The 48,445-nt window shown below is 69.3% G+C and carries 41 protein-coding genes (1 of these 41 only partly in view); 17 read left to right on the top strand and 24 right to left on the bottom strand.

What is annotated here, in order from left to right; all coding sequences use genetic code 11:
• The 7 genes from U4012_RS04700 to U4012_RS04730 all read right to left on the bottom strand — a co-directional run.
• Positions 1-1,496, bottom strand: partial view of a methyl-accepting chemotaxis protein gene (locus U4012_RS04700; RefSeq protein ID WP_321796565.1) — the 5' portion only. 67 nt of this gene lie to the left of the window's left edge; 1,496 of the gene's 1,563 nt are visible here — the first part of the coding sequence; it begins with the start codon at positions 1,494-1,496; its stop codon lies off the left edge, out of view.
• A gap of 435 nt (positions 1,497-1,931) precedes the next feature.
• Positions 1,932-3,431: an alkaline phosphatase family protein gene (locus U4012_RS04705; protein ID WP_321796568.1), complete on the bottom strand. Its 1,500-nt coding sequence runs from the start codon at positions 3,429-3,431 to the stop codon at positions 1,932-1,934.
• Between the two features lie 312 nt (positions 3,432-3,743).
• The gene (locus tag U4012_RS04710) at positions 3,744-4,514 is read right to left on the bottom strand and encodes an ABC transporter substrate-binding protein (RefSeq protein ID WP_124571153.1); all 771 of its coding nucleotides are present in this window, start codon (positions 4,512-4,514) and stop codon (positions 3,744-3,746) included.
• A gap of 151 nt (positions 4,515-4,665) precedes the next feature.
• A complete protein-coding gene (locus U4012_RS04715) occupies positions 4,666-5,895 on the bottom strand; it encodes a cyanate transporter (RefSeq protein WP_321796570.1) in 1,230 nt (409 codons plus the stop codon).
• 202 nt (positions 5,896-6,097) lie between these two features.
• Positions 6,098-7,474 carry an FAD-containing oxidoreductase gene (locus tag U4012_RS04720; protein ID WP_257770876.1) on the bottom strand — a complete coding sequence of 459 codons (1,377 nt, stop codon included), beginning with the start codon at positions 7,472-7,474 and terminating at the stop codon, positions 6,098-6,100.
• A 227-nt stretch (positions 7,475-7,701) separates the two neighbouring features.
• Positions 7,702-8,277, bottom strand: coding sequence for a hypothetical protein (locus tag U4012_RS04725; RefSeq protein ID WP_321796573.1), 576 nt, complete (start codon positions 8,275-8,277; stop codon positions 7,702-7,704).
• Entirely contained in the window at positions 8,277-8,741 is a 465-nt protein-coding gene (locus U4012_RS04730) for a GNAT family N-acetyltransferase (RefSeq protein WP_321796576.1), read from the bottom strand. Before U4012_RS04730 ends, U4012_RS04725 begins: the two co-directional genes overlap by 1 nt.
• Before the next feature lie 178 nt (positions 8,742-8,919).
• On the opposite strand from U4012_RS04730, the gene U4012_RS04735 reads away from it, so the two are divergent.
• Positions 8,920-9,558: a LysE family translocator gene (locus U4012_RS04735; RefSeq protein ID WP_321796578.1), complete on the top strand. Its 639-nt coding sequence runs from the start codon at positions 8,920-8,922 to the stop codon at positions 9,556-9,558.
• A 220-nt stretch (positions 9,559-9,778) separates the two neighbouring features.
• Here U4012_RS04735 and U4012_RS04740 read toward each other — a convergent pair whose 3' ends face one another.
• Positions 9,779-10,990, bottom strand: a complete 1,212-nt coding sequence (locus tag U4012_RS04740) for a hypothetical protein (RefSeq protein WP_321796580.1) — start codon at positions 10,988-10,990, stop codon at positions 9,779-9,781.
• Between the two features lie 233 nt (positions 10,991-11,223).
• The gene (locus U4012_RS04745; protein WP_321796583.1) at positions 11,224-11,487 is read right to left on the bottom strand and encodes a hypothetical protein; all 264 of its coding nucleotides are present in this window, start codon (positions 11,485-11,487) and stop codon (positions 11,224-11,226) included.
• Between U4012_RS04745 and U4012_RS04750 the strand changes: the two genes are divergently transcribed.
• The 4 genes from U4012_RS04750 to U4012_RS04765 are packed head-to-tail and all read left to right on the top strand — an operon-like array spanning position 11,486 to position 16,573.
• Complete coding sequence (locus U4012_RS04750; RefSeq protein ID WP_044845329.1) at positions 11,486-12,235, top strand: DUF3348 domain-containing protein; 750 nt, start codon at positions 11,486-11,488, stop codon at positions 12,233-12,235. The two genes, U4012_RS04745 and U4012_RS04750, sit on opposite strands and share 2 nt — an antisense overlap.
• A 10-nt stretch (positions 12,236-12,245) precedes the next feature.
• Positions 12,246-15,293, top strand: a complete 3,048-nt coding sequence (locus U4012_RS04755) for a DUF802 domain-containing protein (protein ID WP_321796586.1) — start codon at positions 12,246-12,248, stop codon at positions 15,291-15,293.
• A gap of 3 nt (positions 15,294-15,296) precedes the next feature.
• Positions 15,297-15,941, top strand: a complete 645-nt coding sequence (locus U4012_RS04760; RefSeq protein WP_044845327.1) for an OmpA family protein — start codon at positions 15,297-15,299, stop codon at positions 15,939-15,941.
• Entirely contained in the window at positions 15,938-16,573 is a 636-nt protein-coding gene (locus tag U4012_RS04765; RefSeq protein ID WP_044845326.1) for a DUF2894 domain-containing protein, read from the top strand. Before U4012_RS04760 ends, U4012_RS04765 begins: the two co-directional genes overlap by 4 nt.
• A 30-nt stretch (positions 16,574-16,603) precedes the next feature.
• On the opposite strand, the gene U4012_RS04770 is transcribed toward U4012_RS04765, so the two are convergent.
• The 4 genes from U4012_RS04770 to U4012_RS04785 form a co-directional block, all read right to left on the bottom strand.
• On the bottom strand, positions 16,604-17,176 hold the full coding sequence (locus tag U4012_RS04770) for an NADPH-dependent FMN reductase (protein ID WP_321796589.1): 573 nt from the start codon (positions 17,174-17,176) through the stop codon (positions 16,604-16,606).
• Between the two features lie 54 nt (positions 17,177-17,230).
• Positions 17,231-17,908 (bottom strand): histone acetyltransferase, encoded by a 678-nt coding sequence (locus tag U4012_RS04775; RefSeq protein WP_321796591.1) that lies wholly within the window; start codon positions 17,906-17,908, stop codon positions 17,231-17,233.
• 586 nt (positions 17,909-18,494) lie between these two features.
• Positions 18,495-19,778 carry an isoprenylcysteine carboxylmethyltransferase family protein gene (locus U4012_RS04780; RefSeq protein ID WP_321796593.1) on the bottom strand — a complete coding sequence of 428 codons (1,284 nt, stop codon included), beginning with the start codon at positions 19,776-19,778 and terminating at the stop codon, positions 18,495-18,497.
• Positions 19,779-19,898: 120 nt separating this feature from the next.
• A complete protein-coding gene (locus U4012_RS04785; RefSeq protein WP_321796662.1) occupies positions 19,899-21,173 on the bottom strand; it encodes a collagen-like triple helix repeat-containing protein in 1,275 nt (424 codons plus the stop codon).
• Between U4012_RS04785 and U4012_RS04790 the strand changes: the two genes are divergently transcribed.
• Positions 21,076-22,032, top strand: coding sequence for a highly repetitive protein (locus U4012_RS04790; protein ID WP_321796663.1), 957 nt, complete (start codon positions 21,076-21,078; stop codon positions 22,030-22,032). The two genes, U4012_RS04785 and U4012_RS04790, sit on opposite strands and share 98 nt — an antisense overlap.
• A 377-nt stretch (positions 22,033-22,409) precedes the next feature.
• Positions 22,410-22,808 (top strand): carboxymuconolactone decarboxylase family protein, encoded by a 399-nt coding sequence (locus U4012_RS04795; RefSeq protein ID WP_044848113.1) that lies wholly within the window; start codon positions 22,410-22,412, stop codon positions 22,806-22,808.
• Between the two features lie 40 nt (positions 22,809-22,848).
• Here U4012_RS04795 and U4012_RS04800 read toward each other — a convergent pair whose 3' ends face one another.
• The 3 genes from U4012_RS04800 to U4012_RS04810 are packed head-to-tail and all read right to left on the bottom strand — an operon-like array spanning position 22,849 to position 26,307.
• On the bottom strand, positions 22,849-23,835 hold the full coding sequence (locus U4012_RS04800) for an alpha/beta fold hydrolase (protein ID WP_321796594.1): 987 nt from the start codon (positions 23,833-23,835) through the stop codon (positions 22,849-22,851).
• Between the two features lie 7 nt (positions 23,836-23,842).
• Positions 23,843-25,408 (bottom strand): NAD(P)/FAD-dependent oxidoreductase, encoded by a 1,566-nt coding sequence (locus U4012_RS04805; RefSeq protein WP_321796595.1) that lies wholly within the window; start codon positions 25,406-25,408, stop codon positions 23,843-23,845.
• A complete protein-coding gene (locus U4012_RS04810; protein ID WP_321796596.1) occupies positions 25,405-26,307 on the bottom strand; it encodes an SDR family NAD(P)-dependent oxidoreductase in 903 nt (300 codons plus the stop codon). Before U4012_RS04810 ends, U4012_RS04805 begins: the two co-directional genes overlap by 4 nt.
• Before the next feature lie 88 nt (positions 26,308-26,395).
• Between U4012_RS04810 and U4012_RS04815 the strand changes: the two genes are divergently transcribed.
• Entirely contained in the window at positions 26,396-27,052 is a 657-nt protein-coding gene (locus U4012_RS04815; RefSeq protein WP_124489837.1) for a TetR/AcrR family transcriptional regulator, read from the top strand.
• A 173-nt stretch (positions 27,053-27,225) separates the two neighbouring features.
• Here U4012_RS04815 and U4012_RS04820 read toward each other — a convergent pair whose 3' ends face one another.
• Positions 27,226-28,179 (bottom strand): LysR family transcriptional regulator, encoded by a 954-nt coding sequence (locus tag U4012_RS04820; RefSeq protein ID WP_321796597.1) that lies wholly within the window; start codon positions 28,177-28,179, stop codon positions 27,226-27,228.
• Positions 28,180-28,305: 126 nt separating this feature from the next.
• On the opposite strand from U4012_RS04820, the gene U4012_RS04825 reads away from it, so the two are divergent.
• From U4012_RS04825 to U4012_RS04835, 3 genes are all read left to right on the top strand, one after another.
• Positions 28,306-28,950 carry a glutathione S-transferase gene (locus tag U4012_RS04825; protein WP_321796599.1) on the top strand — a complete coding sequence of 215 codons (645 nt, stop codon included), beginning with the start codon at positions 28,306-28,308 and terminating at the stop codon, positions 28,948-28,950.
• Positions 28,951-28,982: 32 nt separating this feature from the next.
• Entirely contained in the window at positions 28,983-31,025 is a 2,043-nt protein-coding gene (locus U4012_RS04830) for a pyridoxamine 5'-phosphate oxidase family protein (RefSeq protein ID WP_321796601.1), read from the top strand.
• 143 nt (positions 31,026-31,168) lie between these two features.
• Positions 31,169-31,372: a DUF2970 domain-containing protein gene (locus U4012_RS04835; RefSeq protein ID WP_059680655.1), complete on the top strand. Its 204-nt coding sequence runs from the start codon at positions 31,169-31,171 to the stop codon at positions 31,370-31,372.
• Between the two features lie 49 nt (positions 31,373-31,421).
• On the opposite strand, the gene U4012_RS04840 is transcribed toward U4012_RS04835, so the two are convergent.
• From U4012_RS04840 to U4012_RS04870, 7 genes are all read right to left on the bottom strand, one after another.
• Positions 31,422-32,561, bottom strand: a complete 1,140-nt coding sequence (locus tag U4012_RS04840; protein ID WP_321796604.1) for a porin — start codon at positions 32,559-32,561, stop codon at positions 31,422-31,424.
• 349 nt (positions 32,562-32,910) lie between these two features.
• Positions 32,911-34,236, bottom strand: coding sequence for an NAD(P)/FAD-dependent oxidoreductase (locus U4012_RS04845; protein WP_321796607.1), 1,326 nt, complete (start codon positions 34,234-34,236; stop codon positions 32,911-32,913).
• Positions 34,233-34,925, bottom strand: coding sequence for a S8 family serine peptidase (locus U4012_RS04850; RefSeq protein ID WP_321796609.1), 693 nt, complete (start codon positions 34,923-34,925; stop codon positions 34,233-34,235). The genes U4012_RS04845 and U4012_RS04850 overlap by 4 nt, the downstream gene beginning before the upstream one ends.
• Positions 34,918-36,645, bottom strand: a complete 1,728-nt coding sequence (locus U4012_RS04855; protein ID WP_321796610.1) for an ABC transporter ATP-binding protein — start codon at positions 36,643-36,645, stop codon at positions 34,918-34,920. Before U4012_RS04855 ends, U4012_RS04850 begins: the two co-directional genes overlap by 8 nt.
• A gap of 58 nt (positions 36,646-36,703) precedes the next feature.
• The gene (locus U4012_RS04860; protein WP_321796612.1) at positions 36,704-38,635 is read right to left on the bottom strand and encodes a sigma-54-dependent Fis family transcriptional regulator; all 1,932 of its coding nucleotides are present in this window, start codon (positions 38,633-38,635) and stop codon (positions 36,704-36,706) included.
• Positions 38,636-38,868: 233 nt separating this feature from the next.
• Positions 38,869-39,156 carry a high-potential iron-sulfur protein gene (locus U4012_RS04865; RefSeq protein WP_321796615.1) on the bottom strand — a complete coding sequence of 96 codons (288 nt, stop codon included), beginning with the start codon at positions 39,154-39,156 and terminating at the stop codon, positions 38,869-38,871.
• A 152-nt stretch (positions 39,157-39,308) separates the two neighbouring features.
• A complete protein-coding gene (locus U4012_RS04870) occupies positions 39,309-40,802 on the bottom strand; it encodes an aldehyde dehydrogenase family protein (protein WP_321796617.1) in 1,494 nt (497 codons plus the stop codon).
• Between the two features lie 445 nt (positions 40,803-41,247).
• Here U4012_RS04870 and peaA point away from each other — a divergent pair, with 445 nt between their 5' ends.
• The 6 genes from peaA to U4012_RS04900 all read left to right on the top strand — a co-directional run.
• Entirely contained in the window at positions 41,248-42,852 is a 1,605-nt protein-coding gene (gene peaA, locus U4012_RS04875) for a quinohemoprotein amine dehydrogenase subunit alpha (RefSeq protein WP_321796619.1), read from the top strand.
• Between the two features lie 71 nt (positions 42,853-42,923).
• Positions 42,924-44,354, top strand: a complete 1,431-nt coding sequence (peaB, locus tag U4012_RS04880) for a quinohemoprotein amine dehydrogenase maturation protein (protein ID WP_321796621.1) — start codon at positions 42,924-42,926, stop codon at positions 44,352-44,354.
• 1 nt (position 44,355) lies between these two features.
• Positions 44,356-44,679 carry a quinohemoprotein amine dehydrogenase subunit gamma gene (qhpC, locus tag U4012_RS04885; RefSeq protein ID WP_321796624.1) on the top strand — a complete coding sequence of 108 codons (324 nt, stop codon included), beginning with the start codon at positions 44,356-44,358 and terminating at the stop codon, positions 44,677-44,679.
• A 28-nt stretch (positions 44,680-44,707) separates the two neighbouring features.
• Entirely contained in the window at positions 44,708-45,826 is a 1,119-nt protein-coding gene (gene peaD / locus U4012_RS04890; RefSeq protein ID WP_321796626.1) for a quinohemoprotein amine dehydrogenase subunit beta, read from the top strand.
• 45 nt (positions 45,827-45,871) lie between these two features.
• Complete coding sequence (locus tag U4012_RS04895) at positions 45,872-47,590, top strand: AMP-binding protein (RefSeq protein WP_321796628.1); 1,719 nt, start codon at positions 45,872-45,874, stop codon at positions 47,588-47,590.
• 478 nt (positions 47,591-48,068) lie between these two features.
• Positions 48,069-48,445 (top strand): TonB-dependent receptor plug domain-containing protein (locus U4012_RS04900; RefSeq protein WP_415750356.1); only part of this gene is annotated, 377 nt, incomplete at its 3' end.

Genomic DNA, 48,445 nt, shown 5'->3' on the forward strand with positions numbered 1-48,445 from the left:
TCGAGCGACAACGCCGCGGCGGCCGCTTCCTCGACCAGCGCGGCATTGCGCTGCATCGTCTGCTCCATCTGGATGACCGCGGCATTCACCTGCTCGATGCCGGCGGACTGCTCGTCGAAGGCGATGCTCGTTTCGCCCATGATCGCGTTCACGCGCTCGACCGCGACGACGAGCTCGGTCATCGCCGAACCGGCGAGCGCGACGAGACCGCTGCCGTCTTCGACGCGCTGCGCGGAATTGCCGATGAGTTCGCGAATCTCCTTTGCCGCCGATGCGCAGCGCTGCGCGAGCCCCCGCACCTCGGTCGCGACGACGGCGAAACCGCGTCCCTGTTCGCCCGCGCGTGCCGCTTCGACGGCGGCGTTCAACGCGAGGATGTTGGTCTGGAATGCGATGCTTTCGATCACGCCGACGATGCCGGAAATCCGCGCGGAGCTGTGCGAGATCGCCGACATCGTCTCGACGACGCGCTGCATCGCGTCTCCGCCTTTTGCCGCGATGCCGGCCGCCCCCTCGGCGTAAGTGCGCGCATCGCGTGCGTTGTCCGCGTTCTGGCGTACGGTTGCCGTCAGCTGCTCCACGCTCGCCGCGGCTTGCTGCAGCGAGACGGACTGCTGCTCGGTGCGCGCGGACAGGTCGACGTTGCCGCTCGCGATCGTGCGCACGTCGCCGACGATCGTCTCGGTGCTCGCGCGCACCTGGCTCACGGTTTCGACGAGGCCGTCCTGCATGCGCTTCAATGCATTCAACAGATACGCCATTTCGTTTTCGCCCGGAATGACGACCGCGCCGGTCAGGTCGCCTTTCGAGATCCTGTCGAAATGCGCGACGGCGAGATGGATCGGCGCGATGATCGCCTTCGCGAGCACGCGCTGCGCCAGGAAGCCGACGACCAGCGCGAAGGCGGCGACCGCCGCCATGGCCCACACGATCCGGTGGAAGCGTTCGCCGGCCGCGTCGTAGCGCGCCTTCTGGCGTGCGACCTGGAACGATTCGAGCGCATCGATCGCTTCCTGGTAGGCGGTGAAGAGGGCCGGCGGCGCGGTGCGGTGCGTGTCGAGGAAGTCGAAGGCGTTGTCGTGGTCGAGTTGCGACATCGCTTTCAGGAAAACCTGATCGAGCAACATGCGACGGCGCTGCTGCAGCGTATCGAACAATGCCTGCTCGTCGGTGTCGCGTGCGTGCAGCCGCGAGTACGCGTCCAGTTCGTCGTCGCTCTGCTTGAGGAGCGTGTGGAGCTGCGCGATTTCCGCCTTCGCGGGCTGGCCGGCGCTGATGATCTGCGCGACGTCGCTGACGCGTTCGCGCAGCACGAGCATGCGCTCCGAGCTGGTTTTCAGGTGCAGCAGCGACGCGGTGTCATCGCGGTACATTGCTTCGAGCGAGCCGTTGCCGGCGTAGAGCGCGGCGATGCACGCGCCGACGACCAGGACGAGCAGCGCCGTATAGCCGGCGACGGTCGCGACGAGGCCGCCGCGGATGGTGAGTTTTCGCATGACGTTCCCTTGCCGGCGGCCCGACGGGCGGCCGACGGCGGATGTGGATTCCGGATCACGAACGACGACGGGCGCCGCGTTGCAAGACGGGGCGCCGGGACTGCGAACGGGTTAACGGCGGGCCGGGTGAGGAGGTTTTATCTGCACGCGACGCGAATCTGAATGATTGCGACAGCGGGGGACGGACGGTGGATGCGCGCGCGTGAAGCGCGCCGCGCCGATCGTCGAGGCCACGTCGCATGCGCCGCTCGGGATGCACGCGAATTGTCCGTGGCCCCGGCCATCTGCTAGTTGCCATCACCCAGTCACGACCGGATCTCGGCGATCGACAGATCGCGCTGATGCGTGGCGAACTGCCGGGTATTGCCCTACGGATGCCCGGCCATCGCTCGCCTGTCGCCGTATCGTGTGTCGACCGCCGCCTCCACGCGGCCGTCAGCCTCCGGTCCTGAACCCCAGTGCCGCAGCCTTCGCGCGCAACTCGGCGAAGCGGTCGACCGCCGGATTGGTTGCGGGATTGGCCGCCGGATTGGCCGCCATTTGCGACGGATCCACGCCGGTAACCGAACCGGGCGACGACGGCGCGGTCGTCCCCGGACACGTTCCGCCGAACGGACCTTGCGGGACCGTGAACGCCGGCGCGTCCGTGCGCGGCGCGTCGTTGAAATCGAGCGCGTAAGCGAGATTGAAGGTCGCCGGATCGCTGCCGCGCACGCCGAGCGGCTTCAACCCGAAACGCCATTGCAGCAGCGCGTGAATCGAGCTCGGGTCGAACGGGTAGCGCGTCACCGCGCCTGCCCGAACGCGCGGGCCGAGCAGGGCGAGCGGCACGCGAAAGCCGAGCTTGCCGTCGTTGCCGAGCGCGAGCTCGTTGTTGCTGATCGGCCGGATCGGCGGCACCGCGTGCTCGAGAAAACCGCCCCACTCGTCATAGACGACGATCATCAGCGTGCGGTTCCAGGTGGGACTCGTGCGCAGCGCGTCGTACACCTGGTTGAGAAACGCCTGCCCGTCGCGGATGTCCGCATGCGGATGGTCGTCCGCGGACGCACCTTGCAACTCGCCCGCGAAAACCGGGTCGACCATGCAGAACGGCGGCAGCGTTCCCGCCGCCGCGCTCGACAGGAAATCCGCGAACACATGCGAGATGCCGAGATAGCGCGTGCCATACAGCGCGGTGAACGGCACGTCGTGGTAGTAGTAACTGCAACCGATGCTGGCGTCGCTCAGGTTGTCCCAGATCGTGCGCAGCGACGAATTGTCGGGGGTATCGGTGAGGCGGTCGGTGGCGCCGCTGTGCAGGTAGAGGCGATTCGGAAACGTATTGGTCAGCACGCCGCTGAAGTAGAAGTCGCCGATGGTGTAGCTGCTTGCCGCCGCGCTGAAGAACGGCAGGTCGGCCGACGTGTAATAACCGATGGGCAGCAGGTCGCCCTGGGTCAGGCTCGTCCCGGGCGTCAGGAGCCAGCCGTTCATCTCGCCCGAAGCCAGTTGCGTGCGCGCACCCTGGTAGGTGTGGTTCGGGTCGTGGTACGCGCATGCCTGATAGCCGTAGGCGGGATTGGCCGACAGCGGAAACGGTGCGTTGGTCCCGCCGAACGCGTCCCTGAACTGCCGATTGGCGGGCATCCCCTCGGCACCCGGCACCCAGCTCATGAAATGGTCGAACGATCGATTTTCCATCGTGACCAGCACGATGTGGTCGATGCCGGAACTCGCCGGATCGGGCAACGCCGGCCGCGGCAGGCTGTAACGATTGCCGCCGTTCGGCGACGGCGTGTCGCCGATCGATGGGGCGCGCGCATTGCCGTCCACGGCCGATATGCCGTCCCCTCCGCCGCCGCAACCCGGCAGTGCGACACTGCCGGCCACCGCGGCAACGCCGGCGAGAAAGCGGCGGCGATCGTAGCGGCGATATGCATTCGTCTCGTCCATGACAACGTCTCCTTCGTTATTGAATGCGGCGCTGGCCAGCCGATCACGCATCGCGGCAGCCGCGAAGCGACGCGCGCTCGCCGTTCGAACAGGCGAGCGGGCGCGAGGCGCAAGCTTCGTGCCTGTCGCTGAACAGGTGGCACTTCGTCGGTGATTGCGAATAGCGAAGCCGCCGTCAGACGATGGGTCGATGCCATTGCGCCGGGCGTGGGTCGAAAGGAGTTGACGAACCGGTTCCGGAAAAGAAGAAAGGGGCGTCGCACTCGCATGCGCCGCCCCCTTTCGGCCAGCGGCCGCAACCGGCCGAGTCCGTCAGTTGTAGATATCGAACGAGAAATACTTCTTCGCGATCCGCTGATACGTGCCGTCCTGGATCAGGCTGGCGAGCGCCTGGTTGATCTGCGTGCGCAGCGCGTCGTCGTCCTTGCGCACGCCGATCGCCGAACCGACGCCGAGCGTCTTCGGATCATGCAGCGGCGGCCCCGCGAACGCGAAGTTCGCGCCCTTCGCGGTCTTCAGGAAGCCGAGATCGGCCTGTACCGACGATTGCAGCGACGCGTCGAGACGACCGGCAATCAAATCCTGATAGACGAGGTCCTGCGTCTGGTACGTGCGCACGATCACGCCCTTCGGTTCCCAGTACGTGCGCGCATAGGTCTCCTGCGTCGACCCCTGTTCGACGCCGACGCTCTTGCCGGCCAGCGACTCGGCCGTCGGCTGCAGGTTCGCGCCGCGTCGCGCGACGAGGCGCGGCGGCACGTTGTTGATCTTGTCGGTGAACGCGATCTGCGCGAGGCGCTTCTCGGTCACGCTCATCGACGACAGCACGCCGTCGAACTTGCGCGCCTTCAGCGCCGGGATCATCCCGTCGAAGGCGTTCTCGACCCACACGCAGCGCACCTTCATGCGTTCGCAGATCGCGTTGCCGAGATCGATGTCGAAGCCGACGAGCGTGCCGTCGGGTGCGAGCGATTCGAACGGCGCGTAGCTGGGATCGACGCCGAGGCGCAGGACGGCCGGGTCTTTCGCGGCGGCGGCGCCGGCCGTCAGCGCGAGCGCGACGGCGATGACGAGTTTTTTCATGATTGTCTCCTTACCGATTGATGTCGTTGTGGGGTGAAGCGAAGGTGCGGCCGATGGGCGTGACGGCCCGCGCCCGGCCATGCGCGGGCGGCTGGACGAGCGCCGCAAGTGGCCGGCGATCGTCCGGATCAGGGAATCCGGTGGTGCGGTATCAGCGCGCGGCGCCGGTGACGCGCGCCATGCTGCGCCGGTAGCCGGCGGGCGAGAACGTGGCGTTCAGCGCGGCCATTGACGCGATCACGCCGAGATGCATCCACCACGCGATCGCGAAGCCGCCGCCGGCGTCGCGCAGCCAGCCGATCAACCACGGGCTCGCGGCGACGGTCAGGAAGCCGACGCCTTGCACGAACGCGGCGAGCGCACCCGCGAGCCGCGCATCGGGCAGGTGGTCGAGCGTGACGATCAGGCTCATCGAGAAGAAGCCGCCGAGCCCGATGCCGACGCTCGCGACCCACACCCACGGCGCGAGCGCGGGCATCGTCGCGAAGCCGGCGAAGCCGGCCGTCTGCAGCGCGAGCGTGAGCCACAGCACCGGGCGGCGATCGTGCGAACGTTTCGCGAACATCGGCATCGCGAGCGCGCCGGCCGCCTGGAACAGCGCCATCCACGCGAGCAGGTTGCCGCTCGCCTGCGGGTTCATGCCGACGCTGCGATAAAACGCGGGCAGCCACGCGACGAGGCTCGCATAGCCGCTGTTGCTGAGGCCGAAGAACAGCGCGAGTTGCCATGCGCGCGGAATGCGTACGAACGCGGCGACGGGCGCCGATGCCGCCGCCGCATGCAGCGCGTCGCGCGGCGCCTTCGCGCGCCACAGCGCGAGCGTGACGAGCGCGGGCACGGCCCACACGGCGAGCGACAGATGCCAGCCGCCGTGCGCGGCGAGCCACGGACTCGCGACCGCGCCGAACGCACCGCCGCCGACCAGCGCGGCCGAATAGAGGCCCATCGCGAGCGGCAGCCGGTCGACGAACCAGCGCTTGGCGAGGCCCGGCGCGAGCGACTGCACCACGGCGACGCCCGCACCCGCGACGATTGCCGTGACGGCCAGTCCGGTGCTGCCGTCGCTCCACAGGCGCGCGGTACAACCCGCGGCGATCAACGCCAGCGCGGCGAGCAGCGCGCGCTGCTCGCCGACGCGCCGCGCGAGCCCGACGCCGAGGCCGGCGACGACACCCATCAGCACGAACGGCAGCGTGGTCAGCAGCGCCGCCGCGCGGAAACCGAGGCCCGTGTCGGCACGCACGAGGTCGAGCACGGGGCCGAACGCGGTCAGGAACGGACGCAGGTTGAGCCCGGCCAGCACCAGCAGCGCGAGCGCGCCATAGGACACGGAAGCCGCATGCGGGCGGGAAACGGCTTGCGCGGTGCCGGGGTCGGTCATCGGAATGCTCCAGAGGGGGCCGGTGGCCCTGTGATGCGATGCCGAAAGGGTAAAGGCGCGCTCGTCCAGGTGAAAATTAAATATTCGACTGGCGATCAGTGCGGTTTGCAATGGCACGGCGCCGCGTGACGGGGCCGGATGGGCAGGGTGCAGCGCGCGTGCATGACGGGCGCGCAGGATGCACGCCCGTTTCCGCGATCCTTCATTCGACCGGATGCAGATCCTGCAGCAAGGTCGGCACGAGCTCCGACACGGTCGGGTGGATGTGCATCGTGCGGCTGATCGTCGTGTACGGCGCGCCGGCGGCCATCACGTCGAGCATGCCGTGCACGACCTCGTCGCCGGTCACGCCGAGGATCGACGCGCCGAGAATCGCATGGCTGTCCGCGTCGACGATCACCTTCATGTAACCCAGGCTCTCGCCTTTTTCCACCGCGCGGCCGACGCGCGTCATCGGCCGCGTGCCGACCAGCAGCCGGCGGCCGGTCTGCTTTGCTTCCGCGAGCGTCATGCCGATGCGGGCGAGCGGCGGATCGATGTACATCGCGTACGCGTTGATGCGGTCGGACACCTTGCGCGGATCGTTGTCGAGCAGGTTGGCCGCGACGATCTCGTAGTCGTTGTACGCGGTATGCGTGAACGCGCCGCGCCCGTTGCAGTCGCCGAGCGCCCAGATGCCGGGCACGCTGGTGCGCAGCTGGTCGTCGACCGTGATGTAGCCGCGCGCGTCGGTCGCGACGCCGGCCCGCTCGAGCCCGAGATCGTCGGTGTTCGGCACCCGGCCGACCGCGAGCAGCAGGTGCGAGCCCGCGACCTCGCGGCGGCCGCCGGTGCAGTCGAGACCGACCGCGACACCGTCGCCGTCGCGCCGTGCGCTCAGGCAGTTCGCGTCGAGCTGCACGTCGATGCCTTCGTTCTCGAGAATCTCGCGCACGGCCTGCGACACGTCCTCGTCCTCGCGATGGATCAGGCGCGCGCCTTTCTCGACGATCGTGACCTTCGAGCCGAAGCGGCGGTACATCTGGCCGAATTCGAGCCCGACGTAGCTGCCGCCGATGATCACGAGATGCTCCGGCAGGAAGTCGACGTCCATCATCGTCGAGTTGGTCAGATAGGGCACCGAGTCGAGGCCCGGCATCGGCGGGATCTGCGCGCGTCCGCCGACGTTGATGAAGATGCGTTCGGCCTCGAGCACGTCGTCGCCCACGCGCACCGCATCGGGCCGCTCGAATCGGGCATGACCCTGAAACACCGTCGTGTGGTCGAGCCCGCGCACCCATTGCTCGACGTTGTGGTTCGAGCGGCCGGAGATCCGGTCCTTGCGCGCCTTCACGGCCTTCATGTCGACGCTGACGGGGCCGACCGACACGCCGTATTCTTCCGCGCGCCGCGCGAGTTGCGCCGCATAGGCGCTTGCGATCAGCGTCTTGGTCGGGATGCAGCCGGTGTTCACGCAGGTGCCGCCGAAGCGGCCGCGTTCGACGATCGCGACTTTCATGCCGGCGCCGGCGAGCCGCGCGGCGAGCGGCGGCCCGGCCTGGCCCGTGCCGATGACGATCGCATCGAAGTGTTGCGTCATGACGTCCTCCTGCGCTGGTTCAACGTGGGAAGGGACCACGCGCAAGCCGCATGCCGCGCCGGCGCGCGCCCGAACGGCGACGAGCGCTTATGGTAGACCGGTTGGCGGGGGGAGGCGAGTCGCGCGGATGCGCGCGCGGCGCAACCCGGTTCAGGATGGCCGGCGGGGCCGCCTCACGCCCGGCAGCGGTGCGGCCCCGCCCGTACAGGCGTGCCTTGCACGAGAGTTCAGTCCTTGCGCCGCCATTGGCCGAACGACACCGGCCGGTGCGCATCGGCGCGCGTGACGGTGACTTGGTCGGGCTGGTCGTCGAGCGGAAACGATTCGGTGTAGATCTCGCTGGAGAACAGCCAGCCGCGGGTGCGCGGGTCGTAGCGGAACGTCACGAAGTCGCTCCAGTGTTGCCCGCAGGCGACGAAGTTCTGCACGGTGAAATAGCGGCCTTTCACCGCGAGGCCGCTGTCGGCGGCGTCTTCGGGATCGAACGGATCGCACTGGCCGCCTTCGTTCGCGCGCAGGACGACGTGGTCGTTGCGCGCGGCGAGCCGGTATGCGCGATCGGGCTGCTCCTCGAAGATCAGCAGCGGGCGCGGCGACGGCTGCGCGCGCGTATCGGCGTCGCGATGCACGACGACGAGCAAGCTGCGCCGTCCGTTGCCGAGGTCCGGCCCTTCCTGCGCGACGAGCGGCCGGTAGCCGGACGGCAGTTGCGTCGCGACCGATGGCGGCAGGTCGCCGGCGCGTGCGCCGGACGACAGTGCGGCGAGCAGCGCAACCAGGGCGCAGCGTGCGGTGGCGATCATCACAGATCCCGCCCGAGGAACTCGGTGCCCGGCACCGGATTGAACGCGACCGGCGGCGCGGGCGTGAAGCCGAGCGAACCATACAGTTGCCTTGCGGAGACGAACTCGGGCAGCACGTCGAGGCACATCCGCGCATAGCCGGCCGCCTTCGCGTCGCGCAGCAGCCGTTCGACGAGCTGGCGGCCGACGTTCAGCCCGCGCGCGTCGGGACGTACGTACACGCGCTTCATCTCGCACGTCGTCGCGTCGATTTCGCGAAACGCCGCGCAGCCGACCGCACGCTCGCCGTGCCATGCGAGCAGCAGTTGCCCGCGCGGCGCCGCGTATTTGCCCGGCAGCGCGGCGAGCTCCGGCTCGTAGTCCTGGAACGCGAGGCTGACGGTGGGGCTTGCGATGTACTCGCGGAAGATCGCTTCGACGACGGCGGCATCGTCGGGATAGCGGGCGGCGCGGATCTCGATCATGGGGCGGGGCGCGAGGGCGGGAACGGCAGCCAGCATAGCAGCGCGCGGGCGCTTTCGGCGGGCGGCGAAGCGTGCCAGAATCGTCGGCTTCAGCGTCGGCGATCGATGCAATGCGACTCGATTCTCGACGCGACACGCCGGCACCGGTGTTTCGGCGCCGTCGACCAAGGAGACTTCGATGACTGCATCGGCTGCCGTACTCGCCATTCTGGCCGCGCTGTGGCTTGGCGCAATGATTCCGGGCCCGAGTTTCGTGTTGGTCGCCCGCAATTCGATCGGGCTGTCGCGCCGCGACGGGCTCGCGACCGCGCTCGGCATGGGCGTCGGCGGGATCGCGTTCGGCGGCGTCGCGCTGGCCGGGCTCTACACGCTGCTGCAGGCGGTCGAATGGCTGTACGTCGGGCTCAAGGTGGCCGGCGGCGCATACCTGATCTACATGGCGTCGAAGATCTGGCGCGGCGCCGATCGGCCGATCGCGATGGACGACTCGCAGGCCGTCGTCGCCGGCAGCGCGCGCAAGTCGTTCTGGACCGGCCTCACGACCCAGCTGAGCAATCCGAAGACGGCGATCTGGTACGGCAGCATCTTCGCGGCGCTGTTGCCGCAGCATCCGCCGCTGTGGTGCTACCTGGCGCTGCCGCCGCTCGTGTTCGGCGTCGAATTCGGCTGGTACACGATCGTCGCGCTGTGCTTTTCGACCCGCCGGCCGCGCGAACTCTACCTGCGCGCGAAGAAGTGGGTCGACCGCGTCGCGGCCGGCGCGATCACGCTGCTCGGCCTGCGGCTGATCCTGAACGCGCCAAAAGCGGGGATCTGACGGCAGGCGGTGCCGCTCGCGCGCACCGCCGTTTCATTCCCGACGGGCATGCCGGTGCGGCCGGTCATTCCGGCCGGTGGCGGGACGGTCCGAACCGGGCGATTCTTTTGGGCCCGTCCGCCCCGTCCGCCCCGTCCATCAGCCCATCCGCCCCATCCGCCCAATCCGCCCAATCCGCCCAATCCGCCCAATCCGCCCAATCCGCCCGCGCGAGCGCGCGTCACACCGCCGGAAACCGCTCCAGCAGCGCCGCGAACCGCGCGTCGTCCGGAAACGACTTCACTTCATACCGCACCGGCCGGTGCGCGGTGGCCGTCATCAGGTCGCCGCACGCGTCCCGCAGCGCGGCCATCGGCACGTGCGCCGACTGCCGCGTCGCTTCCCGGTAGAGCACGACGATGTCCGTCTCGGGCAGCAGCGTCGGCACGCCGTCGCTCCACACGCTGACACTGAACAGCTCGCCGTTCTGCCGCCGATACACGGTGTAGGTCGCCACGAAGATGTCGGTGCCGTCCCGCTTGTGCAGCTCGTCCAGCTGCGTGCGCTGATCCTGGTAGTCGCCGGCGAGTTCGTCCACGCGCAGCGCGTGCAGCTTCGCCTCCAGTCCTGCCGGGATGAAGTTCCGCCACGCGGCGCCGTCCCAGCGCAGCATCAGCGGCGGCAGCGGACGCGGCTGCGCGCGCGCGTGTTCGGCGAGTTCGACCATCGTCGCGAGCCCGGCCGTGTTGCGGTCGCCGGTGAGCAGCAGCACGGCCCGGTTCGGCGCCATCACCACCGGCGCGCCGGAGATCGGCTGGCGATGCAGCAGGTCGGTCAGCAGCAGCCGCGCCGCGTCGTAGTAGTCGCCGAACTGCGACAGGAACACGCCGTCGCGCAACGCGACCCACGGTGCCGACGACGCGCCGCGCAGGTTGTCGATCGCGATGTCGCAGGCGGCGTCGAAGCTGACGCCCCATTCGGCGAGCCGCGCACTGGTCAGCCGCGCGACGCTGAATTCGCCGTCGTACGCGATGCCGATCTCGAGGTTCTCGCACAGTGGCCGGAACGCCACCTCCGACGCTTCGGGCTGTCCGGCGAGCTGCAGCGCGACCGTGCCGCGCTCGGTCGCGCTGCGGATCACGGGGCGCAGCCGCGCGCGCACGTCCGCGAAGTTCGCCGGAATCTCGTGCTGCATCATCGCGTTCGCCTGGCGCAGCAGCGTCGCTTCGCGCTCGGTGGGCTTCGCGTCCGCGTAATCGCGGAACAGGTTGTGGAGGTTGATGATGTTCGACGGGGCATCGGCTTGCACGAGACGGCCCTTGTCGTGTTCGTGAAGCCACTCGCGCGTGTCGCCGGTCGCGCGCAGCGCGGCGATCAGGCGTTCGGCGAAGTCCTGCCGGCTGGGCGGTTTGCTGAAGCGCTCGCGCAGGCGCGCGACGAAGTCGGAAATCATCGTATGCGGTCGGGCGGGCCCGTCTGTTATTGATCTCTCGTTGTCGTGAGCGGCGGCACCCGTCTGCCGGGGGCGCGACGCCTGCGGCCCGCGGATATCGGCCTGATATCCGTCACGCGTCCGGCGGACCGCGCGCCGGTTCAAGGAAGGCGCGGGCCCGCATCGGGCGCGATCGCATGGCGGGTGTGGCGATGGTACCGCACGTCCGTGACGGAGTCGCACGCAGGTGAACATTAGTGACCCGGCGTGACCAGCACCCGCCGGGGCGGTTCCACCAGGCGGCCGAACGTCTCGCCGGGCCGGCTGCGAAAGGCGTCCGGACATCTCACCAGCGCCGCGCCGGCGCACCGGAAAACCCCGACGACCGCCCCGCGAGCCTTGTACGGCGGGCGTTCGCGCCGGTTGCGCGGCGTGCCGTGCCGGGCCGCTTCCCCGATTCTGGCGGCCGACCTCCCGACGACGTGTAAACTGCTGCCTTTTTTGACGGTTTGCAGCATGGTGCAAGCACCCCCGCGCCCGGCACTGAGCGGCCCGACGCTCGTCCGGCTGCTCGCGCGCCTGACCGATGCCGACGTCGCGGAATCCCGGCAGACGCTGTCGGACCGCCTGAGCCAGTGGCTCGGCTGGACCGACGCGATCACGCTGTCGTCCGCGCTGAATGCGAGCCCGCCCGGCGTCGCGGCCGGCGTGCGCGGTTACGACGCCGAGCGCGACTGCGCGCGCGTGCGTCACGACCTCGCGCAGGCGATCACGGCCGCCCACCGTCCGCGTACGCGGCGGCGCCCCGGCGAAATGCCGCCGCCGCCCGCCGATACGGCGGACTTCGCGGATTTCCGCCAGAGCTGTCTGTCCCTGCAGCAGGAAATGGAAACGGCGATCGGCCAGTTGCGCGGCCGCCTGCGGGTCGCGCTGGCCGCGCGCGCGTCCGGGATGGCGCGGCTCGCGGCGCTCGACGCGATCATGGAGCGCGTGCTCGGCGCGCGCGAGCGCAGCCTGCTGTCCGCCGTGCCCGCGCTGCTCGGCACGCGCTTCGAGCGGCTGCGCGACGCGGAACGGCAGGCGCTGGCCGACGCGCAAGCGGCGGCCGCTGCCGATCCCGACGGCGACGCACCGCCCGCCGCGGCGATCGTGCCCGGCACGTGGCTCGACACGTTCCGCAACGAGATGCAAAGCATCCTGCTCGCCGAACTCGAAGTCCGGTTTCAAACGGTAGACGGGCTGCTCGCGGCCCTTCGTACCTGCTAATCCCTACGCTATGTCCAGAATTCGTCTTGATCTCGTTGTCTTCATCGCCGGCCTGCTCGCAGTGTGCTGGATCGGCGTCGGCTATGTCGCGTCGAACCCGCTCGCGACGGCCGTCACGCTGCTGATCGGCGCGTGCTACGTCGCCGGTGCGTGGGAGCTGCGGCGCTACCGGCAGGCGACCGCCACGTTGTCGCGCGCGGTGGCCGGGCTGACCGAACCGCCGGCGCAGCTCGACACCTGGCTCGACACGCTGCCCGCGGGCCTGCGCGGCGCCGTGCGGGCGCGCGTCGAAGGCGCGCGCGTCGCGCTGCCGGGCCCGTCGCTGACGCCGTATCTCGTCGGCCTGCTCGTGCTGCTCGGCATGCTCGGCACGCTGCTCGGGATGGTCGTCACGCTGAAGGGCACGGGCGCCGCGCTCGAAAGCGCGACCGACCTCGACGCGATCCGCGCGTCGCTGATCGCGCCGGTGAAGGGCCTCGGCTTCGCGTTCGGCACGTCGATCGCGGGCGTCGCGACGTCGGCGATGCTCGGCCTCCTGTCCGCGCTCGTGCGCCGCGAACGGCTCGACGCGGGCCAGCAACTCGACGCGAAGATCGCGACGACGCTGCGCGTGCATTCGTCCGCACACCAGCGCGACGAATCCTTCCGGCTGCTGCAGCGCCAGGCCGACGTGATGCCGGCCCTGGTCGACCGGCTGCAGACGATGATGACGACGCTCGAGGCGCGCAGCGTCGCGCTGCACGATCGCCAGATCGAAAGCCAGCAGGCGTTCTTCGATCGGACCGAGCGCGCGTATGCGGGCCTGGCGTCGAACGTCGGCGATGCGCTGAAGGAAAGCGCCGCCGAGAGCGCACGCGTCGCCGGTGCCGCGCTGCAGCCGGTCGTCGCGGCGACGATGACGGGGCTCGCGCAGGAGATGGCCGCGTTGCGCGACACCGTGACGGGCGCCGTGCAGCGTCAGCTCGACGGGCTGACCGACGGTTTCGAGAAGACCACCGGGAACGTGACGGCCGTCTGGAACCGCGCGCTCGACGAGCAGCGCCGCGCGGGCGACGCCGTCGCGCAGCAATTGCAGACGACGCTCGGCCAGTTCACCGACACCTTCGCGCAGCGGTCGACGGACCTGGTCGACGGCGTCGCGACGCGCCTCGAATCGACCGAAAGCCGGCTGTCCGACGCGTGGCGCGATGCGCTCGCGCGCCAGGAGCAGGTCGGCGCGACGCTGGCCGGCCAGCATGCGCAGGCGCTCGGCGAAGCCGCCGCGACCTTCGAACGCCATTCGGGCGCGGCGCTCGCCGCGATGCGCGAGTCGCATGCGGGGCTGCAGACGCAACTGGCCGCGCGCGACGAGGAACGCCTGGCGGCGTGGAATGCGTCGCTGACGGCGATGGCCGCGAAGCTCGGCGACGAATGGCAGCGCGCGGGCGCGCACAGCGCGGGCCGTCAGCAGGAAATCTGCGATGCGCTGGCGCAAACGACGCGCGATCTCGCGGCACAGGCGTCTACGTTCGAACAACGTTCGAGCGATTTGCTGTCGACGATCCGCGACTCGCACACGGGGCTGCAAACGCAACTCGCGGCACGCGACGAGGAACGCCTGTCCGCATGGAACGACTCGCTCGCCGCGATGGCGACGAAGCTCGGCGACGAGTGGCAGCGCGCGGGCGTGCACAGTGCGGGCCGTCAGCAGGAAATCTGCGATGCCCTTGCACAAACCACGCGCGATCTGACCGCACAAGCAGCGACGTTCGAGCAACGTTCGAGCGACCTGTTGTCGACGATTCGCGAATCGCACACGGGCCTGCAGACGCAACTGGCCGCACGCGACGAAGAACGCCTGTCGGCATGGAACGATTCGCTGGCCGCGATGGCGGCAAAGCTCGGCGACGAGTGGCAGCGCGCGGGCGTGCACAGTGCGGGCCGTCAGCAGGAAATCTGCGACGCCCTTGCACAAACCACGCGCGATCTGACCGCACAAGCAGCGACGTTCGAGCAACGTTCGAACGACCTGCTTGCGACGATTCGCGATTCGCACACGGGGCTGCAAACGCAACTGGCCGCACGCGACGAAGAACGCCTGTCGGCATGGAACGATTCGCTGGCCGTGATGGCGGCGAAGCTCGGCGAAGAGTGGCAGCGCGCGGGCGTACACAGCGCGGGCCGTCAGCAGGAAATCTGCGACGCGCTGGCACAGACGACGCGCGATCTGGCGGCACAAGCGTCCACGTTCGAACAACGCTCGAACGACCTGCTGTCGACGATCCGCGATTCGCACGCCGGCCTGCAAACGCAACTGGCCGCGCGCGACGAAGAACGCCTGTCCGCATGGAACGACTCGCTCGCCGCGATGGCCGCCGCGCTGCGCGACGAATGGGCGCAGACGAGCGCGCAGGCCGCGACGCGCCAGCAGGACATCTGCGACACGCTGACCCGCACCGCGAACGACATCACCGCGCAGGCTCAGGTGCATGCAAGCGACACGATCAACGAGATCTCGCGCCTCGTGCAGGCCGCATCGGAAGCGCCGAAGGCCGCGGCCGACGTCGTCGCCGAACTGCGCCAGCGCCTGTCCGACAGCATGGTACGCGACACCGCGATGCTCGAGGAGCGCAGCCGCCTGCTCGCGACGCTCGAGACGCTGCTCGGCGCGGTCAATCACGCGTCGACCGAACAGCGCACCGCGATCGACGCGCTCGTCAGCACGTCGGCCGACCTGCTCGAGCGCGTCGGCGCGCGCTTCAACGACACCGTCGATGCCGAAACGCGCAAGCTCGATTCGGTCGCCGCGCAGGTCACGGCGGGCGCCGTCGAGGTCGCGAGCCTCGGCGATGCGTTCGGCGCGGCCGTGCAGGTGTTCGGCGAGTCGAACGACAAGCTGCTGAACCACCTGCAGCGCATCGAGGCCGCGCTCGAGAAATCGCTCGCGCGCAGCGACGAGCAGCTCGAGTACTACGTCGCGCAGGCGCGCGAGGTGATCGACCTGAGCATGATGTCGCAGAAGCAGATCGTCGAGGACCTGCAGCAGATCGCCGGTCGGCGGGCATCGGTCGGAGCGTAACGCATGCACGACGAAATCGACGACGGCGCGCCTTCCGCGCCGGTGTGGCCCGCGTTCGCCGACCTGATGTCGGTGCTGCTCGGCGCGTTCGTGCTGGTCCTCGTCGGCGTGATCGGCATGCAGTTGCAGCTCACGTCGAAGCTCGAGGAAGCCGTGCGCGCGCGCCAGCAGGAAGCGCAGCAGCGCAAGTCGCTCGAGGAGGCGCTGGCCGGGCCGCTCGCGGCCGGCCGCGTCACGCTCGTGAACGGCCGCATCGGCATCAGCGGCAACGTGCTGTTCGCGCTGAACTCCGACCAGTTGCAGCCCGAGGGCCGCGATCTGTTGAAGACGCTGGCTGCGCCGCTGGCCGCCTACCTGAAGACGCGCGACGAGATCCTGATGATCAGCGGCTTCGCTGACGACCAGCAGGTGCGTGCCGGCAATCGCCAGTTCGCGGACAACTGGGAACTGTCGGCCAAGCGCGCGCTGACGGTCACGCGTGCGTTGATCGACGCCGGCGTGCCGGCGAAGTCGGTGTTCGCGGCCGCGTTCGGTTCCGAGCAGCCGGTCAGCTCGAATGCGGACGATGAAGGCCGCGCGAAGAACCGTCGCGTGGAGATCGCGCCGGTGCCGCGCAAGACCGCGTCGAGCGGAGGGAAGGCGAAGTGACGGACGACGCGACGCACGTGCGCGCGACGCTCGACGCGTGGCGCGAGCAGGGCGCCGACCGGCTCGATCCGGTGCGCTTCCATCGGCTCGACGCGCTCGAGAAGCGCGCGGCCGCGCTCGACGGCGATGCGCGCGCGTTGCTCGACGCGCGGCTCGCGATGCTGCTGGAAGGGTTTGCGCAGATCGTCGCGCGAGCCGGTGAAGCGGCAGCCGCCGGCTCAGCGGCGCAAGCGAACGCGCAGGCGCCTGCGCGTGGTGCGATCGGCGGGCTCGTCGAGCGCCTCGCGCGCGATGCACAGGCTGACCGGCGCGGGATCGATCCCGCGCTGATCGACTACTTCCGCGCGATGTGGTCGAAGGTTCGCACCGAACAGCAGTACCGCCAGTCGCTCGACCAGGTGCCGCGCAACGCGGGACCGCTCAATTCGAACAGCCTCGTGCACCGGTCGCTCGCGACGATGCGCGAGCTGTCGCCGGAATACCTGCAGCAGTTCCTGTCGTACATCGATGCGCTGGCATGGCTCGAGGATCTGGCCGGCGGCGGCGCGCAGCCGGAGAAGGAGGCGCCGCGCGCGAAAGCCGCGAAGACGCTGAAACCGGCGAAGAAGACCACGCGCACCAAGGCGCGATAACGCACGCGATTGCGTCGCGCCGATCGTTGTCTAGCGAGCGGTCGCCTGCTCGTCGATCGCCGCGCGCAGCGCGTGCAACGCGTCGGTCAGCGCCGATGCGAACGGCGGATGCGCGGCGATGCCCGCCGCGTCGAGCCGGCTGCCGAGGATCGGCAGCGTGATCGACGCGCGCTCGACGATGCACGCCGACATCACCGACAGCGTTTCCCGCAGCGCCGCGTCCCCATGCGTCGCGCGCGGCGACGCGTTCAATACCGCGACCGGCTTGTATACGACGGCCTCGCATCCCACGACCCAGTCCAGCGCGTTCTTCATCACGCCCGTCACGCCGTGCGCGTATTCCGGGCTCGCGATCAGCACGCCGTCCGCGGCGTTCAGCCGCTCGATCAGGTCGCGCACCGCGGCCGGCGACGGAGATTCGATATCGGGGTTGAACAGCGGAAACTCGCCAAGACGATCGAAACGCGTGATGCGCATCCCGCGCGGCGCAACGCGGGCGGCTGCGTCCAGCAGCGCCGCGTTGTACGACTGCGCACGCAGGCTGCCGCACAGCGCGACGATGTCGATGCGGCGCTCGGAATCGGTTCGGGGTTCGGTAGCCATCGAGGAGTGTCGGGGTGGGAGTCTTGCGCGGCGACGGCGGGCGGATCCGCCGGATTATCGCATCGGCGCGCGAGCAACGTGCCGCGCGTCGGCGACGCGGCGCAGGTGATGCGATTCGCGTCCGTTCCGCGGCAACTGCGGGTCCTGACGCCGGGTGGCAACCGTGTCGCGCATCCCGGTTGCCCGTGCCAGGTCACCGAGTGTCCATCCGTTGCCGAGCAACAGGCGGCGCGTATGCAGCGCACCGTAGACGTCGTCCGCGACGGTTTCGCCGAGATAGCGCAGCGCGCGGCCTTCGACGTCGACGAAGCCGTGCCGGTAGTCGTGCGCGAGCGCGGTCCACAGCTGCGCCGCGCCGACCGACTGGCGTGCGCCACTGATCAGGCAGAGACCCGCGTCGAGTCCCCATCGATACAGCGTCGTCGCAAGCCCCTTGCGTTGCGCGGACCCGCGCAGCCGCGTATGCGGCGCGCGCAGGTAGCGGTCCGCGCGGCGCGGCAGTTCGGGAAGGCGGTTGAAGATCGTGTAGCCGGCGAGCTGACGGGCCGACGGATCCTCGACGTAAAGGAAATATTCGCCGTCGGCCTCGCGGTGGCGGACGATCAGGCCCGAGTCGCCGAGCGCGACGGCCGGCAGGCCGTGCAGGCGATGGCCCGGCTGGTTCAGACGCGCATGGAGCATGTCGAGTTCATCGTCGATGTCGTGCTGGGAATGCTGTACGTCGATACGCATGGCAAAAGGCGCCCGTCCCGGGCGCATCGAGAAAGGGGTTCATCGCAAACGGGAAAGGAAATGGCAGCGGCCCCCGGGCTCGACGAGCGAGCCGGGGCCGCGAATCAGCTGGGGATGTGCTGGAAACCGGCGGCGATCGCGGCGAGGCCCGCGATGCAGAGTGCGAACAGGATCAGGACTTTGTGGATCACGCCTCTCTCCTCATGAACGCGCGGCGCCGAACGGCGGTGCCGCGGAGACGGTGATGGCGGGCACGGCCCGCGCGGCCGTCGTGCGGGACGACGGTCGAAGGTCCGGGCGGCAGGCGCGCGGACGGTCAGCACCATACGCGACGGGCACGGGGCGGGCAACCGGACGGCGGGAGAAAAGCGACGAAACGCGGGGAATCGAGGGTGTTTCGCGACAATCGGTCGCAAGGGGCGGGCGTGTCGACGTCGCGTGCCGGCGTTTGTCTCGAAATCACATCCGCTTCATGGCAAACGGATTTCACCAGGATCGGACCACGGGAGCGGGCCCGTCCACGGATCGCCGAGCCGCAACGACCTTCTTCACCCGGTGGTTGCGGCGATCTCCTAGTGTTGCCGCCTCACCCCGCCTTCCGCACCCCGAACGCCTGCCTGATCCGCGCGAACAACCCATGCTGTGCGATCCATTCCGCATACGCGCGATAGTCAGGATCACGCATCAAATGACGTTCCTCCGTCTTCGCCCGCGTGTAGTAGATCAGATTGACCGCGACGAGCCCCGCGCAGTGCATCAGCCCGACCTGCCAGCCGAGCGGCTCGACGAACGGCACCGACACCATCCAGTACGACAGGTTCTTCGTGATGTACGCCGGATGCTTCGTGAAACGATACGGGCCCGACGTGATGATCCCGCGGTTCGTGAGGTTCGAGAAACGCAGCCCGAACGAGATCGTCGACAGCGCATAGGTCATCAGCAGCAGGATGATCACCGCGCCCCAGATCACGCGCAGCGTCGGCGCGGACAGCAGCCAGTTGTCCCAGAACAGCGAGCCTTCGTAGCGGATGTAGTTGTTCGAGATCAGCGACCAGAACGGCTGGTAGCACATCAGCGCGGCGACCCAGCCGAGCGTGGTCGGCTCGACGGTGCGCACGTGGCTGTCGAGGATGCGGAACGTGCACAGGTAGCCGACGGTGCCGAACATCAGGTCCATCGTGAACGACAGGTCGTACAGGAACACGAAGGTCGCGATCGTCATCGGCGCGTTCACTGCGTGCGCAAGCGATGCGCTCAGGTGATCGGCGTCCTTCGACAGGTAGACCGTCATCAGCGGCAGGAAGAAAGCTTTCACGCCCCAGCCGGCGAGCATCTCGTGCACGGGCTGCCAGCTCGCTGGCGGCTCGCGGCGGAACAGGTAGCGGCCCCACAGCAGGTACGCGTCGTCGGTCTCGCGCTGGTGGCGATCCATCCACGCGAAGTAGAACGGCGCGGCGACGATCACGTACGGCGCGAGCGAGCGCAGCAGCGACCAGAACGGCAGGTAGAACGCGCCGTGATATTCGGGCAGCAGCCAGTAGATCGCGGCGATGCCGGCGTAGATCGACGTCAGCGCGCCGAGCCGCGTCGCGACGCGGGCGAGCCCGAGCGGGCGCACGGCCTGGCGCGACAGTCCCGCGCTCGGGCGCAGATAGACGCGCGAGATGAAGATTTCGTGCAGTGCGATCGCGCCGATGATCGCGAGGCTGGCGACGACCGCGCGCGTGGCCGCATCGAGGCTCGGCTGGTCGCGCGTGATCCAAAGCGCGAAGAGACCGGCCGCGATGCCGAGCAGGCCGGCGCGGAACGGCGTGGCGGAACGGGGCGGGCGGTCCTGGACCGCGGCGATGCCGTCGAGCGTGGAATTCATGATCGGATCCTCGTCGGGATGACGGCCGGCGCCCCCGCTTGGCGGGTGGCGCCGGCCATCGGCCGGGCTTTGGATTGGTATGTGCCCGGCCATTGGCCTGTGGTTCTGATACGTGACGCGTTACTTCTTCGGGGCGGTGCCGAGCAGGCCGCCGAGCAGGTTCGTCACCGGTGCCAGCAGGTTGGTCGCGCCAGCCGCGGTGCCGCCGTTCGAACTGCCGGTCAGGCCGGCCGTGACGGTGCCGCTGCCGGACGGCGTCGTCACCGTGCCGGCCGCGCCGCCCGGGCTGGCCGTGCCGACTGCGCCGAGCGTGCCGGCCGCCGACGTCAGCGAGCCCGTCAGCGTGCCGACCGGGCCGTTCGTCAGCGCACCGCCGAGGTTGCCGGTCAGGTTGCCGCCCGGCGTCGTGACCGTGCCGGTGAGGCTTGCGCCAAGCGGCGTCAGCGAATTGACGAGGCCGGTGACCGGTGCCAGCAGGCTGCCGGCGCCCGAGCTGCTGGTACCGCTCGTGCCGCTGGTGCCGCCCGTACCGCTCGAACCGAGGCCGCCGAGGGCGCCCGTCACCGTGCCGAGCAGGCCCGTGATCGGCGCGAGCGGGCCGCCGCTGGTGCCGCTCGTCCCGCTGGTGCCGCCGGAGCCGCTCGAACTGCTGCCGCCGCCGAGGGCGCCCGTCAGCGAACCGAGCACGCCCGTGATCGGGGCGAGCGGGTTGGTGCCGCTGCTGGAACTGCCGCTGGACAGCAGGCCGCCGGTCGACGACACCGTGTTGCCGAGCTGGGACACGCTGCCGCCCGCGCTCGTGCCGACCGGGTTGGCGGTCGCGTTGCCGACCTGCGTACCGGCGAGGCCGAGGCCGCTGCCGAGCGTGTTCAGCAGGCCGCTGAGCGGCGCGCCGAGCAGGGTCGCGTTGCCGAGCGTCTGCGTGGCGCCAGGCGTCGTGACGCCGCCGGTCAGCGTGTTGGTGATCGGGTTGATCACGCTGCCGAGTTGCGTTTCGAGTTGCTGGACCGGCGCGCTGTTCAGCGCCGTGTTGAGCGCCGATGCGGTGGAGTTGACCGCGGTGCCGACCGTGTTGACGAGACTGCCGACGAGGGTCGTCGCCGGCGCGAGCGGCGCCAGCGGACCGGTGCCGAGGCTCGTCACCGCGTTGCCGAGGTTGTTGACGGCGCCGCCGGCGCCGGTCAGCAGGCCGGTGGTCGACGTGAGCGTCGGGCCGAGCGGGTTCGGCGACACGCCGATCGAGCCAAGGCCGGCCGCGACGCCGTTGCCGAGCGACTGCACGCCGCTGCCGAGGCTGGTGACCGCATTGCCGATGCTGGTGGCCGTCGTCGGGTTCGTGCCGGGGACCTGTACGCCTCCGATCTGCGACCCGCCGTTCGCGACCGTCGTGCCCAGTGCCGTGACGAGCGTGCCGGTTTGCTGGAGGACGTTGCCGAGCGGGGTGGCGCTGGTGCCGGAGGTGCCTGAAGTACCGGAAGTGCCCGACGTGCCGGACGTGCCCGACGTGCCGGAAGTGCCCGACGTGCCGGAAGTGCCCGACGTACCGGACGTGCCCGACGTACCGGAGGTGCCCGACGTGCCGGAAGTGCCCGACGTACCGGAAGTACCCGACGTACCGGAAGTACCCGACGTGCCGGAAGTACCCGACGTACCGGAGGTGCCCGACGTGCCGGAAGTGCCCGACGTACCGGACGTGCCCGACGTGCCGGAAGTGCCCGAGGTGCCGGAAGTGCCCGACGTACCGGAGGTGCCCGACGTACCGGAGGTGCCTGATGTGCCGGAAGTGCCCGACGTACCGGAGGTGCCAGACGTGCCGGAAGTGCCCGACGTGCCGGAGGTGCCCGACGTACCGGAAGTACCCGACGTACCGGAAGTACCCGACGTACCGGAAGTACCCGACGTACCGGAAGTACCCGACGTGCCGGAAGTACCCGACGTACCGGAAGTACCCGACGTACCGGAAGTACCCGACGTGCCGGAAGTACCCGACGTACCGGAAGTACCCGACGTACCGGAAGTACCCGACGTGCCGGAAGTACCCGACGTACCGGAAGTGCCCGAAGTACCGGAGGTGCCCGACGTACCCGAAGTCCCCGACGTCCCCGAACTACCGCCGCCGGACGTTCCGGAAGTCCCCGACGTCCCCGACGTGCTCGGCTTGATCGACGGCGTGACCGGCCCGTCGACCGAGCCGCAGCCGTACAGCGAGAGCAGCGACAGGACGGCCAGCGATACCGTCGTCTTCTTTAAGTAATGGTGCATGGTGGCCTCGACATTGGAAGTTGTGTCCGGGCCATTACTGCAAATTCCGCGCCATGACATCTTCCGCGCAATGCGCCGGCGCTTTGTTGCGGGAATCGGGAATATCGGCGCGATTTAAACGGAGGAATGGGGGTTTCGCGGGACGGGCGCGCCGGTTGCGCCGCCGTGCGCGCCGTGATGTTCCCGTAAGGTGCCGTAACGCCGGGCTGGATGTTACGTAGCGTTCGGCCCGGTGTTCCGCGTGTGACGCAGCCGGCCGCGCCCCGAGGGCACGTTCTTTGACGAAACGCCCGCGCGCCGCGAACATGACGCGAACCCACCCGGCCGCGGGCGACGCCGAAGCGGCCAAGACTTCAGACAGGACACGACATGAGCGAACAGGACAGGGAACAGGGCAAGGCGCGCCGCACCGAAGTCATGGGCGAGGCATTCGTCGAGCGCGCGATGCGCGACCTCGACGGTTTTTCGCGTCCGCTGCAGAACTGGCTGAACGAGCACGCGTGGGGCAGCACGTGGCAGCGCGGCGGCATCGACCTGAAGACGCGCAGCCTCTGTACGTGCGCGATGCTGGCGGCGCTCGGCCGCGGCACGGAACTGAAGGGCCACGTGCGTGGCGCGCTCAACAACGGCGCGAGCCTCGTCGAGATCCGCGAGGTGCTGCTGCACAGCGCGCTGTACGCGGGCGCGCCGGCGGCGGTCGAGGCGTTCCGCAGCGCGCGCGAGGTCATCGCGGAACTCGGGCTGTCGCTGCCCGACGACGAAGCCTGACCGGCGCGCGCCGCAGCGCGGCCGGCAGGCCCGCCGACGCTCAATGCTCGACGTGCGCGCCCTGCGCCGGCGCCTCGACCGGCGCGGCGGCGACTTCGAGCAGCCAGTCCGCCGTTGCGTCGGGAATCGTGACCGGCAGCATGTGCCCGCCTTCGACGACCTTCAACCGCACGCGCGCCGACTTCTGCGCGAGCGCTTCGCCGTGCGTGCGCCAGTTCAGGATCGGATCGGCGCGGCCGTACAGCACGTCGACCGGCAGCGCGAGGTCCGCGTAGCGGCGCACCATCGCGGGCAGGTCGACGGGGGCCGACAGCAGGTCGGTCGCCGTCGCGTAGAACACGTGCGGCCGCAGCCCGAGCAGCCCGCCGCCCTTCACCGGGAAGTCGCGCGGCACGGCTTCCGGCGCGAACACCTGATCGACTGCCTTGCGGCCGGTCAGGATCGTCAGCGGGATCGCGAAGGTCCACGACACGAAGCGGCGCACCAGCGGCGACGGCAGCATCAGCGGCTTGAACGGTGCCGGCGGCTCGGTCTGCTCGTGCGACAGCGGCGCGATCAGCGCGAGCCGGCTCACGCGCTCCGGATGGTTGAGCCCGACCGCGAGCGCGATCGCGCCGCCGAGCGAATGGCCGACGAGCACGGGCCGGTCGAGCTTCAGCGCGTCGATGAACGCGGCGATCGTGCGGGCCTGCGCGAACACGTTCGCCTGCGAGCCGGCGCCGCGCAGCGAGCGGCCGGCGCCGGGCCGGTCGACGAGGATCACGCGATGGTACTGCGCGAGCCGCGTGAGCGGCAGGTACGCGAAGTTGCGCATCTGCCCGGCGAGCCCGTGCACGAACACGAGCGGCGGCCCGCTGCCGTACTCGACGTAGTGGATGTGGTCGCCGCCGATGTCGACGAAGCGGCCTTCGGGCGGAAACGCGCGCGTCACGCGACGCGCGACGTAGCCGGAAAACAGCGCGAGCGCGGCGAACATCGCGACGACGCCGAGCAGCACGTTCTGGATCAGGTGAAGCGTATGGCTCATGTCGGCCTCAACGGGTTTCGAGTACGGGTTCGGCGACCGGCGCGGCGGCCGGGCCGGCTTTCGCGCGGCGTTCGAACTGCATGGCCGAATCGGTGAGCCCGCTGAACTTCAGCGACGCGAGATCGAGCACGTAGTTCTGGTGGAACTTCCACGGCTTGCGGTGCCCCTGCTTCGGCAGGATGCCGGCCGCGCGCTGGATGTAGCCCGAGCTCAGGTTCACCGCCGGCACGTCGCCGAGGTCACCGGCGCCGAGCCGCGGCACGCAGGTGTCGTAGCCGTTCGCGCGCATGTGGTTGAGCAGCCGGCACACGTAGCGCGCGATCAGCTCGGCCTTCAGCGTCCACGACGCGTTCGTGTAACCGAACGACGACGCGAGGTTCGGCACGTCGCTGTACATCATTCCTTTATAGGACACGGTCTGCGGCAAATCGACCGCGTGGCCGTCCACCGTGACGCGCGCGCCGCCGAGCAGCTTCACCTTCAGCCCGGTCGCGGTGACGATCACGTCCGCGTCGAGCTGCTGGCCGCTTTTCAGCTTCAGGCCGGTCGGCGTGAAGCGCTCGATCTCGTCGGTGACGATCGATGCGCGGCCCGCGCGGATCGACTTGAACAGGTCGCCGTTCGGCACGAGGCACACGCGCTGGTCCCACGGCATGTAGCGCGGCGTCAGGTGCTTCGCGACGTCGAAATCGGGGCCGAGCTGCCTGCCTGCCGCGCGGATGATGAACCGCTTCGTCCGCTCGGGCTTGCGGCGCGACACGTTGTACAGGTACATCGTCAGCAGTACGTTCTTCATGCGCACGATCCGGTGCGCGAGCCGCGACGGCAGCACGCGGCGCAACGCGTTCGCGATCTTGTCGCGGGCGGGCAGCGACACGATGTAGGTCGGCGAGCGCTGCAGCATCGTCACGTGCTTCGCATCGGCCGCCATCGACGGCACCAGCGTGACGGCCGTCGCGCCGCTGCCGATCACGACGACGCGCCGGTTCGCGTACGACAGGTCCTTCGGCCATTGCTGCGGATGCACGATCCGGCCTTCGAACGATTCCATGCCGGCCCAGTCGGGCAGGTAGCCGCCGTCGTAGTCGTAATAGCCGCTGCACATGTAGAGGAAGCGGCACGTGTAGACCAGCGTGTCGAGCGCGCCGTCCCGCATGCGCTCGATGCGCACCGTCCAGCGTGCGCGGTTCGAATCCCAGTCGGCCGCGACCACTTTGTGGCCGTAGCGGATCGTCTTGTCGATGCCGTACGCGCGCGCGGTGTCGCGGATGTAGTCGAGGATCGTCTGGCCGTCCGAGATCGCCTTGTCGCTGTGCCACGGGCGGAAGCTGTAGCCGAGCGTGAACATGTCGGAGTCCGAACGGACGCCGGGATAGCGGAACAGGTCCCAGGTGCCGCCGATCGCGTCGCGCGCCTCGACGATCGCGACGCTCGCATGCGGGCAGCGCTTTTTCAGGTGATAGGCGGCGCCGATGCCGGACAGGCCGGCGCCGACGATCAGCACGTCGAGGTCACGGGCGTCGCCCGAGGCGCACGGCGCGTCGCGCCGGTCGGCCGTCGTCGTCGAGGTCATGCGGGATCCTTGGTCGGTGTGGTCGGCCGCGCGGCGGGGGCGCGGGTGCGCTCGAGATTGCGTGCGCGGGCGCGGCGCACGTGGCGCAGCACCAGCCGCTGGTAGCCGGCGCCGAGCAGGCGCGCGAGCTTGTCGAGGCGGCGCGCGTCGGCGCCGACCAGCACGCGGCGCGCATTGCGCTCGACGCCGGCGAGAATCTGCCGCGCGGCGTCGTCGGCCGTCGTCGCGTTGATCAGGCGGTTCGCCTGGCGGCGGTGGGTCGCTTCGTCCTGGCCCGTGAGCGCGTGGATGCTGGTGTCGACGCGGCTCGCGTCGACGATGTTGGTCGCGACGCCGCCCGGATGCACGCAGGTCGCGCTGACCGGTGCGCCGTCGAGTTCGAGTTCCATCCGCAGCGCCTCGGTGAAGCCGCGCACCGCGAACTTGGTCGCGTTGTACGCGCTCTGCGTCGGCATCGCGACGAGCCCGAACAGGCTCGACGTGTTGATCACGTGCCCGTCGCCCGACGCGCGCAGGTGCGGCAGGAACGCCTGCGTGCCATGCACGACGCCCCAGAAGTTGATGCCGACGATCCATGCGAGATCGGCGATGCGCGCAGTCTCGGCGCTCGCGGCCAGCGACACGCCCGCGTTGTTGAAGACCAGGTTGACCTTGCCGTGTTCGACGCGCACGAAATCGGCCCACGCGAACACCGCGTCGCGGTCGGCGACGTCGAGCCGCCGCGTGCTCGTGCGCACGCCGTGCTTCGCGCATGCGGCCGCGGTGCCGGCGAGCCCGACATCGTTGACGTCGGCGAGCGCGACCTCGCAGCCGCGCCGCGCGAGTTCGACCGCGAGGCTGCGGCCCATGCCCGAACCGGCGCCCGTGATCGCGGCGACCTTGCCGGAAAACCCCTTCATGCGTCGTTCCTCCCGTTCCGCTTGCGCTGCATCGGCGGCGTGCCTATTGTGGTGTTATTCGTCACCACTTTAGTTTTCGGGTGTCCTGATGTCAAATAGCGAAATGGAGAAAGCACTCGAAACGGAAAAACGGGGCCGGGCGTACGGCGGCGTGGCGCCCGAGGTGCGGGCCGCCGAGCGGCGCGATGCGTTGATCCGCGCGGCGACGCGCGTGTTCGGCACGGTCGGCTTCCGCAAGGCGACCGTGCGGTCGATCTGCCAGGAAGCGAAGCTCAACGACCGATATTTCTATGCGGCGTTCGACAGCACCGAGGATCTGCTGCGCTGCACCTACCTGCATCACGCGCAGCAGCTGCACGACGCGGTCGCACGCGCGGTGGCCGAGCGCGGCGGCGATCTGCGCGAAAGCGTCGACGCGGGGCTCGCCGCGTTCTTCGGCTTCCTGCGCGATCCATGCGCGGCGCGCGTGCTGCTGCTCGAGGTGATGGGCGTGAGCGCCGATACCGACATGACGTACCAGCGGATGCTGCTCGACTTCGGCAAGCTGATCATGGCGATCGGCGCGGCGCGCGAGGCCGCGACACCCGCCGAGCGCACCGAGCAGCGGCTCATCGGGCTCGCGCTGGTCGGCGCGATGACGAACGTCGGCGCGGCGTGGCTGCTCACCGGGTATCGCGACCCGGAGGCGCAGATGGTCGCGAGTTGCAGGAAGGTGCTGCTGGGGACGTTGCGGGAAGCGGGGTAGGCGGTCGGGCGTGTGTATGTCGCGCGCCGTCGCGCGAACGCCGTGCGTAGCTGCAAAGGCATTCGCGCAGGAACGCGAATTCGCGTCGAGCCTGAACCAGAAGGGATTCAATACGCGAAAGTGCCGCAACAAAGCGCTGCTACGCGAAGTTCATGTGATGCGCGGTTGCCCCTTCAATCGTCAGCGCGTTGCGCCCGTGTCGCGCGCACACGCGGCGCGGCGGCCGTTGCTCCGATCCTTGCCTTCATCGCGTCGATGAACGCGCGCACCTTCGGCGACGGCAACCGCGTCGACGGATACACCGCATGGATCCCGGCCCGCGCCGAGCGCCACGCGGGCAGCAGCCGCACGAGCCGGCCGGCCGCGACGTCCTCCGCGATCGAGAAATCCGTCAGGAGCCCGAAGCCTCCACCCGCGAGCGCGATCGCACGGCAGGCCGTCGCGGTGTTCGACACGACCGGCGCGACGCAACGCACCGACGCATGGCCGCCGCGCGCGTGGTCGAGTTCGACCGTATGCGGGCGCGACAGCGTCGACAGCATCACGAACGGCAGTGCGGCGAGCGCGTCCGGGTCGCGCGGCAGCCCGTGCCGTGCGACGAACGCGGGGCTCGCGACCAGCCATTTCTCGTACTCGCCGAGTTGCACCGCGCGATAGTTCGAATCCGCGAGGCGGCCGATGCGGATCGCGACGTCGAGATTGTCCGCGACGAGATCGGCGATGCGGTCGTTCGCGATCAGTTCGACGTCGAGTCGCGGATGCGCGTCGCGCAGCGCGACGATCGCCGGCGCGACGACCAGCGCGCCGTAGTCGATCGGCACGCTCACGCGCAGCGTGCCGCGCAGCGGCCCGGCGTCGGACGACACCGCGTCGAGCGCGCTTTCGGTCGCGCGCACGATGTCGCGGCACGCGTCGTAGAACGCGCGCCCCGCATCGGTCACGCTCAGCCGTCGCGTGGTGCGCACCAGCAGGTTCGCGCCGACCTCGGATTCGAGGCGCTGCATGTGCGTGCTGACGACCGTCTTCGCGAGGTCGAGCCGCTCGGCCGCGGCCGTCAGCGAGCCGGCGTCGACCACCGCGACGAAGATCGCCAGCCGGTTCAGGTTCACGTCGCGCAGATCGGCCATCGTCGATTGTCCTATGGAAGCGGATAATGTTTCAGCGATTATCCGTCTTCTGGCCGCGAACGGCGAGCGCTACGCTGGGGCCGTTCGTCGCCGATTCCCGGCGGCGCGAGATCCAGGAGCTTTCCCATGCCAGCCGCCAGCAAGCCCACCCGCCCGGTTCGTGTCTATTCGTTCCCGCTGTCCGGGCACGCGCATCGCGTCCGGCTGTTCCTGTCGCTGCTCGGGCTGCCGTTCGAGACCGTCGACGTCGACCTCGCGGCCGGCGCGCAGCGCGAACCTGCGTTCCTCGCGCTCAATCCGCTCGGCCAGGTGCCGGTGATCGACGACGACGGCACCGTGCTCGCCGATTCGAACGCGATCCTCGTGTATCTCGCGAAGCGCTACGGCGACGCGCACTGGCTGCCCGACGATGCCGCCGGCGCGGCGACCGTGCAGCGCTGGCTGTCGTACGCGGCCGGGCCCATCGCAATGGGGCCGGCGGCCGCGCGGCTCGTCACCGTGTTCGGCGCGCCGCTCGATCATGACGCGGCCAAGCGCACGGCCGCGAAGGTGCTCGCCGTGATCGACCAGGAACTCGCCGGCAAGCCGTTCGCCGCGGGCGCGCAACCGACGATCGCCGACATCGCTGCCTACACGTACATCGCGCACGCGCCGGAAGGCGGCGTGTCGCTCGAACCGTATCCGCATGTGCGCGCGTGGCTCGCGCGCGTCGAGGCGCTGCCGGGCTTCGTCGCGATGCCGCCGACTCGCGCCGGCCTGCTCGCCGCCTGACGGCGAAGCCGCGATTTCACCGGGAGAACACGATGACCGCGCCGACTGCCGCCGTACCGGGCTGGGAACTGGATGTTGCGCCGTTTCATGCGGGGGAGCTGGCCATGCAGCAGCGCGCGGGCGTGACGCAGGCCGCGGACGCGGCCGGCCGGCGCGGCATCCGGCGCTTCATGCCGGACCAGCACCGCACGTTCTTCGCGCAGTTGCCGTTCTTCGTGCTCGGCGGCGTCGATCCGGACGGCCAGCCGTGGGCGACGCTGCGGGTCGGGATGCCTGGCTTCGTGACGACGCCGGACGCGCGCACGCTGCGCATCGACGGCGACGCGCTGCCCGGCGATCCGCTGGCCGGTGCATGGCAGCCCGGCGTGCCGCTCGGCGGGCTCGGGATCGAGTTCGACACGCGCCGGCGCAATCGCGTGAACGGCATCGTGCGCGCGGTCGACGGCGGCGCGCTGACGATCGCGGTCGAGCAGAGCTTCGGCAACTGTGCGAAGTACATTCAGGGCCGCACGCCGACGCTCGTGCCGCGCGAAGGCGATGTGTCCATCGCGGCCGACGTGTCGGGCCGGCTGAGCGACGCGGATCGCGCGTTGCTCGCGCAGGCCGATACGTTCTTCGTCGCGAGTGCGAATACGTCGGCCGGTGCGGGTGCCGCGCGGGGCGCGGATGTGTCGCATCGCGGCGGCATGCCCGGCTTCGTGCGCGTCGACGACGCGCACACGCTGACGACGCCGGATTTCAGCGGCAACCGCTTCTTCAATACGCTCGGCAACCTGCAGCACGATCCGCGCGCGGGGCTGCTGTTCGTCGATTTCGACAGCGGTGACCTGCTGTATGTCGCTGCGCACGCGGAGATCGTGTGGGACGGGCCGCTCGTCGCGTCGTTCGACGGCGCGCAGCGGGTCGTGCGGTTTCACGTGCGCGAAGTGCGGCGCACGCGGGGCGTGCTGCCGTTTCGGTGGTCGGCGGTCGAGCGGGCGCCGCAGTTTGCGGGGAAGGTGGGGGCTGGTGTGCCGGCGGTATCCGCATCTGCGTCCTCGTCCCCCTCCAGCTGGCGCCCGCTGCGCATCGCGAAGATCGTCGACGAAGCGCGCGCGATCCGCTCGTTTCATTTCGAAGCGGCGGACGGCGACGCGTTGCCGGCCTACGAAGCCGGGCAGCATCTGACGCTGCGCGTCGCGCTGCCGGACGAAGCTTCGCCGACGATCCGCAGCTACACGCTGTCCGATGCACCCGGCGCATCGCATTACCGGATCACCGTGAAGCGCGAAGGACGCGTATCGGCCTGGCTGCACGACCACGCGCGTGCCGGCATGACGCTCGATGCGCAGATGCCGCGCGGCCGCTTCACGTTCGACGTCGCGAGCCCGCGTCCGGCGGTGCTGGTGTCGGCCGGCATCGGCATCACGCCGATGATCGCGATGCTGCGCCGCGCGCTGGCCGACGACGCACCGTCGCGCCGCGTGGTGTTCGTGCACGGCGCGCGCGATACGGCCGACCGGCCGTTTGCAGCGGAACTGACGCGCATCGCGGACGCGGACCCGCGCGTATCGCTGCACTGGTTCGACAGCCGGCCGCAGCGCGACGGCGCGGCGCGACCGGGTCGCGTCGACATCACGCAACTGAAGCGCATCCTGCCGTTCGACGACTACGATTTCTACCTGTGCGGACCCGCCGCGTTCATGCGCGATATGTACGACGGATTGCGCGCGCTGAACGTGCCGGACGAGCGTATCCGCTTCGAGGCGTTCGGGCCGTCGAGCGTCGTGCGCAGCGCGACCCGCGCGGCCGGGGCGCCGCCGGCGGCAAGCGTGCCGGTCGTGTTCCGCCGCTCGGCACGCGACGCCGCATGGACGCCCGCCGACGGCACGCTGCTCGAATTCGCCGAAGGCCGGAGCGTCGCGGTGCCGTCCGAATGCCGGTCGGGGTCGTGCGGCACATGCGCGACGCGCGTGCTGTCCGGTGCGGTCGATTACGTGCAGTCGCACGATGCGGCGATCGAACCCGGCTGCGCGCTGCTATGCGTCGCACGGCCCGCCGAAGGGGCCGCGGAGCCGCTCGTGCTCGACTGCTGATGCACAGGCGACATAGAGGCGACGACCCTGCGACACGCGGTCGCATGACGCGTGCTGCGCAAAAACCGCGTGCAACTGCTTCTTTTTCCGGAGGCCGGTCGGATCGACGATAGCGTCAACCGATAGAGGAAAGGAGCAACGTCATGAAACTGTTCAGCATGATCCGCCTGGTTCTGTGGAGTTTCTTCGGCGTGCGCAACAGCAAGGCGCACGCGTCGGATCTCGCGAACGTCAACTTCACGCTGCTGCCGTTCGTCGCGATCTTGCTCGCGCTGCTGGTCGGCGCGGTGATCTACGGCGTCGTCCATTTGGTCGTCGATCCGACCGTGACGATGCAGGGGTTCTGAGCGCCGCGCGCGCCGCATGCGTTCCCGATGCGGCACGCGCCGCACGTGATCAGAACGTGTGATTCAGCGCGACGCGCGCGACGAGCTGGTGCCCATTCGACGACGCGCCCGGCGAGCCGGGCACGAGCCCGCCGTCGAGGGGCGTGCCGGTTGCGCTGCCGCCGACGAGTTGATACGCGACCTGCGTATAGACCGACGTGCGCTTCGACAGCAGGTACTGCGCCATCGCGCCGATCTGGTTCCAGTGCAGCGACGATTTCGCGCCGGCCCGATCGAGCCCGCCGCGCGTATACGTGTACATGCCGCCGACGATAAAGGCCGGTGTCACGTTGTACTTCGCGTTGACTTCGAAGTTGTCGAACGTGAGCCGCGCGTTCGCGAGGCCGAGGCTGCCCGCATACAGCGACGCATCGGGCTGGCCGACGTTCACGTGCGAATAGACGGCGCCGAGCGTCGCGGCCCCGATCCCGTAGTTCACGCCGATTCCGTAGATCTTCTGGTTGCCTGCGACGAAATCCGTGTCGTCCGGCGTCAGCGCGCCGCCCGTCGTGGTGCCGGGGTTCGACACGTTTTCGTAGACGGCGGCGATCGACAGCGTCTGATACGTGTAGTTCAGGCCGACGCCGAGCATCCGGTTCTGCGCGAAGCCGACGGCGAGGTTGCTGAGTCCATACATCACCGTACCCGAGAAGCCGCCGAACGCCGGGCTCGTGTATTTCACCGCATTGTTCGCATGGAACGACGCATCGGTGTTGTCGTTGTCGAGCGGATGCGAGAACAGGAAGCCGGCCCAGCTGCCGTTGGCGGTCAGCGGTCCGATGGTGTCGGCGACGGTATCGAACTGGCGGCCGAGCGTCAGCGTGCCGAGCCGGTCCGACTGCAGACCGACATACGACTGGAAGCCGAACAGGCGGCCGCCGTAACCGAGCTGGCCGCTTTCGATGGCGAAGCCGCTCTCCAGATCGAAGATCGCGTGCAGTCCGCCGCCGAGATCCTCGTTGCCCTTGATGCCCCAGCGGCTCGTCGCGAGATCGCCGCTCGCCATCTGCCAGGACGACTTGCCGCCGACATTGCTCGTGTAGTTGATGCCTTCGTCGAGTACGCCGAACAGCAGCACGGAGCTTTGTGCGTGCGCGTTCGCGCAACCGATCAGGAATCCTGCCGACAGGATGAAGCGTGCTTTTTTCATGTGGGATGCGGGCTCGAAAGATGAAACGGTCGGTGGTCCGGCGCGCGGTGTGTGCCGCGCGTGACCTTCGATAAGCAGATGGCATGCCATCACCCGTTTCAAGACCGCGGTGCGCCGGCGGCGTTCCGTTTCATCGTGGTTCGGTCGTCGAACCGGACTTGATCGCGCGCACATCGCGTAGCAATTCGCATCGTGTGTCGCACGCGGCGTCTCAAGTTGAGACGCACGGGTCGTGCGGGATCGGGCAGGCGAAGAGGCGCGTGAGTCGCGGGTTGGCGAAGCGGGATGATGCAAGCGGGAAGAGGGGCGGAAGCGGGAAAGAAGCGGGAAAGAAGCGGGAAAGCGCCCGTCAAGCGCGCTCGAACGGATAACCCTGCGTTTCGAGCCAGCGCCGCACGAGGGCGGCCTGTTGCGGCGTGAACGACGCCAGCACCTGCGCGGCCGGGCGCTTGCGCAGCGCAGAGACGATCGGCGCGAGCGGAATGCCTTGCAGATGCCAGATCCCGAGCGGCTGGTCGGGGCTCGTGACGACGTCGGCTTCGGCGATCGTGTCGCCGTCGATCACCGGCGCCCGCTCGATCGCGAGCGCGTCAAAATCGGGCGCGCGATGCGCTGGAGCATCGTCGGGCCACGCGCGGCGCGCATGCCAGAACGGCCGGTCCGGCCACTGCGTGTCGAGCGCGTAGAAGTCGCGGCCGATTCGCGCGAAACGCATGAACAGCGCGGTAATCCTTCGCTCGTGAAAGCGCAGCGCGAGGGCCGCGCGCTCGGGATGCGCGAGCAGCGTATGGATGACGGCCGGCGCCTGCAGCGCCGACGACAGCGACTGGAAGATGCCGTTGCCGGACAGCGGATCGACGGCCATCGCGGCGTCGCCGACGCGCAGCCAGTTCGCGCCGCCGGTATCGCCGCACAGCGTCGCGCTGCTGGTGCGTGCGAACACGCGCGCATCGGCGGCAGTAGCCGGGCTATCCGCCCCGAAGAAGTCACGCGCGAGCGGCGTGTGCCGCAGCGTCGCGCACCAGGCGGGCAGCGTGTCGCGCGGCGGCAGCGTCGTGGTCGCGACGTCGAGTGTCGCCTGCCAGTAGCGACGGCCGTCGGGCAGGCGCGCCATCCACGCCCAGCCGTCCGGCAAACTCTCGATCGCCGAGGCCGCGTCGCCGGGCGCACCCTGCCATACGTTCAGCAGGCTCAGCGTCTGCGGCCCGCGGATCGCATCGCGCGCGAGCGGCGCGAGCCGGCCGCGCGCCTCGACGACGAACGCCGCGTGCAGCGTTTCCTCACCGTCGGGCGTGTCGGTGCGGATCGCATGCCCGTCGCCGGCAGCCTGTACCGCGCGGATCGTCGCTTCGCGCACCGCCACGCCCGCATCGGCGAGATCGCGGCGCAGCGCCGCGTCGAACCGGCGGCGCTCGATCAGGTGTTCGTGATTGAGCGTGCGCGTGTCGCCGTTCCAGCGCGTCGTGCGCGCACAGGGCGGCAACGCGCATGCGGCGGCCTGCACGAGCCCGGCATGATGCAGCCCCTGCAGCACGCGATCGGACACGCCTTCGACCGCATCGAAACGCCGCCATTCGCTGACGACCGTGACCGGATAGCCGAGCCGCGCGAGCCCGAGCGCGGCGGCAGCGCCCGCCGGCCCCGCGCCGAGCACGACGATCGATGCGCGGCTCATGACGCGTGCGTGCGCCGCTCGACGCCGAGGTAGGTCGCGTTTTCGCGCAGATGCGCGAGCAGTGTCTGCGTATCGGCCTCGGGATGCCGGGCGAACCAGCGCGCCGCGTGGCCGCTGAGCGCCGCGCACGCGATGCTCGCGCCGGCCGGTGCACGCGGTGCGCCACTCGACACGATCGCGCCGAAGTCGGCCTGCGCGCTGTCGAGCCACGACCACTGGCCCGGCGCGCAGCGTGCATCGCCCGTGACGCGCACGACGCCCGGATAGCGCGCCGGAAACACCGGCGCGCCCTGCGCGGGGCTCGACGCGAAGACGGTCACACGTTGCGCGACGGCGGCTGCGCACGCGTCGCGCAGCGCGTCGCGATCGGCGCGCACGCCGAGGCTCAGGTTGATCACGCGAACCTGTTGCGTGAGCAACCAGTCGAGCGCATGCGCGATCTGCGCGGCGCTCGTCACGCCGCGCGCGTCGAATACCTGCGCGACGACCAGCGTCGCATCCGGCGCGGCGGTTGCGAGCGTCGCGCAGATTGCGCTGCCGTGACCGAGCCGGTCGGGTTCGACGGCGCCGGCCCGAACCACCGAAGCCTCGTCGAACGCGAAGCGCCGAGCATCGGCGACGAGCGCGCCCAGCGACGGCGGATAGCCGCTGTCGACGACGCCGACGCGCACGGCCCGGTCGTCACGCATGTGCGACGTCCCGGTGCGTGCGCCGCGCGAGCCGTCCGTCCGCGAGTTCGAAATGCAGGTCGACGCCGGCGAGCGTCGATGCGCGGTGGCTGACGAGGATGCGCGTGCGATCGCCGAACAGCGTGTCGATCTGCGCGATGACCTGCCGCTCGGTCGCTTCGTCGACGGCCGACGTCGCCTCGTCGAGCACGAGGATCGCCGGCGCCTGCAGCAGCGCGCGCGCGATCGCGATGCGCTGCTTCTGCCCGCCGGACAGTTGCTGCCCGCGTTCGCCGATGGGTCCGTCGAGCCCGCCCGGCAGCGTCGCGATCAGCTCGTCGAGCTGCGCGGCGCGAGACGCATGCACGATGTCGTCATGCGTCGCGAGCGGCGCCGCGTAGCGGAGGTTGTCGGCGAGGCTGCCGCGAAACAGCACGATGTCCTGGCTCACGACCGCAACGTGGCGGCGCAGCGCGTCGAGGTCGACGTCGCGCAGGTCGATGCCGTCGATTCGCACGCTGCCGCGCTGTGGGTCGTAGAAGCGCTGCATCAGGTCGATCAGCGTCGATTTCCCGCTGCCCGACAGTCCGGACAGCGCGACCTTGCTGCCGGCCGGCACGCGCGCATCGGCGCCGCGCAGCACCGGCTGCGCGCGCGCGTCGTGTGCGAACCACACGTCGACGAATTCGAGATCGCCGCGCGGCGGCAGTTCGCGCGCGTCGGCCGGCGGCTGCACGGCCACCGGCGCGCGCTGCAGCTCCATCACGCGGCCGAGGCTGACCGTCATCCGCTGCAGCGCGACGTAGAGCCCGAGCAGGCTCTTCACCGGGCCGATCGCCATCCCGAGATAGCTCGAGAACGCGATCAGCGAGCCGAGCGGCCAGTCGCCGCGGATCACCCAGTAACCGCCGACGATGAAGGCGCCCGCGCGCGACAGCGACGTCAGCGTGCCGGGCACCGACTGCGTGACGAACTCGGTGACCTGCAGCTTCAGCAGCCGTTCCATGTAGCGATCGCCAAGGCCGTCGAGCCGCGCCTGTTCCGCGCGCTGGCGGCCGGCGGCCTGGATGAACTTCATCGCGGGCAGCGTCTCGACGAGGAACGACGACACGTCGGCCGCGCCTTCGCGTACCGAGCGTGCATCGCGCTCGACCTTGCGGCGCATCGTGCGCAGCCACAGGATCTCGAACGGAATCAGCAGCAGCGCGAGCAGCGACAGCTTCCACGACAGCGTGACGAGCAGCGCCAGCGTGCCGACCAGCCCGATCACGTTCGATACGGCGGAGAACAGCGCGTCGAGCGCGAAGCGCTGGATCTCGGCGACGTCGCCGTCGAGGCGCGACAGCACGTCGCCGAGGCGCCGCTGTCCGTAGAACGACGGCGACAGCCGCTGCAGGTGCGCATAGACGGCGCTGCGCAGCGAGAACAGCACGCGGCCGGACAGGCGCGTATGCAGGTAGCGATTGATGCCGCCGAGCAGCGTGCCGACGAAACCGGCGAACACCATCGCGAACGCGATCGCGACGAGCATGCGGAAATCCTTGCCGACGAGCCCGCGATCGATCAGCTCCTTCGTGAGCCACGGTTGCGCGAGCGCGAGCAGCGATGCGCAGCCCGACAGCGCGAGCAGGCCGGCGATCGCGAGCCGGTGCGGGCGCACGAAACCGTACAGCCAGCCGAGCGCGCGCGCGAGCTGCGCGCGGTCGTCGGTCTTCACGAAGCGCAGGACGAGTTTCAGCATCGGCGCGCTCGGCCCGATCGGCCGGTATCGAAGGGCTCGGACGAACGCGCGCGCGGCATCATGACTGCAGGCGCTTGAGCCGGCGGTACAGCGTCGCGCGGCTGATGCCGAGCGTTTGCGCGGCGGCCGCGACGTTGCCGTCGTGACGCGCGAGCGATTCGCGGATCAGGTCGTCCTCATGGCGGCGGATCAGCCCGAACGAGGTGTCGGGTGCCGGACACACGCCGTCGATGAAGCCGTCGCACAGATGGTCGAGGCCGAGCACGTCGTCGTGCTCGTCGCGCACGGCGAGCGCGGTACGCAGCACCATCTCGAGCTGGCGGATGTTGCCGGGCCAGCGATGCTGGCGGAACACGTCGGCGAGTTCGGCGTTCACGCTCACGTGCGGCGCGCCGAGCCGCGCGAGCAGCGCGGCGACGATCAGGTCGACGTCGTCGCGTTCGCGCAGCGCGGGCAGCAGCACGTTCACGCCGTGAATCCGGTAGTAGAGGTCTTCGCGGAAGCTCTTGTCGCGCACCATCGATTGCAGGTCGCGGTGCGTCGCGCAGATCACCGCGATGTCGATCGCCTGCTCGTCGCCCGCGCCGAGCGGCGCGATCTTGCGTTCCTGCAGCACGCGCAGCAGGCGCGCCTGCAGGTGCAGCGGCATGTCGCCGATCTCGTCGAGAAACAGCGTGCCGCCGTGCGCCTGCATCAGCCGGCCCGCCATGCCGCCCTTGCGTGCACCCGTGAACGCGCCGTCGCGATAGCCGAACAGCTCCGACTCGATCAGCCCTTCGGGGATCGACGCGCAGTTCACCGCGACGAACGGCTTGCCGGCGCGCGCGCTCGCGTCGTGCAGCGCGCGTGCGACGACTTCCTTGCCGGTGCCGGTTTCGCCCTGCACGAGCACGGGCAGTCCGTTGTTGAGCCCCTGCCGCGCCATCGTCAGCGCGCGCAGCAGGCGCGGCTGGCGGCCGGCGAGGGCCGCGAGCGCCTGGGCGCCCGCGTCGTTGCGCGTAGCAGTGGCCGGTGCCGGCGCGCGTTCGCGCAAGGCCGGCACGACGGTCGCGCGCGGCAGGCGCAGCGCCTTGCTGTGAAACGTGGCGTCGACGCCTTCGATGCGCAGCATTCCGCCGTGTTCGGCGAACGCGATGAACGACGACGTGCGCGCGAGCACCGCGCTTTCGCAGAGGCGGCCGACGAGCGCGTCGCGCGTCGCGCCGAGCAGTTCGCACGCATGCGCGTTCGCGGCGACGATGCGGCCGTCTTCCGAGACGGCAAGCACGCCGCTCCAGCTCGAACCGAGATATGCGTGACGCGGATGGAACACGAGCACGACATGCTCGGGGAAATACGCGTCGAACAGGCGGGTCTCGATGTGCGTGGCCGCCGCGCTCATCAGCATCGACATGCCGTCGAGCGTGAGCGGCAGCTCGCCTTCGCGCGTGAGGTCGAGCACGCCGATCGGCTTGCCGTGCGGATCGCACAGCGGCAGCGAGCGGCACGAGAAGCGGCTCAGCCGGCCGAGGAAATGCTCGCCGCTGTCGATCGCGACCGCACAGCGTTCGACGAGCGCGGTGCCGAGCGCGTTCGTGCCGCGCAGCGATTCGCACCAGCTCGCGCCGGCGCGGATGTCGCCGATGCCGAGCGCGGCGAGCTGGCTCGCGTCGCCGTCGACCGACAGGATCGTTGCGCGCGCATCGGCCAGCAGGATCATCCCGTCGCGTCCGCAGCGCTCGGCGAGGAATGCAAGCTCGGGCGCGGCCGCGTCGAGCAGCAGGCGGTTCGCGTCGCGCAGCTCGTCGAGGTTGCAGAATTCATGCAGGTTCAGCCGCGCGTCGTCGTCCCAGCGTACGCCGTGATCGAGGCTGCGGCGCCACGACTGGTCGATTTCGATGCGCAGGCAACCTTGCGGCAGCACGCCGTCGGAACTGAGGCGTTCGCGAATCAGGCGGGTTGCCTGCAGCCGGTCCGGAAGGCGCTGGCCGGAAGGGAAGTAGTCTTGCACGTCGCCCCTCCTCAGGAGAATGTCGGGCCGTCCGATCCGGCGCGGCCGCACGCAAAAAGGCCCGCCGAGTCTGGCATAAGCCCGGGCATAAATCCATCCGGTCAAAAACCTAAGACCCAGGCGGGGCACGGCGGTGCGGGCGATTCGCGCTTGCGGAGCGACCGTGTTCGGCAAGCGTGTCGGGGCGGCGTGCATGACGGACAGGACGTGCGGAATTCGCGTGACGGCGGCGCTTACGTCCGCGCGTTGTACGCGTTGCACCAGCCCCCGTTCGCGACCCGTTTTCCGGCGAACAGTGGACATGGTGCGTTTGGGTCGGCGGCGTTGCCCTGGTACAGGCTGCAGCGGCCGCACGCCTGGCCGGGGGCGTAGCGCGCGAACGCGGCGCGGTCGATGTGCGCGGCATCGGCGCGGTAGCCGAGCGCCTTCGCGGCAGGGTCGGCTTCATCGAGCAGCGGCGACGCGGCGCATGCGGTGCGCGGCAGCGCGGCGGCCGAAAACAGGCCGGCGGCGGCGATCATGAAGGTGCGGCGGGAAGCGGGGAGGCGGGGCATCGGGTGTCTCGTCGTCGTTTCAGGCGGGGAACAGCGCAGCAGCATGCGAACGCGGGCGGAACACGCGCGCCGCGCGACATCGCCGCGCGGCACGGGCGTCGCTCGCATCGGCGACGTGATCACACGTTCATCAACACCGATTTCAGTTCCGTGTAATGCTCGATCGCGGCCGCGCCCATCTCGCGGCCGAAGCCCGACATGCGATAACCGCCGAACGGCAGCGCGGGATCGAGCGCACTGTGGCAATTGACCCAGACCGAGCCCGAACGGATCTTCGGGATCATCCGGTGCGCGGCCGACAGGTTGTTGGTCCAGATGCTCGCGCCAAGCCCGTAGCGCGTGTCGTTCGCGAGACGGATCGCATCGTCGATCGTGTCGAACGGCATCGCGACCAGCACCGGCCCGAAGATTTCCTCCTGCACGAGCGGGCCTTTCTGGTCGACGTCGACGAGCACGGTCGGCTTCACGAAATAGCCGGGACCGTACGCTTCGCCGCCGCATGCGAGCTGCGCGCCCAGTTCGCGGCCACGCTCGATGTAGCCGGCCACGCGCTTCTGCTGTTTCGCGGAGATCAGCGGACCCATGTCGACCGACGGGTCGAGCGCATTGCCGAGCTTCATGTTGCTCGCGATGCCCGCGATGTCGCCGACCACGCGATCGAAGTGCTTGCGCTGCACGTACAGGCGCGAACCCGCGCAGCACACCTGGCCGTGATTGAAGAAGATCGCGGTGGCCGCGCCCGACGCCGCGACGGCCGGGTCCGCATCGTCGAACACGATCGTCGGCGACTTGCCGCCGAGTTCGAGCGTCACGCGCGTCATCGATTCCATCGCGGCCTTGCCGATCAGCTTGCCGACTTCGGTCGAGCCGGTGAAGGTCAGCTTGTCGACGTCGGGGTGGTGCGCGAGCGCGGCGCCCGCTTCGACGCCGGTGCCAGTGACGACGTTCAGCACGCCGGCCGGATAACCGGCTTCCTGCACGAGTTCCGCGAGCCGCAGCGCGGTGAGCGGCGTTTCGTCCGCCGGTTTCAGCACCATCGTGCAGCCCGTCGCGAGCGCGGGGCCGAGCTTCCAGCACGCGAGCAGCAGCGGGAAATTCCACGCGACGATCGCGCCGACCACGCCGACCGCCTCGCGCCGGATGAAGCCGTGGAACTGGCTGTCGGGCATCAGCGGCATCGACACGTCGACGGTCGCGCCCTCGATCTTGGTCGCCCAGCCCGCCATGTAGCGCAGGAAGTCGATCGCGAGCTGCACGTCCATCACGCGCGCGATCTGCGCGCCCTTGCCGTTGTTCACGCATTCGAGCTCGGCGAGCTGCTGCGCGTCGCGTTCGAGCAGATCGGCGAGGCGCCACAGCAGGTTCTGTCGTTCGCGCGGCCGCATGCGGCTCCACGCGGAATCGTCGAACGCCTCGCGCGCGGCGCGCACCGCACGATCGACGTCGGCCGCGCCGGACGCCGGCACGCGACACAGTTCGTCGCCGGTCGCGGGATTGTGGACGGCCAGGGTCGCGCCGCTTTCGGCGCTGCGCCACGCATCGCCGATCAGCATCGACGGCGTGCGTGCGATGAACGACTGGGTTTGCGGAAGTAACGACAACGTTGCCTGCATGGAAGCTCCTCGCTCATCGGGTTCGGGTGACGAGGCAAAAAGCAGCTTCCATACCAACGACGGCGCGGTGGCCCGCGTATGCGCCACACGCGCCATGCGGCGCGGGGCACGCGGCGTGACGGGGCGCGCGTGCACGCATGATCGGCAGCGCATCGCATCGGCCGTGCGGCGTCTCAATTTGAGAATCGCGATGCAACGTGAGACGCGACATGCGGCAAGTACGCGGCCGTGCACGCCGGCCGCCCACCGCAAAGGCGCGCGAATGCCGGTTCGGCGCGCGGGTTTGAATCGGTATTTTCCCGAGCGTTCGGCGGGAAAAGCGCGTGTTTTCCTTGTGGCGAACCCGACGTCGGCCATTGGCACGGCCTGTGCTTGAAGAGCGTGCGACAAACGCTGCAGCGCTGCATGCCGGACGATTCGAGACCCCACGTAAAGGAGCAGAGCCTTGTTCAAGACTTTCATTCGACGTAGCAGGCCGCCCCGCGCGGCCGCGGTCGCCGCCGCCGGCGCGTTCGCGCTGGCCTCGGGTGCCGTGCACGCCCAGGCCCAGGCGCCGCGCGACGCACGTGCGATCCTGAGCCAGACATGCGCGGCCTGTCACGCGGCCGAGTCGAAGGATTCGTGGAGCCGCATCAGCCATCAGCGCAAGACGCCGGAAGGCTGGCTGATGACGATCGCGCGGATGCAGACGATGCACGGCCTCACGATCAGCGACGACGAACGCCGCATTCTCGTGAAATACCTGTCGGATACGCAGGGTCTCGCGCCGTCGGAGACGAAGGATTTCCGCTATGCGCCCGAGCGGCGCCTGAACACGCAGGAGAGCGTCGACAACGAGCAATTCAAGCAGATGTGCGCGCGCTGCCATTCGGCCGCGCGTCCGCTGCTGCAGCGCCGGCCGGTTGCCGAATGGGACAAGCTCGTGAACTTCCACCTCGGGCAGTGGCCGTCGATCGAGTATTCGGCGATGGGCCGCGACCGCGACTGGCTGAAGATCGCGCTCACCGACATCGCGCCGATGCTCGCGAAAAACTACCCGTACGACAGCAACGCTTGGACCGCGTGGAAGCAGCACCATCCGCCCGCGACCGCGCTCGCCGGCACGTGGAGCTTCGGCGGCCACATGCCGGGCAAGGGCGACGCGTACGGCACGATGACCGTAAAGGGCGGCGCGGGCGACCGCTTCGACGTCGAGCTGAAGGGCCGCTTCGCCGACGGCAGCCCGCTCGTCGGCACCGGCACCGCGACGCTCTATACGGGCTACGAATGGCGCGCGAGCGTGAAGGTCGGCGACACGACGATGCGTCAGGTGTTGATGGCGAGCGACGGCGCATTGCGCGGCCGGATGTTCGACGACGCGCACGACGAGCGCGGCCTCGACTTCAATGCCGCCAGGCTCGGCCGCGCACGGATCGTCGCCGTACAGCCCGCGTATGTGAAGGCGGGCGGCGAGACCGACGTGACGATCGTCGGCGCGAACCTGCAGGGCACGCCGGCGTTCGGCGCGGGCGTGACGGTCGCATCGGTGCTCGAACGCACGCCCGAATACGTGCGGGTGCGCGTGAAGGCCGCCGACGGCAGCGCGCCCGGCACGCGCCGCGTGAGCGTCGGCGCCGCGCATGCGGACGGCTTCGCGGTCTATCGCGAGATCCGCGATGTGAAGGTCGAACCCGACTTCGCGGTCGCGCGCATCGGCGGCAACGGCGGCGCGACGCCGAAGGTCGAGGGGCGGTTCGACGCGGTCGCGTGGGGCGTCGACGGTGCGGGCAAGCCGTTCCGCATCGGCGTCGTGCCAGCGCAATGGTCGGTCGCGCCGTTCGACGATCAGTCGAAGGGCGATCGAGACACGCAGTTCGCCGGCACGATGCAGGCGTCGACCGGCATCTTCACGCCGGGCGACGCGGGCCCGAACCCCGCGCGCAGGATGGGTACCAACAACACGGGCAACCTGAACGTCGTCGCGACGGTGACCGACGGCGCACGCACGGTGACGGGCACCGGGCACCTGATCGTCGCGGTGCAGCGCTGGAACAACCCGCCGCTGCCCTGACCGGTCCGCATGACCGCGCGCCGGTCCGCCACGCGGCCCGGTCCGAATCCGATGAACGCAAGGAGAATCCGATGAGCGCCCTGCTGAATGTGGTCGAACGCAACGTGCACGAAGTGCGCGTCGACGACGAGCGCCTGATGTTCCATGTGCCGAGCAGCTCGCTGTTCGCGGCCGATCGCGTGACGGCCGACATTATCGACGCGCTGCGCGCGAGCAGCTGCACGGCCGACGAATTGTTCGCGCGGCTGGCCGGCCGCTCGCCGCACGGCGAACTCGCCGAGACGCTCGGCGAGCTGATGGCCCTCGAGGTCGTCAGCGATGGCTCGCCGCTCACGCCCGAGATCGCGGTGAAGCGCGTCGAGCGCACCGCGATCGACACGGTCGTGCTGAACGTGAACACCGGCTGCAACCTGAGCTGTACGTATTGCTACAAGGAAGACCTCGACACGCCGTCCGCCGGGCGGCGGATGGACATCGACACCGCGAAGGCGTCGGTCGAGATGCTGCTGAAGGAATCGCCCGACCTGCCGCGCTACACGGTCGTGTTTTTCGGCGGCGAACCTCTCAGCAACCGCAAGCTGATCGAGTGCATGGTCGAGTATTGCGAGCTGCGCTTCGGCGCGCTCGGCAAGCAGGTCGAGTTCGTGATGACGACCAACGCGACGCTCCTGACCGAGGAGATCGTCGACTGGCTCGACGCGCACCGCTTCGGGCTGTCGGTCAGCATCGACGGGCCGCGCTCGATCCACGACCTGAACCGCCGCACGGTCGGCGGCGCGGGCACCTACGATGTCGTGCGCCGCAAGGTCGAGATGCTGCTCAAGCGCTATCGCAGCCGCCCGGTCGGCGCGCGCGTGACGCTGACGAGCGGCGTGACCGACATCGAAGGCATCTGGGATCACCTGTTCAACGAGCTCGGTTTCGCGGAAGTCGGTTTCGCGCCGGTGACGTCGGGACAGCTCGACACGTTCAACCTGCAGCCGGACGAACTCGCGCAGGTGTTCGCGAACATGAAGGCGCTCGGCCGGCGTTATTTGGCCGCCGCGCTCGAGAACCGCAACATCGGCTTCTCGAACCTGCACCAGCTGATCACCGACCTGCACGAAGGGCACAAGAAGTCGCTGCCGTGCGGTGCGGGGCTCAAGATGCTCGCGGTCGATCACAAGGGCGACCTCAACCTGTGCCATCGCTTCACCGGTTCGGCGCTGCCGACCTTCGGCAACGTGCACGAAGGCGTCGCGCAGGCGCAGCTCAACGACTTCCTGTCGCAGCGCCTGGAGCGCAGCGGCACCGGCTGCGAAACCTGCCGCATCCGCAACCTGTGCTCGGGCGGCTGCTATCACGAGAGCTACGCGCGCTACGGCGACCCCGCGCATCCGACCTACCACTACTGCGAACTGATGCGCGACTGGATCGATTTCGGCATCGAGGTCTACAGCCGGATCATCGCCGGCAACCCGGCGTTCATCGGCAACCACATCACTCCGCGCAAGGCGAACTGACATGAAACATCTGAAGCCGCTCAACAACAAGGCGAAAGCGCTCGAGGAGGCCGTGCAGCAGGATCGCCTCGAGGAAGTCGTCGCGATGACGTCTGTCGCGGGCTGCACGTCGACGACCGATCCCGGCTGGGAAACGGACGTGTTCGGCGGGGTCGCGTCGTTGTGCCAGCCGATGGAGGCCGACCTGTACGGCTGCTCCGATCCGTGCTGGTGGCCCGCGCAGGTGCCCGACATGATGAGCACCTATCCGGACTGGAACAAACACGCGGCCGATTCGGGCGCGGACTGGCGCCAGCTCGGCAGCGTGTTCCCCAAAGACAAGTGAGCCACCCGGCACCGACCAAGGATTCTCCATGCGATTCACGACACCCCTGAGCCGCGCGCTCGTCGCGGCCGCGCTCGCCTCGGCCGCGTCGCTGTCGGCCGCGGCAGACGCCGCGCTGCAAGCCGGCCACGAATACCTCGCCGTCACGAACTACCCGAACAACCTGACGGTGATCGACACGGGTACCGACAGCATCGTCAAGACCTGCACGCTGCCCGACGCGTTCGGCCCCGGCACGATCCAGATCAGCCCGGACCGCACGCGCGCGTACGTGCTGAACAATCACTACGGCGACCTGTACGGCGTCGAGCTCGATTCGTGCAAGACCGTGTTCCATGCGGAGCTTGCCGGCGCCGGTAACGAGCGTGCGCGCGCGATGTTCTCGATCGGGCTGAGCCCCGACGGCAAGGAGATCTACAGCGTCGTCAACCCGACGAAGCTGAACCGCGACAGCTACGAAGTGCAGGCGCCGCGCCTGCAGGTGTACCGCACCGACGGCGGGCTCGACGCGAAGCCGGTGCGCACGTTCGCGGCACCGCGCCAGACGACGATGCTGCAGGCCGCCGACGACGGGTCGCTGTTCATCGTCGGCGCGGACATCTACCGGATGAACGTGCAGACCGGCAAGTACGACGTCGCGGTGCCGCTGCGCAACTGGAAGCAGCCGCTGCACGGTCAGCCCGACGTGCTGTACGTGTGGCCGCAGCAGCGTCCGCAGCATACGTTCAACCTGCTCTACACGGCCGACCGCTTCAAGGACGAGAAGAAGGATCCGGCATCGGCGCAGACGATGTACGGCTACATCGACATCGACCTGAAGACCGGCAATGCGACGGTCAAGGATTTCGGGCCGGTCACCGAGGTGTACTTCACGGGCGGGCTGTCGCCGAAGGATCCGGATGCGATGTACGGCGTGCTGAACCGGCTCGCGAAGTACGACGTGAAGCATGAGAAGCTGGTCGAGGCAGCGCCGCTCGATCATTCGTATTACTGCATGTCGTTCAACCGCGCAGGCAGCAAGCTCTACCTCGCGGGTACCTTCAACACGGTTGCGGTGTACGACGCCGACACGCTTAAGAAGCTGAAGGACATTCGCGTGCCGGGCGGCGATATGGCGATTACGACCGCGCAGATGTTCACACGATGAAGTACGCGCCGGCCCGCGGGCCGGCGCCCCTGATCAGGAGATAACATGACCACCGCCATCGCCAACGGCGTGCCGCGCGACGGCCTGTCGATCGTGCGGGGACGCACGGACGTGCCGCTGTCGGATGCGACCGTTGCCGCGCTTCTGCGCGACACCGCGTCGCGCTTTCCGGCACGTCCGGCCGTCGTGTTCCGCGAGCAGGGCATTCGCTGGGACTGGCACACGTTCGCGCACGAGATCGACGTGCTTGCGGCCGGCCTCGCCGCGCTCGGGATCGGGAAGGGTGACCGCGTCGGCATCTGGTCGCCGAACCGCAGCGAATGGCTGCTCACGCAGTTCGCGACCGCTCGCATCGGCGCCATTCTCGTCAACATCAACCCGGCGTACCGGCTCGCGGAACTCGACTACGCGCTGAACAAGGTCGGCTGCAGCATGCTGATCGCGGCCGAGCAGTTCAAGTCGTCGAAGTACCTGGAGATGCTGCAGGCGCTCGCGCCGGAACTCGCGCATTGCGCGCCGGGCGCGCTGCATGCCGCGAGGCTGCCCGCGCTGCGCACGGTCGTGTCGATGGGCGAGGTCGCGCCGACCGGCACGGTCCGCTTCGCGGACGTGATGGCGCGCGGCCGCGACACGCTCGACGTCGCGCGGCTCGATGCGATCGGCGCGACGCTCGCGGCCACCGATCCGATCAACATCCAGTTCACGAGCGGCACGACCGGCAGCCCGAAGGGCGCGACGCTCACGCACCGCAACGTCGTCAACAACGCGCGCTTCATCGCGATGGCGATGCGTTTTACCGAGCGGGACTCGCTGTGCATTCCGGTGCCGCTGTATCACTGCTTCGGGATGGTGCTGGCCGTGCTCGCGTGCGTGTCGAAGGGCGCGGCGATGGTGTTCCCCGGCGAGGCGTTCGAGCCGGTCGCAACGCTCGCGGCCGTGGCCGACGAACGCTGTACCGCGCTGCACGGCGTGCCGACGATGTTCATCGCGGAACTCGATCATCCGGACTTCGCGAAGTTCGACCTGTCGACGCTGCGCACCGGCATCATGGCCGGCGCGCCATGTCCGATCGAGACGATGAAGCGCGTCGTGTCGCAGATGCATTTGCGCGAGATCACGATCGCGTACGGGATGACGGAGACGAGCCCCGTGTCGTTCCAGAGCTCGACCGACGATCCGCTCGAGAAGCGCACCACGACGGTCGGGCGTGTGCAGCCGCATCTCGACGTGAAGATCGTCGATCCGAACGGCGACGTCGTGCCGGTCGGCGCGACCGGCGAGCTGTGCACGAAAGGCTATTCGGTAATGCTCGGCTACTGGGACGACGACGCGAAGACGCAGGAAACCATCGTCGACGGCTGGATGCATACGGGCGACCTCGCGACGCTCGACGCGGACGGCTACTGCAACATCGTCGGCCGGCTGAAGGACATGGTGATTCGCGGCGGCGAGAACATCTATCCGCGCGAAATCGAGGAATTCCTGTTCCGGCATCCGAAGATCCAGAGCGCACAGGTGTTCGGCGTGCCCGATCCGAAATACGGCGAGGAGCTGTGTGCGTGGATCGTGCTTCGCGCGGACGAGCAGATGACCGAGGACGACCTGCGCGCGTTCTGCCACGGCCAGATTGCGCACTACAAGATCCCGAAGTACGTGTGCTTCGTCGACGAACTGCCGATGACGGTGACGGGCAAGGTGCAGAAGTTCGTGATGCGTCAGCAGATGATCGACGCATGGCGGCTGAAAGCCGCCGACACCGCGTAGTGCCGCACGGGCGGCTGCACGGCAGTCCGCTCCGCCCGCCGGGCAGTTTTCCCTGCCGCCCCTCCCGCCCGGGGTAAAATGCGCGCCACGCCGCGATGTCGCGCGCGACGGGCATTCCGCCGTTCCGACGAACGGCGTACGCAACTGCCCGGCGCCCGCAACCGGGGCGTTCGAAGCGTCCCCCGCATGACAAGACCGCGCGACGCATCCGGCCGCCCGACATGCTCGAGATCCAGGATCGACGGCTGCGTCGGTGCCCGGCGCGTCACCGTCATCCGATGTCCCATCCTGCGCTTTCCCGATCGATCGGCACGCATGCTGCGCGATCGTCAGATTCGTCTGATGAATGTCGTGTCGACGTTCGTGCCCGGCGTCCGCCGGGACCGTCGCGGGTTCTTGCGTGAAGCGCGCTTCGCAGCTGCGTAACGCGTTTCGAAGGTTTCGACAGGGTCGAGTGGCGAGTTTTCCATCCAGAACAATGACGGTGAATAGAACAACAGCGTCGCCCGCACGGCGGCGGCGCGCGAAGGCCGGGCTTGGCGTCGGTCTCGGCATCACGCTTTTCGCGGCGCAGGCCGCCGTGGCGCAGGGCGACGCGCCGGCGCCGGACACCGGTGCGACCGGCAGCGCGACGCTGCCGGCGATCACGGTGAGCGGCGAGCGCGGCAACACGCTGCGCGCACGCACGGCGTCGGTCGCGGGGCTCGACGATGCGCCGCTGCGCGACACGCCGGCCTCGGTCAACGTCGTCACGCGGGCGCTGATCGACGACCAGCAGGCGAAGCGGCTGAGCGACGTCGTGCGCAACGATGCGTCGGTCGTCAACGACTATGCGCCGGTCGGCTACTTCGAAGG

The organism is Burkholderia sp. BCC1988, from assembly GCF_905339895.1.
Classification (GTDB): Bacteria; Pseudomonadota; Gammaproteobacteria; order Burkholderiales; family Burkholderiaceae; genus Burkholderia.

Bases quoted from the DNA above. Each gene is read 5' to 3' on its own strand.
- U4012_RS04705 (WP_321796568.1), bottom strand. From the start codon at position 3,431: ATGGACGAGACGAATGCATATCGCCGCTACGATCGCCGCCGCTTTCTC.
- U4012_RS04710 (WP_124571153.1), bottom strand. From the start codon at position 4,514: ATGAAAAAACTCGTCATCGCCGTCGCGCTCGCGCTGACGGCCGGCGCC.
- U4012_RS04715 (WP_321796570.1), bottom strand. From the start codon at position 5,895: ATGACCGACCCCGGCACCGCGCAAGCCGTTTCCCGCCCGCATGCGGCT.
- U4012_RS04720 (WP_257770876.1), bottom strand. From the start codon at position 7,474: ATGACGCAACACTTCGATGCGATCGTCATCGGCACGGGCCAGGCCGGG.
- U4012_RS04725 (WP_321796573.1), bottom strand. From the start codon at position 8,277: ATGATCGCCACCGCACGCTGCGCCCTGGTTGCGCTGCTCGCCGCACTG.
- U4012_RS04730 (WP_321796576.1), bottom strand. From the start codon at position 8,741: ATGATCGAGATCCGCGCCGCCCGCTATCCCGACGATGCCGCCGTCGTC.
- U4012_RS04735 (WP_321796578.1), top strand. From the start codon at position 8,920: ATGACTGCATCGGCTGCCGTACTCGCCATTCTGGCCGCGCTGTGGCTT.
- U4012_RS04740 (WP_321796580.1), bottom strand. From the start codon at position 10,990: ATGATTTCCGACTTCGTCGCGCGCCTGCGCGAGCGCTTCAGCAAACCG.
- U4012_RS04750 (WP_044845329.1), top strand. From the start codon at position 11,486: ATGGTGCAAGCACCCCCGCGCCCGGCACTGAGCGGCCCGACGCTCGTC.
- U4012_RS04745 (WP_321796583.1), bottom strand. From the start codon at position 11,487: ATGCTGCAAACCGTCAAAAAAGGCAGCAGTTTACACGTCGTCGGGAGG.
- U4012_RS04755 (WP_321796586.1), top strand. From the start codon at position 12,246: ATGTCCAGAATTCGTCTTGATCTCGTTGTCTTCATCGCCGGCCTGCTC.
- U4012_RS04760 (WP_044845327.1), top strand. From the start codon at position 15,297: ATGCACGACGAAATCGACGACGGCGCGCCTTCCGCGCCGGTGTGGCCC.
- U4012_RS04770 (WP_321796589.1), bottom strand. From the start codon at position 17,176: ATGGCTACCGAACCCCGAACCGATTCCGAGCGCCGCATCGACATCGTC.
- U4012_RS04775 (WP_321796591.1), bottom strand. From the start codon at position 17,908: ATGCGTATCGACGTACAGCATTCCCAGCACGACATCGACGATGAACTC.
- U4012_RS04780 (WP_321796593.1), bottom strand. From the start codon at position 19,778: ATGAATTCCACGCTCGACGGCATCGCCGCGGTCCAGGACCGCCCGCCC.
- U4012_RS04795 (WP_044848113.1), top strand. From the start codon at position 22,410: ATGAGCGAACAGGACAGGGAACAGGGCAAGGCGCGCCGCACCGAAGTC.
- U4012_RS04800 (WP_321796594.1), bottom strand. From the start codon at position 23,835: ATGAGCCATACGCTTCACCTGATCCAGAACGTGCTGCTCGGCGTCGTC.
- U4012_RS04805 (WP_321796595.1), bottom strand. From the start codon at position 25,408: ATGACCTCGACGACGACGGCCGACCGGCGCGACGCGCCGTGCGCCTCG.
- U4012_RS04810 (WP_321796596.1), bottom strand. From the start codon at position 26,307: ATGAAGGGGTTTTCCGGCAAGGTCGCCGCGATCACGGGCGCCGGTTCG.
- U4012_RS04815 (WP_124489837.1), top strand. From the start codon at position 26,396: ATGTCAAATAGCGAAATGGAGAAAGCACTCGAAACGGAAAAACGGGGC.
- U4012_RS04820 (WP_321796597.1), bottom strand. From the start codon at position 28,179: ATGGCCGATCTGCGCGACGTGAACCTGAACCGGCTGGCGATCTTCGTC.
- U4012_RS04825 (WP_321796599.1), top strand. From the start codon at position 28,306: ATGCCAGCCGCCAGCAAGCCCACCCGCCCGGTTCGTGTCTATTCGTTC.
- U4012_RS04830 (WP_321796601.1), top strand. From the start codon at position 28,983: ATGACCGCGCCGACTGCCGCCGTACCGGGCTGGGAACTGGATGTTGCG.
- U4012_RS04835 (WP_059680655.1), top strand. From the start codon at position 31,169: ATGAAACTGTTCAGCATGATCCGCCTGGTTCTGTGGAGTTTCTTCGGC.
- U4012_RS04840 (WP_321796604.1), bottom strand. From the start codon at position 32,561: ATGAAAAAAGCACGCTTCATCCTGTCGGCAGGATTCCTGATCGGTTGC.
- U4012_RS04845 (WP_321796607.1), bottom strand. From the start codon at position 34,236: ATGAGCCGCGCATCGATCGTCGTGCTCGGCGCGGGGCCGGCGGGCGCT.
- U4012_RS04850 (WP_321796609.1), bottom strand. From the start codon at position 34,925: ATGCGTGACGACCGGGCCGTGCGCGTCGGCGTCGTCGACAGCGGCTAT.
- U4012_RS04855 (WP_321796610.1), bottom strand. From the start codon at position 36,645: ATGCTGAAACTCGTCCTGCGCTTCGTGAAGACCGACGACCGCGCGCAG.
- U4012_RS04865 (WP_321796615.1), bottom strand. From the start codon at position 39,156: ATGATCGCCGCCGCCGGCCTGTTTTCGGCCGCCGCGCTGCCGCGCACC.
- U4012_RS04870 (WP_321796617.1), bottom strand. From the start codon at position 40,802: ATGCAGGCAACGTTGTCGTTACTTCCGCAAACCCAGTCGTTCATCGCA.
- peaB (WP_321796621.1), top strand. From the start codon at position 42,924: ATGAGCGCCCTGCTGAATGTGGTCGAACGCAACGTGCACGAAGTGCGC.
- qhpC (WP_321796624.1), top strand. From the start codon at position 44,356: ATGAAACATCTGAAGCCGCTCAACAACAAGGCGAAAGCGCTCGAGGAG.
- peaD (WP_321796626.1), top strand. From the start codon at position 44,708: ATGCGATTCACGACACCCCTGAGCCGCGCGCTCGTCGCGGCCGCGCTC.
- U4012_RS04895 (WP_321796628.1), top strand. From the start codon at position 45,872: ATGACCACCGCCATCGCCAACGGCGTGCCGCGCGACGGCCTGTCGATC.